This is a genomic window from Dolomitihabitans soli (genome assembly GCF_022213955.1).
GTDB lineage: Bacteria > Actinomycetota > Actinomycetes > Streptosporangiales > Streptosporangiaceae > Streptosporangium_A > Streptosporangium_A soli.
This window is the reverse complement of the sequence record NZ_JAKNTW010000012.1, coordinates 1-45,462: the sequence shown is the minus strand read 5'-3', so window position 1 is coordinate 45,462 and position 45,462 is coordinate 1. Positions and strand designations below refer to the sequence as shown.

Annotated in this window: 26 protein-coding genes and 1 pseudogene; 18 read left to right on the top strand and 9 right to left on the bottom strand. The window is 69.3% G+C overall.

The genetic code is table 11. The features are described 5' to 3' along the window. From MBA17_RS25245 to MBA17_RS25180, 14 genes and pseudogenes are all read left to right on the top strand, one after another. The coding region (locus MBA17_RS25245; RefSeq protein WP_238499054.1) for a hypothetical protein at positions 1–232 on the top strand (232 nt) is incomplete at its 5' end. Between the two features lie 629 nt (positions 233–861). Further along, on the top strand, positions 862–1,695 hold the full coding sequence (locus MBA17_RS25240) for a thioesterase II family protein (protein ID WP_238499053.1): 834 nt from the start codon (positions 862–864) through the stop codon (positions 1,693–1,695). After that, positions 1,692–4,073, top strand: coding sequence for a non-ribosomal peptide synthetase (locus MBA17_RS25235; protein ID WP_238499052.1), 2,382 nt, complete (start codon positions 1,692–1,694; stop codon positions 4,071–4,073). The genes MBA17_RS25240 and MBA17_RS25235 overlap by 4 nt, the downstream gene beginning before the upstream one ends. Positions 4,074–4,188: 115 nt before the next feature. After that, a complete protein-coding gene (locus tag MBA17_RS25230) occupies positions 4,189–7,488 on the top strand; it encodes a non-ribosomal peptide synthetase (protein ID WP_238499051.1) in 3,300 nt (1,099 codons plus the stop codon). Next, complete coding sequence (locus MBA17_RS25225) at positions 7,488–10,808, top strand: non-ribosomal peptide synthetase (RefSeq protein WP_238499050.1); 3,321 nt, start codon at positions 7,488–7,490, stop codon at positions 10,806–10,808. Before MBA17_RS25230 ends, MBA17_RS25225 begins: the two co-directional genes overlap by 1 nt. Position 10,809: 1 nt before the next feature. Further along, positions 10,810–13,881 carry a type I polyketide synthase gene (locus MBA17_RS25220; protein ID WP_238499049.1) on the top strand — a complete coding sequence of 1,024 codons (3,072 nt, stop codon included), beginning with the start codon at positions 10,810–10,812 and terminating at the stop codon, positions 13,879–13,881. Then, entirely contained in the window at positions 13,878–20,726 is a 6,849-nt protein-coding gene (locus MBA17_RS25215; RefSeq protein ID WP_238499048.1) for a condensation domain-containing protein, read from the top strand. Before MBA17_RS25220 ends, MBA17_RS25215 begins: the two co-directional genes overlap by 4 nt. Positions 20,727–20,728: 2 nt before the next feature. Then, the gene (locus MBA17_RS25210) at positions 20,729–22,069 is read left to right on the top strand and encodes an MFS transporter (protein WP_238499047.1); all 1,341 of its coding nucleotides are present in this window, start codon (positions 20,729–20,731) and stop codon (positions 22,067–22,069) included. 10 nt (positions 22,070–22,079) lie between these two features. Further along, positions 22,080–22,268, top strand: a pseudogene (locus MBA17_RS25205) (MbtH family protein); the annotation flags it as partial. Then, positions 22,255–22,491 (top strand): acyl carrier protein, encoded by a 237-nt coding sequence (locus MBA17_RS25200; protein WP_238499045.1) that lies wholly within the window; start codon positions 22,255–22,257, stop codon positions 22,489–22,491. The pseudogene MBA17_RS25205 and the gene MBA17_RS25200, both read left to right, overlap by 14 nt. Further along, complete coding sequence (locus MBA17_RS25195) at positions 22,488–23,411, top strand: thiamine pyrophosphate-dependent dehydrogenase E1 component subunit alpha (RefSeq protein ID WP_238499044.1); 924 nt, start codon at positions 22,488–22,490, stop codon at positions 23,409–23,411. Before MBA17_RS25200 ends, MBA17_RS25195 begins: the two co-directional genes overlap by 4 nt. Then, the gene (locus MBA17_RS25190) at positions 23,402–24,406 is read left to right on the top strand and encodes an alpha-ketoacid dehydrogenase subunit beta (protein WP_238499043.1); all 1,005 of its coding nucleotides are present in this window, start codon (positions 23,402–23,404) and stop codon (positions 24,404–24,406) included. Before MBA17_RS25195 ends, MBA17_RS25190 begins: the two co-directional genes overlap by 10 nt. Further along, positions 24,399–25,517, top strand: a complete 1,119-nt coding sequence (locus tag MBA17_RS25185; RefSeq protein WP_238499042.1) for a 2-oxo acid dehydrogenase subunit E2 — start codon at positions 24,399–24,401, stop codon at positions 25,515–25,517. The genes MBA17_RS25190 and MBA17_RS25185 overlap by 8 nt, the downstream gene beginning before the upstream one ends. Before the next feature lie 35 nt (positions 25,518–25,552). Beyond that, positions 25,553–27,070 carry a hypothetical protein gene (locus MBA17_RS25180; RefSeq protein WP_238499041.1) on the top strand — a complete coding sequence of 506 codons (1,518 nt, stop codon included), beginning with the start codon at positions 25,553–25,555 and terminating at the stop codon, positions 27,068–27,070. An 81-nt stretch (positions 27,071–27,151) separates the two neighbouring features. Here the strand turns inward: MBA17_RS25180 and MBA17_RS25175 are convergent, their stop codons facing one another. Then, positions 27,152–27,592: an enoyl-CoA hydratase-related protein gene (locus tag MBA17_RS25175; RefSeq protein WP_238499055.1), complete on the bottom strand. Its 441-nt coding sequence runs from the start codon at positions 27,590–27,592 to the stop codon at positions 27,152–27,154. Between the two features lie 180 nt (positions 27,593–27,772). Between MBA17_RS25175 and MBA17_RS49665 the strand changes: the two genes are divergently transcribed. Further along, positions 27,773–27,994, top strand: a complete 222-nt coding sequence (locus tag MBA17_RS49665; protein ID WP_274385950.1) for a sigma-70 family RNA polymerase sigma factor family protein — start codon at positions 27,773–27,775, stop codon at positions 27,992–27,994. Positions 27,995–28,806: 812 nt separating this feature from the next. On the opposite strand, the gene MBA17_RS49660 is transcribed toward MBA17_RS49665, so the two are convergent. After that, positions 28,807–28,935 (bottom strand): hypothetical protein, encoded by a 129-nt coding sequence (locus MBA17_RS49660; protein WP_274385949.1) that lies wholly within the window; start codon positions 28,933–28,935, stop codon positions 28,807–28,809. Between the two features lie 110 nt (positions 28,936–29,045). Between MBA17_RS49660 and MBA17_RS25165 the strand changes: the two genes are divergently transcribed. After that, the gene (locus MBA17_RS25165) at positions 29,046–30,935 is read left to right on the top strand and encodes an NACHT domain-containing protein (RefSeq protein ID WP_238499040.1); all 1,890 of its coding nucleotides are present in this window, start codon (positions 29,046–29,048) and stop codon (positions 30,933–30,935) included. A 9-nt stretch (positions 30,936–30,944) separates the two neighbouring features. Here the strand turns inward: MBA17_RS25165 and MBA17_RS25160 are convergent, their stop codons facing one another. Further along, positions 30,945–31,148, bottom strand: a complete 204-nt coding sequence (locus tag MBA17_RS25160; RefSeq protein WP_238499039.1) for a glycoside hydrolase family protein — start codon at positions 31,146–31,148, stop codon at positions 30,945–30,947. 885 nt (positions 31,149–32,033) lie between these two features. Between MBA17_RS25160 and MBA17_RS25155 the strand changes: the two genes are divergently transcribed. Together MBA17_RS25155 and MBA17_RS25150 are read left to right on the top strand one after the other, a co-directional pair. Then, positions 32,034–32,570: a hypothetical protein gene (locus MBA17_RS25155; protein ID WP_238499038.1), complete on the top strand. Its 537-nt coding sequence runs from the start codon at positions 32,034–32,036 to the stop codon at positions 32,568–32,570. Further along, positions 32,570–33,259, top strand: coding sequence for a hypothetical protein (locus MBA17_RS25150; protein ID WP_238499037.1), 690 nt, complete (start codon positions 32,570–32,572; stop codon positions 33,257–33,259). The genes MBA17_RS25155 and MBA17_RS25150 overlap by 1 nt, the downstream gene beginning before the upstream one ends. 340 nt (positions 33,260–33,599) lie before the next feature. Here the strand turns inward: MBA17_RS25150 and MBA17_RS25145 are convergent, their stop codons facing one another. The 6 genes from MBA17_RS25145 to MBA17_RS25120 all read right to left on the bottom strand — a co-directional run bounded on the left by MBA17_RS25145 (position 33,600) and on the right by MBA17_RS25120 (position 45,366). Further along, entirely contained in the window at positions 33,600–34,214 is a 615-nt protein-coding gene (locus MBA17_RS25145) for a hypothetical protein (protein WP_238499036.1), read from the bottom strand. Continuing rightward, positions 34,207–34,776, bottom strand: a complete 570-nt coding sequence (locus tag MBA17_RS25140) for a hypothetical protein (protein ID WP_238499035.1) — start codon at positions 34,774–34,776, stop codon at positions 34,207–34,209. The genes MBA17_RS25145 and MBA17_RS25140 overlap by 8 nt, the downstream gene beginning before the upstream one ends. A gap of 80 nt (positions 34,777–34,856) precedes the next feature. After that, on the bottom strand, positions 34,857–39,365 hold the full coding sequence (locus tag MBA17_RS25135) for an Ig-like domain-containing protein (RefSeq protein ID WP_238499034.1): 4,509 nt from the start codon (positions 39,363–39,365) through the stop codon (positions 34,857–34,859). Between the two features lie 608 nt (positions 39,366–39,973). Next, complete coding sequence (locus MBA17_RS25130; protein WP_238499033.1) at positions 39,974–41,587, bottom strand: tyrosine-type recombinase/integrase; 1,614 nt, start codon at positions 41,585–41,587, stop codon at positions 39,974–39,976. Between the two features lie 7 nt (positions 41,588–41,594). Continuing rightward, positions 41,595–42,002: a hypothetical protein gene (locus MBA17_RS25125; protein WP_238499032.1), complete on the bottom strand. Its 408-nt coding sequence runs from the start codon at positions 42,000–42,002 to the stop codon at positions 41,595–41,597. A 604-nt stretch (positions 42,003–42,606) separates the two neighbouring features. Further along, positions 42,607–45,366 carry a WD40 repeat domain-containing protein gene (locus MBA17_RS25120; RefSeq protein WP_455432844.1) on the bottom strand — a complete coding sequence of 920 codons (2,760 nt, stop codon included), beginning with the start codon at positions 45,364–45,366 and terminating at the stop codon, positions 42,607–42,609. Between the last annotated feature and the right edge of the window lie 96 nt (positions 45,367–45,462).

Here is a 45,462-nt window from a genome sequence, read left to right as displayed (position 1 = left end):
CGCGGATACCCGGTTAGCCAGCACCGGGCGGCGGCTGGACTGGCAGAGTTCCAGCACCTGGTGCGACGAATCCGGGCCCGCGACCCTTGCCGTCACCGCGGACGTCGCCGGCGGGGCCACCAAGGTCAATGTCTGGATGACCACCGGAAACCCCTACGAGGGCCTCGAATACTTCTCCTGCTATCCCGACTTCAGCACTTGCTTCGGTCCCTATGTGGGACTGCCGGAATAACCGCGACGATCAGGCGGATATGGCTGACCGGGGGTGATGGACGGTTGCGGCACCGTCCGGCCTGAGCCCGTGACCGCGCAGGGGCGCCGAATCCGCCACGTAGGTCCGGACAACTCGGCGACGGGGCTTGAGCAGCAACCGAACGGCCAGTCACGTTAAGGATCCCGTTGCCCCAGGTTGCGTGGTTTCTGAGCCGGTCGGGGGCGGACATGTCGAGGAAGGCGTGGGCGGCCTAAAGTTCTGCTCTGGCGGCTCACACGACGGCGAGCTGATCGACCCATTCACCTAAGCCCGCAGTGAGGTTCCCCCCCGTACGACGGCCACCGATGCCCGGTGGTGCCGGGCTGCCCGGACGCCTGAAATGAGATGCCGCCGGTTTGCGGGTTACCAGCACGAACAGCCGTCCGGCCCATCGCTATATCCGGCCTATAGAGAATCCATAACCCATCCATCTAGATTCACCTTTCGTACGGGGTGACCGGGGGCTATTCGGCAGACGGCGAGACCGCTGAGGGTCGGCTGGGAAATTTCCAGTCGGCGATTCGTGATGCGTTCTACCGGATCGCCGCACAACATCGTGCGCTCGTATTTCGCGTGAGCACGAGCGTGGGCGGAGACAGGAAGTCGGCATGAGAACACCACAGAACCGGACCGTGGTCGCGGCGCGCGGCTCGTCGGTTCGTCCATCGGAACCAGGGCCGCACGGGGGTTGGCTGTCCTGCCCACGCGCCAGTCCGGAGGCCACCTCGCGGCTGGTGGTCATCCCGCACGCGGGTGGCGCGCCGGCGGTTCTGCGGCCGTTCGCCGAACTGCTCCGGCCGGAGATCGAGACCTGGTTCGCGCACCTCCCGGGCAGGGAGAGCAGATTCGCCGAACCGGCGTGGACCTCCCTTCCGGACATTGTCGCCGAGGTCTGCGCGGCCATCACCGCCGCGATCGCGCCGCCGTACGCGTTGTTCGGCCACAGCATGGGCGGGCTGATCGCCTTCGAGGTGACCCGCGAGCTGACCGCGTGGGGGTTCCCGCCGCCGGTCCAGGTGATCGTGTCAGCGTGTCCCGCGCCGTCCGCGGCGGGCTGGCCTGACCTGCGGGAAGCCCTCACCGACGACGCGCGGCTGCGGAGCTGGCTGATCGAGCTGGGTGGGGTGCCGCCGGGCCTCCTCGCCAGCGAGGAGATGCTGGGCCTGCTGCTGCCCACGATCCGCGCCGATCTCCAGGCGTGCGAGTCGTACGCCTACCGGCCCGGCCCGCCCCTGCCGGTCCCGCTGGCCGTGTACGGCGGGCGCGGCGACCGCCACGTGCCGGAGCCCGCGCTGCGGCGCTGGGCGGAACACGTCGTCGGCGAACCGGCCATGGAGCTCTTCGACGGCGGACATTTCTACCTCTTCGACAACGAGCGGGCGATCGCGTCGCGGCTGCGGTCGACGTTGTCCGCGCACCTGCTGGAAGGCGGCGACAGATGACCCCGGCTAAAGGCGCACCACGCCTGCTCCTGCCCTTCGAACGGCAGGGGGAGGAGGCGGCCTGGTCCACCGAGTCCTTCGGTCTGCGCGTGCCGGACGGGTACGGCGAGGCTCACGTGGCCGCTTGGCTCCTGGCACTCCTACGAGTCTTGATATATCGGTACACGAGGCAGATGGTGTTCGCGGTCGCGGTCGACGACACCGTGCTCGGCGCGCGCCTCGACGCCGACGCCATACTTGCCGACCTGCTGAAACACCCCGCGGAGCCCGATCCCGGTCCGCTGTGCACCGTGCGGATCGACACCGAGGCCGGTTCCGCGCAGAGCACCGACGCCACCATCCGCCTGTCGTTCACGCTGGACGGCAGGGCCCTGCGCTGCCAGGCCGCCTACCGGTCGGACCGGTTGACCGCGAGCGAGGTCCGGCGCCTGTGCGGGCACCTGGACCGGCTGGCGGAGGCCGCGATCCGGCACCCCGCCACGCGGATAGCGGACCTCGGGCTGCTGTCCGCGCAGGAAGAGACGCTGATCCTGCACGACTGGAACGCCACGGCTGGGGCGGGACCAGGCGGGCTCGTCCACGAACTGTTCGCGTCCTCGCTGCGCCGTACGCCGGACGCGCCCGCGGTCGTCTTCGACGGCGACGTGTGGTCCTACCGGAGACTCGACGCGGAGGCCGGCCGGTGGGCCGCCGCGCTGCTCGCCGCAGGGGTGCGTCCCGGTGACGTCGTCGGCGTCTGCCTGGACCGGTCGGTCTCGATGATCGGCGGCGTGCTGGGCACACTCCGGGCGGGCGCGACCTACCTTCCGCTGGACCCCTACTACCCGGTGGAACGCCTGCGCTACATGCTGGCCGACAGCGGCGCCGGCGTGGTGGCGACGGAACCCGCGCGACTCGATCTGCTGGCCGAACTGGGTCCCGGGATCGACGTGGTGCTGCTTGACGACGCGGGCGACCAGCCGTCCCCGCCGGAGCCGCCGTCCCCGCCGGAGCCGCCGGCGCCGGCCGATCTGCCGGCGTTCGTCATCTACACCTCCGGCTCCACGGGCCGGCCGAAGGGCGTCGCGGTCTCGCACCGGGCGGTGATTAACTTCCTGACGGGGATGGCCGCCCAGATCGGTGTCACCGCCCGCGATGTGGTACTGGCCCAGGCGCCGCTCTCCTTCGACATCTCGGTGTTCGACCTGTTCCTGCCGCTGGCCGTGGGCGCGCGGATCCACCTCGTCGACCGGGCGACGGCCACCGACGGCACGGCCCTCGCCGCCGCGATCGAGCGGGGCGGGGTGACCGTCGTGCAGGGAACCGCGACCACGCACCGGATGCTGCTCGACTCCGGCTGGCGCGGGAATCCCTCGATCACGGTCGTTTCGGGTGGTGAGCCGTTGCCGCCGGACGTGTGCGAGCGGCTGCTGGGCCACGGCGTGCGGCTGTTCAACGCCTACGGCCCGACCGAGACCACGGTGTACACCCACGCCCTGCCGATGACACCGGAGCGACCCGTCCAGCTCGGGGGACCGTTGCCGAACGTCCGCACGTACGTCCTGGACGAGGGGCAGCAGCCGGTGCCCGTCGGCGTGCCTGGTGAGATCTGCCTGGCCGGGGAGTGCCTGGCCAACGGATACCTGAACCGCCCCGGCCTCACCGCGGAACGGTTCCTGCCTGATCCTTTCGGCCCTCCCGGCGGGCGGTTGTACCGGAGCGGGGACCTGGCCCGCTGGACGCGGGACGGCAGGCTGGAGCCGCTCGGCCGGATCGACCAGCAGGTCAAGCTGCGTGGTTACCGGATCGAGCTGGGCGAGATCGAGAGCGTGCTGCGCGCCGACGAGCGGATCGCGAACGCCGTGGTGGTGCTCGGCGAGCGTCAGGCGGAGCGAGCGCTGGTCGCCTACCTGATTCCGCGCGGAGCCGAAGTCCCGGACCGCGACGAGCTGCGTCGCCTGCTCGCGGAGACCCTGCCCGCTCACATGATCCCGGCCCACTTCCTCGTCGTGGACAGGCTTCCGCTGACGCCCAGCGGAAAAATCGACAGGACGGCGGCCGGGGCGCTGCGCGGCGCGCGGCCGTTGCGGGCGCGTCGGCTCGTCGAGCCCCGCTCCCCGGTGGAACGAGTGGTGGCCGGCGTCTGGATGGACCTGCTCGGCGCGGACGAGCTCAGCGTCGCGGACTCGGTCATCGACGCGGGCGGCACCTCCCTGACGATCATGAGGGCCGCGGACCTGCTCCAGGAGATCTTCCAGGCCCCGATCCCGCTACGGGTGATCTTCGACGAGCCGACCGTCGCGGCACAGGCGAGACACCTGGAGTCCACGAGTCACGACGCCGCGCACATCGCGGACCGGTTGCTGGCACTGGCGGACTTCCAGCCGAATGGGGGCTGAACCGATGGCGACGCCAAACAAATCGAATCCGCTTCGCGGAATAGCGGGGAACAGCGCATTGCTGAGCCGCCTGCACAATGGGGGGGAAAGCTCGGCGGGCGGTGCGGAGAATGGCGTGCGAATCGCCTCGCCGGGGCAGGAGCAAATCTGGTTCTTCGACGAGATGACGCCTGGCACCGCCGTATCCAACATTCCCCTGCTGATTGAGGTGACCGGCCCATTCGACCCGGCGGCGGCGCGCGGCGCGATCGCCGCCGTCGTCGAGCGGCACGAACCGCTGCGTACGGCCTTCACCTTCGAGAACGGGCGGCTCCTCGCCGGGCCGGCGCCCTGCCCGTCCGGCGAGATCGGCGAGCACGACCTGCGTGCGGTGCCGGCGGCGAAGCGGCAGGCGGCGGCGCGCGCGCTCGCCATGGCGGAGGCCGGCCGGCCCTTCGACCTCACCCGTGGCCCGCTGTGGCGCTGCTCGATGATCCGGCTCGGTCCGCGCGAACATCTGCTCGTCCTGGTCATGCACCACATCGCGACCGATGGATACTCGCTGCTGGTGCTCCGCCGCGAGTTGGTTCAGGCGTATCGGGCGGTGGCCGACGGGCGTCCGGTGGAGTTCGAGCCGCTGCCACGCCCGTATCACGAGGTCACGCGGCTGCAGCGGGCCGAACGTGCCGGCGAACGCCCGCGCGGAAGCCTTGAGTACTGGAAGCGGACTCTGAGCCCGCCGCCGGATCCGATCGAGTGGCCGTTCGCCGCCGCCCGGCCCACCGACCCGCACTACGGCTGCGATGTGGTCGATCTGACCATCTCCGACGAGCTGGCGGCAGCCGTGCGGGACCTGGCCGTGGCCGAGGGGTGCTCTCCGTTCATGGTGTTGACGGCCGCCTTCAGCGGCCTGGTGTTCCGGCACACGGGGCGGACCGACTTCGTGGTGGGGACGCCCACCTCCGGACGTCCCGTCCAGGATGCCGACGATCTCGTCGGTTACTTCGTGAACATGCTGGCGCTGCGGATCCGCTGTGGCGAGAACCCGACCATGCGCACGCTGCTCGCCCACGTCAGGGAGACGTCCATCGAGGCGTACACGCACCGGGAGACGCCCTTCCTGGACGTTCTGCACGCCGTACAGCCCGATCGCAGGCCGGGAATCCAGCCGATCTTCCAGATGGTCTTCACCACCCCGCCCGCCCTAGGCTCCCTCGACGCCGGCGGTACCGTCTTCCGCTTCGAGGAGGGCCACGGCGGGCAGGCCCTGCACGACATCGAGATCCACCTGCCGGAGTTCTCCGGCGGTCGCACCGGGTTCGTCAAGTTCCGCAACGAGCTGTTCGAGCGCGCCCACATCGAAGGACTGGCCGAGCAGTACGTCGAGCTGCTCGGCCGGGCGGTGGCCGGGCTGGACCTGCCGATCGGCGAACTGCCGCTGATGCCGGCGGCGCGCCGGCACCGGATGCTGGCCGGCTGGAACGCCACGGAAGCCGAGTACCCCGCCGGGTCGTGCCTGCACGAGCTGGTGGAGCGCCAGGTGGAGGCCACCCCGGACGCCGTCGCCGTCGTCGCGGAGGGCGGCGGGCTGACCTACCGCGAGCTGGACGAGCGGGCGAACCAGGTGGCGCACCGGCTGCGCGAACTCGGCGCCGGGCCGGGCACCCGGGTCGGGTTGTGCATGGAACGCTCGGCGGAGCTGGTGACCGGGCTGCTCGGCGTGCTCAAGGCGGGCGCGGCCTACGTGCCGCTGGACCCGGCCTATCCGCCGGGGCGGCTCGCCTTCATGGTGGCCGACGCCGAGGTCCGCACGGTGCTCACGCATGATCCGGTACGGCTCCGCGTGCCACCGGGCGTCACCGCCCTGGACATCACCACGACGAAGCCCCGAACCGACCGGGTCGCGCCGGCGGCCGGCCCTGACGACAGCGCCTACGTGATCTACACCTCGGGCTCGACGGGCCGGCCGAAGGGCGTGCTGAACAACCACCGTGGTGTCGTCAACCGCCTGGTGTGGATGCTGCGGGAGTACGGCGTGGACGGCTCCGACGTGGTGATGCAGAAGACACCCTACGGTTTCGACGTCTCCGTGTGGGAGTTCCTCCTCCCGTTGATCGCCGGCGCGCGCCTGGTCATGGCGCGGCCCGGTGGCCATCGGGATCCGGCCTATCTGCACTCGCTGATCCAGCACGAGCGGGTGACCATGCTGCACTTCGTGCCCTCCATGCTGCAGGTGTTCCTGGACGAGGTGGACACGGGTACGTGCACCTCACTGCGCCGGGTGATCTGCAGCGGCGAGGCGCTGCCCGCGGAGCTGGCGCGGCGTTTCCTCGCGACGAGCCCGCCGTGCGCACTGCACAACCTGTACGGCCCGACCGAGGCCGCCATCGACGTCAGCCACTGGACCTGCGAGCCGGGCGAACGTGGCCCGGTCGTCCCGATCGGCCGGCCGGTCGCCAACACGCGGCTGTACATTCTCGACGGGTACGGCGAGCCGGTGCCGCCCGGCATGCCCGGCGAGCTGTACATCGGCGGGGTGCAGGTCGCGGCGGGATACGTGAACCGGCCGGAGCTGACCGCGGAGCGGTTCGTGCCGAATCCGTTCCACGAGGGACGGCTTTACCGGACGGGCGACCTGGCCCGGCATCGGCCGGACGGCGTCATCGAGTTCCTTGGCCGCACGGACCGCCAGATCAAGATCCGCGGCTTCCGGATCGAGCCTGCCGAGATCGAGGCATGCCTGTTCGAATCCGGTCTGGTCAAGCAGGCAGCCGTCCAGATGCGCCCGGACGTCACGGGAGACCCCGAGCTCGTCGGGTACGTCGTCCTCGCCGATCCCACGGGATCGCTCGGCCCGGTGCTCGACCACCTCCGCGCCGAGTTGCCACCACACCTGGTGCCCGCCGCGCTGGTCCCGCTCGCCGAGTTGCCGCTGACCGTGAACGGGAAGCTGGACGTGAGCGCCCTGCCCGCCCCCGACCGCCGGCCGGTGGCGGGGGACGCGCGGCGACCGGAGTCCGCGATGGAGCTGCGCGTCTCCGAGGTCTGGCACGAGGTGCTGGGAGTCGCGCCGGCCGGCGTGCGGGACGACTTCTTCAAACTCGGCGGCCATTCGCTGAAGGTGGCCCAAGCCACCTCGCGGCTGTCCGCCCGGCTCGGCGTCGCGATCCCGCTGCGCCTTCTGTTCGAGCAGCCGGACCTCGCCGGGTTCGCCGCGGCGATCGACGGCCTCGCCGTCACCGGAGAACACCCGGTTACGGCGCCCGCCATCGTGGCCGGCGCCAGGCCGCGCGGCGACCTCGGCGACCTGCTCGACGAACTGGACGCGGGCGTGCCGGACGCCGACGTGCCGAACGCGGACGAGGGGCGCGCGGACGTGCTGGACGTGGCGGTCGCCTTGGCCGCATCTGACCGGAAACACGGGGGAGACGTGTGATGCGAGAGAATCTTCTGGACCGGTTGAGCGGTCTCGATCCGCGGCGGCGGGCCACCCTGCTGGCCACCCTGGCCGAGCGCGGCGAGGAGTTCGACATCCACCCGCTGTCCTCCGCGCAACGGCGGCTGTGGCTGATGGCGCAGTTGCACCCGGAGGCCGACCCCTACAACGTGCCCTACGCCGCCTGGCTGTCCGGCCCGCTCGACACGCACGCGCTGGCCGCCGCCGTCGATGACCTGGTCGCCCGCCACTCGTCGCTGCGGACCGTCTTCCTTGACGCCCACGGGGAACCTCTGCAGGTGGTGTTGCCCGAGCTGACCGGCGTGCTGACGGTGGAGGACGTTTCCGCGACCGCGGGGACGAGCGCGGACGGGCCGCGCGCCGCCGCGCTCGACCGGGCGGCGGCGGAGGCGGCCGCGGGGTTCGACCTCGCGGCGGAGCCGCTGATCCGGGTACGCCTGGTCGTGGTCGGGCCGGGCGAGGCGCTGCTGCTGCTGACCCTGCACCACATCGTCTGCGACGGCTGGAGCATGGGCATCCTGTTCGACGACCTGGAGGCGATGTACCTCGCCCGGTGCGAGGGCCTGGTCGCGGAGCCGGAGCCGGTGCCGTGGCGCTACTCCGACTTCGCGCGCTGGCAAGCCGAGTGGTGCGCGAGCTCCGCGCCCGAGATCCCGCTGTCCTACTGGACGGAGCGGCTCGCCGGGGCGCCGCCGATCCTGGAGTTGCCCGTCGACCGGCCACGGCCGGTGGAACCCTCGGCCGTCGGTGGCATGGAGTGGTTCGAGTGGCCCGCCGGGCTGCGGGCGGAGGTGGAGGCCCTCAGCCGCTCCGCCGGGGTGACGCCGTTCGCGGTGCTGCTCGCCGCCTACACCGCGCTGCTCAGCCGCTACTGCCGGCAGGACGACATCGTGATCGGCACCCCGGCGGCGAACCGCACCCGTCCCGAGATCGAGGGTGTCGTCGGGTTCTTCGTCAACATGTTGCCGATCCGGGGCCGGGCGACCCCCTCGACGAGCTTCCGCGCGCTGGTCGCGGAGATCTGGGAGAGCCTCCTGGCCGGCCAGACCCACCAGGAACTGCCGTTCGACATGCTGGTCGGCGCGTCGCGGCTGCCGCGCGACGCCGCCTGCCATCCCATCTTCCAGGTTGCCTGCATGATGCAGGACGACGAGGTCGGCCGGCTGCGCCTGCCCGGTCTGCGGGTGACTCCGCTGCGCGGCCACAGCGGTACCGCCAAGCTGGACCTCACCATCTCCTTCCGGCTGGACGGCCCGGATGGGCCGGGTCTCGGCGGCTGCCTGGAGTACAACACCGCCCTGTTCGACGCGGGCACGGTACGCGACCTGCTCGACGGCCTGCACACGCTGCTCGGCGGCGCGATGGCCGAGCCCGACCTGCCGATCGGGTCGCTGCCGATCCTGTCGCCGGAGCAGTGGCAGCGGATCGTCGGCGACTGGAGCCACGACGCCCCGGTGCCGGTCGGCGACAGGCTGGCCCACGAACTCGTCGAGGAGCGGGCCGACCTGTTTCCCGAGGCGCCGGCGGTGCTCTTCGAAGCCGACCGGCTGAGCTACCGCGAGCTGGACGAGCGGGCGAACCGGCTGGCCAACCACTTGCGGGCCGGGGGTGCCGGACCGGAGTCGATCGTGGGCATCTTTCTCGCCCGGTCGGCGGATCTGGTGGTGTGCCTGCTGGCGGTGTGGAAGGCGGGCGCCGCCTACCTGCCGCTCGACCCCGCCTACCCCGCCGACCGCCTCGACTACATGATCGGGGACTCGCGGCCCGCCCTGGTGCTCACCACCACCGACCTCGCGGGCCGTCTGCCGGCCGAGGCCCCCGTGCTCTGCCTGGACGCCGCGCGTGAGGGTCTCGAACGCGCCCCGGCGACCCGGCCCGCGCGGACGGCCGGGCCGGACAACCTCGCGTACGTCATCTACACCTCGGGCTCCACCGGCCGGCCGAAGGGCGCCATGCTGGTGCACAACGGCCTGCGCAACCTGGCACGAGCCCAGCGGCGGGCGTTCGGGCTGGGCGAACACGATCGGGTGCTGCAGTTCTCCTCCTTCAGCTTCGACGCGGCCGTGTTCGAGATCGTGCTCGCGCTCACCGCGGGCGCGCTGTGCGTCCTCGCGCCGCGCGAGGCGCTACTGCCGGGTGATGACCTGGCGGGCACCATGCGCGCGAACCGGATCACCGTCGCCGCCCTGCCGCCGACGGTGGCCGCGACCCTGACGCCGCAGGAGGTTCCCTCCCTGCGGACGCTCCTCGTGGTGGGGGAGATCTGCCCGCCCGAGATCGCGGCGACCTGGGCCGGGCACGGCCTGGTCAACGGTTACGGGCCGACCGAGATCACGGTGGCGGCCACCCTGGCCACGCGCCTGCGCGAAGAGGGACCGGTGCCCATCGGCGAGCCGATCGCGAACGTCGAGGTGTACGTCGTCGACGACCGGCTGCGCCCGGTGCCGCGCGGCGTGCCCGGGGAACTGTGCATCGGCGGTCCGGGGCTCGGCCGCGGATATCTCGGCAGGCCGGACATCACCGCCGAGCGGTATGTGCCCGATCCGTTCAGCGGGCGCGCGGGCGCCCGGTTGTACCGGAGCGGGGACATCGTCCGTTTCCGGGCGGACGGCATGCTGGAGTTCCTCGGCCGTGCCGACGGCCAGGTCAAGATCCGCGGGCTGCGCATCGAACTCGGCGAGATCCAGTCGGTGCTCGCCCGCCAGCCGGGGATCGGGACCTGCGTGGTGACCACGGCCGAGGAGACCCTGGGTGACGTCCGGCTGGTCGCCTACTACGTCCCCGACGCCGCGCGTCCCGCGGATCCGGGAGAACTACGCCGGTTGCTGCGCGGCGTCCTGCCCGAGTTCATGGTGCCCGCGGCCTTCGTGCCGATCGACGCCGTCCCGCTGACCGCGAACGGCAAGATCGACCACGCCGCCCTGCGCCGTTCCCCACCCGACTGGGTACGGCCCGCGCCCACCGGCCCCGCGCCGGGCACCGGACTCGAGCGGGTGATCGCCGGCGTGTGGCGGGAGGTGCTCCAGGCCGACCACGTCGGTCTGGACGACAACTTCTTCGACGTCGGCGGCAACTCTTTGCTCATCACCAAGGTCCGCAGCCGGCTGGCGCGGGTGATCGATCAGCCGATCGCCACCCTGACGCTGTTCCGCTTCCCGAGCGTGCGGGCCCTGGCCGACCATCTGGGAGACACCGGGCCGGTGCCTCCCGCGCCCGACGACGCCAAGCGGCGGGGTCGTGGGCGGCAGGCCCTCCTGGAGCGTTCCCGCCGCACCGCCACGACCCGGAAGGAAGCCTGACGTGAACGAGTTCACCGGCCTGGAGATCGCCATCGTGGGAATGGCGGGACGTTTCCCTGGCGCCGACACCATCGACGACTACTGGGATCTCGTGGCGAGCGGGCGCGAGGCGATCAGCACGTTCTCCGACGAGGAGGTCGAGCGGGCGGGCGTCCCCGCCGAAATACGCGGGCGGCCGGACTACGTGCCGGCGGCCGGTGTGCTGTCCGGCGCCGAGTACTTCGACCCCGGCTTCTTCGGGCTGTCCCCCCGGGACGCCGCCGTCCTCGACCCGCAGCAGCGCGTCTTCCTGGAGTGCGCCTGGCACGCCCTGGAGGACGCGGGCTACGCCGAGCGGCCGGAGCGTCACCTGGTGGGCGTCTACGCGGGCACCAGCTTCAGCACCTACCTGCTGCGGAACCTGCTGCCCAACGCCCAGTTGATGCGCGACCTGAGCGAGCACGAGCTGATGTTGTGCAACGAGAAGGACACCCTCGCCACGCACGCCGCGTACCACCTGAACCTCACCGGCCCGGCGATCACCGTGCAGACGGCGTGCTCGACCTCGCTCGTCGCCGTCCATCTCGCGTGCCAGGGGCTGCTCGCCGGTGACTGCGACCTCGCCCTCGCCGGCGGTGCCTCGGTCCAGTTCCCGCAGACCGAGGGGTATCTGTTCCAGGAGGGCGGCATCATGTCGCCCGACGGGCACTGCCGCCCCTTCGACGCGCGGGCCCAGGGCACCCTGGTGGGCGGCGGCGCCGGGCTCGTGGTGCTCAAGAGACTCGCCGACGCCGTGCGCGACCGCGACACCGTGCACGCGGTGATCAAGGGTACGGCGATCAACAACGACGGGTCGTCCAAGGTCGGGTTCACCGCGCCGAGCGTCTCCGGCCAGGCGGCGGTGATCCGTGCGGCGCTCGGCGCGGCGGAGGTCGATCCGGCGACGATCGGCTACGTCGAGGCCCACGGCACGGGCACCAGGCTCGGCGACCCGATCGAGGTCGCCGCGCTGACCGAGGCATACCGGGACTCGACGCGGCGGCAGGGCTACTGCGCGATCGGCTCGGTCAAGGCGCTCATCGGGCATACCGACACGGCCGCCGGAGTCGCCGGCCTGCTCAAGGCCGTGCTCGCCGTACGGGAGGGGACGCTGCCGCCGAGCCCGTACTTCACGGAGCCGAACCTGGCGCTCGGCCTGGAGAGCAGCCCGTTCTACGTCAACCGGGAGCCGGAGAGCTGGCCGGCTGACCTGCTTCCGCGCCGCGCCGCGATCAGCTCCTTCGGGATGGGCAGCACCAACGCGCACGCGATCGTGCAGGAGCCGCCGGCCGCGCCGCCGGCGGAGCCTGATCAGCGGACCGGTGAGCTCCTCCTGCTCTCGGCCCGCACCCCGGAGGCGTTGTCGGAGAGCCGGGAGAGGCTGCGGGAGTATCTGGCCGGACATCCGGCGGTGTCGCTCGCGGACGTGGGCCACACGCTGCGCGTCGGCAGGCGCGCGTTCACCCATCGGATGGCCGTGACGTGCTCGGACCGCGCGCAGGCGCTGGCCCGTCTCACGGCGGAGCCGGTCGAGGGACGCTGGACGGGAGCCGCCGGGACGGAGCGACGCGAGGTCGTCTTCCTGTTTCCCGGCCAGGGCTCCCAGCACCCCGGCATGGCGATGGGACTCCACGAGCGGGAACCCGAGTTCCGCCGCCATCTCGACGAGTGCGCAGCCCTGCTCCGCCCGCACCTCGACGCCGACCTGCTGGACGTCATCCGAGCGCCGCAGGACCGGTCGGCGCTTGGCCAGACCAGGTACACGCAGCCCGCGCTGTTCGCCGTGGAGTACGCGCTCGCCCGATGGTGGCAGGAGCGGGGCGTGCGGCCGGTGACGATGCTCGGGCACAGCGTGGGGGAGTACGTCGCGGCGTGCCTGGCCGGGGTCATCGATCTACCGGACGCCCTGGCGCTGGTCGCGGTGCGCGGCCGGCTCGTGCAGGGACTGCCTGCCGGCTCGATGCTCGCGGTCCACCAGCCGATCGCGCAGATCACCGAGCGCCTGTACGGCGGGCTCGGCCTGGCCGCGGGCAACGCGCCGGGACTGAGCGTGATCTCGGGGCCGGACGAGGACGTCGACCGGCTGGAGCGGGAGCTCACCGGGGAGGGCGTCCAGTGCCGCCGCCTGCACACCTCGCACGCCTTCCACTCCTCGATGATGGAGCCGATCCTGGACGACTTCGCCAAGGAGGTCGCCAGGGTCCGGCTTCGCCCGGCGGCGATTCCCTTCGTCAGCGGTGTGACCGGCGAGCCGGTGACCGCCGAAGAGGTCACCGATCCGAACTACTGGGTGAGCCAGCTCCGGCAGCCGGTGCGGTTCAGCGAAGGGCTCGGCTCGATCACGAGTGAGCACGGCAGGGTGCTGCTGGAGGTCGGCCCGGGGACCACGCTGACCACACTCGCCCGCCAGCACGACCTCGCCGCGTCGGGGCACATCGCGCTGAGCTCGCTCGGGCATCCCCGTACCCGGCAGCCGGACGGCGAGGCGGTCGCCGCGGCCTTCGGGCGGATGTGGGTGGCCGGCGCCGACGTGGACAGGGCGGCGTACGCCGCCCCGGCCCGGCGTGTCCCTCTCCCCGGATACCCGTTCGAGCGGCGGCGCTGCTGGTACGACCCGCCCTCGGCGCCGTCGATCCAGAGCGGCACGGTCGGGGACGGCACGGACCAGGTGACGCCTGTTGAGCCGGCGGCGGCGGCCGCCCCGCACGGCGGGGAGACGGAGGAGCTGATCCGCGAGGTGTGGCGGCAACTGCTCGGCGTCCCCGAGGTCGCGCCGCATGACAACTTCTTCGAACTGGGCGGGCACTCGCTGTCGGCCATCCAGGTCATCGCGCGGCTGCGCGAGGGACTGGGGGTGGACCTGCCGGCCGGCGCGCTGTTCGAGGCGCCGACCGTCGGGACGCTCGCCGGCTACGTCGAGGAGTTGCGGGCCGCCGCGAACGGCGGGGAGGTGTCCGACGGCGACCTGCTGGCCGAGACCGGCGGGCTGTCCGCCGAGGAGTTGAAGGCGGAGCTCGCATGGATCCGCGCGGACAAGGAGCGGGAGCGCTCATGACCACCGAAATCACCGCTGAACTGGCCGGCCTCACTCCCGAGGAGCGCCGTCTCCTGCTCGACCGGCTGCGCGAACGAAGGACCGGCGCCACCGGCGTCCCCACCGGGCCGCGGCCCCGCGCGGACGCGGACGCCCCGGCGCCGCTGTCGTCCGCACAGGAACGACTGTGGTTCCTTGACCGGCTCGACCCGGGCGGCCCCGCCTACAACATCGCCTTCTCCGTCCGGCTCGGCGGGTCCCTCGACCGGCCCGCCCTGGCGGAGGCACTGCTCGGGGTGATCCGCAGGCATGAGGTGCTGCGCACGGCCTTCGCAGATGTGGACGGGGAGCCCCGGCAGGTGGTCGGGGAGCCGGTCCCCGTGCCGCTGCCGTACACCGACCTGCGGGGTGTTCCCGCGGCTGAGCGTGCCGCCGTGCTGCGCGGCCTGGTCGGCGAGCACGCCGGGACCCGGCTCGACCTGGCGTCCGGAGCGCCGATCGCCGTGCGGCTGTTCGCCGTCGGGCACCACGAGCACGTGCTGTGCGTGGCCGCGCACCACATCGTGTTCGACGGATGGTCCACCGCCGTGCTGGCGGAGGAGCTGATGGCGCTCTACGCCGCGGCCACCACCGGCACGCCGCCGGAGCTGCCGGAGCCCGTGGTGCAGTTCGCCGACTGGGCCGGGTGGGAACGCACCCGGCTCGCCGGACGGCGGTTTCAGCAGCAGCTCGCCTACTGGAAGCGCCGGCTCTCGGGCGCTCCCGCGCTTTCCACCCTGCCCGCCGACCGGCCGCGTCCGGACAGGCAGACGCAGAACGGCGCCTATCTGCCGTTCGAGCTGCCCGCCGGTCTCGCCGGGGAACTGGTCACGCTCGCGGGCCAGGCGGGCGGGACGCTGAACGTCGCGGTGCTCGCCGGCGTGGCGGCGCTCGTCCACCGGGCGACCGGCCAGGAAGACGTGCTGCTCGCTGTGTCGGTCGCCGGCCGTACGCACACCGACCTGGAAGCGCTGATCGGGTGCTTCGCCGACACCGTGGTGCTTCGGGTGGATCTGTCAGGGGATCCCACCCTGCTGGAAGTGGTCGGCCGGACCCGGAAGGCACTCGGTGACGCGCTCGGCCGGCAGGACGTGCCGTACGCCAGGGTGGTCGAGGAGGTGGCGCCGCCGCGCAGCCCGAGCCACAACCCGCTGGCCCAGATCATGCTGAGCATCGCCGACCTGCCCGATCGGCCGCGTACGGCGGGCGGCCTCACCTTCGCCGTCGAGCAGCTCGACAGTGATCTGAACGACCAGCTGACCGACTTCGACCTCTATTTCGCGCTGTCCCGCGCCGACGGAGGGCTGCGCGGCGTCGTCGGCTACAACACCGACCTCTATCTGCGCGGTACCGCCGACGACGCGATCGGCGGGCTGCGCGAGATCCTCACCGAGATGGCCACCTGGCCGGACCGCACGCTGCGCGAGGCCGCGAGCCTGCGCCGGGCGACGATCTCGGTGGCGGCCACCTTCACCGCGGACCCGGTGCTGGAGCCGCTGGACTTCTGGTTCCGGTTCCTGCGGATGCCCACGCGGATCGAGCCGGCGCCCTACGGGCAGGTCATCCAGCATCTGCTGGCCGGTGGCGACGCCGACGCCACCATTGTGCTGTTCCGCTGGGAGGACTGGCTCCGGCACCACGACCTCGACGCCTCCGGCGCGATCCTCGTGCTGGAACGGGCGCTGGAGGACCTGGCCGGGGCCTTGGAAGTGGCTCGGAACCGGTCCACCGCGCCGATCACGGTCGGGATCACGCCCCCGTCGGAGGAGTACGCGGGGCAGCCGTGGACCGGCCTGTTCGCCCGCCTGGAGGACCGCTTCGTCAGCCGGTGCCGAGGGCTGGCGGACGTCGTGCCGGCGTCGTCGTGGACCAGGTGGTATCCCACGGCCACGGTCGGCGACCGGCATGCCGACGAGCTGGGACACGTGCCCTACGTGCCCGAGTTCTTCGCGGCGATCGGCACCCGCCTGGCTCGCGAGGTGTATCGCGGGCGCGCCCGGCCGGTCCGGACGGTGCTGCTCGACCCCGCGCGGGTCCGGGCCGGCGCCGGCCCGGGGTCACCGGCCGCCGAGGCGCTGGACCGCCTGCTCACCACGCAGGAACGGCTCGGCCGGCAGGTGGTCCGGTGCGAGCCGGGCACGCCCGCCGACCCGGCGCGGCGGCTGGCAGAACTGGCCGGACGGGGCGGCCTGGACCCCGCGACCTGCGTGATCCTCGACCCGGACCCGGCCGTCCTCGACAGGGCGCGGGCGGCGTTCCCCGCCGTGCTCACGCTTCGCACCCCCGCCCGGCCACGGTCCCTGCCGCGCTACCTCGATCACCTGTGGGCGCTCGACGGGCCGGTGCGGGACGGGGGAGAGGTCGCGTTCGACGGTGAGCGGCTCGGCTACCTGGCCGGCCACCTCACCGACGCGAGCGTCATCGCCGAGCGGGCCCGCCCGGCCGCCGGCCCCGCCGCCGATCCCGGAGCGGAGTCCGTGCCGCCGCGCACCGCCACCGAGGAGCGGCTGGCAGATCTGTGGCGGGCTGCCCTGCGAACCGACGAGGTCGGGGTGACCACCGGCTTCTTCGCCCTGGGCGGCCACTCACTGCTGGCCACGCAACTCCTCTCCCAGGTGCACAGGGAATTCGGCAAGCACGTCTCGCTGCCGGCGTTCCTGGCCCAGCCCACGATCGAGCGGCTGGCCGTACTCGTGGACGCCGCGACGGACGAGGAGCGGATCACCCCGGCAGCCGGTGAGCCGGTCGTCTCCGCCACCCAGGAACGCCTGTGGGCGCTGGCCAGGCTCGGCGACGAGTCGGCCCGGCACAACATCACCTTCGCGGCGCGGCTGCGCGGCGAGCTGGACCGGGACGCGTTGCGCCGCGCCGTCGAGGAGATCCCGGCGCGGCACGAGGCGCTCCGCACCACGTTCGCTGAGGAGAACGGGCGGCCCGTCCCCGTCGTCCACGCGCGGCAGGACTCCTGGCTGCCCGATCTCGACCTCACCCGCACCCCGCCGGCGGACGGCGACGTCATCGAGCGGCACGTGCGTGAGCACGCGGCGCTCCACCTCGACCTGGATACCGGGCCGCTGGTCCGGGCCCGCCTGATCCGGTCGTCCGCGCAGGAGCACCATCTACTGATCAGCATCCACCACATCGTCTCCGACGCCTGGTCGTGGGGCATCTACCTGCGGGAGTTGGGCACGCTCTACGAGGCGTTCAGCGCCGGCCTGCCCTCCCCGCTGCCGCCGCCTCCGCTGCGGTTCGCCGACTACGCGGCCTGGCAGCGGGACCGGCTGGACGGAGCCGCGTCGCAGCCGCACGTCGCCTACTGGCGGAACCGGCTGGCCGGCGCGCCCGCCCTGTACAACCTGCCCACCGACCGGCCCCGACCGGCGGTGCGCTCGGACAGGTCGGCCTGCCGTACCCGGACCTTCGGGGCCGGGCTCGGCACCGGGTTGCGGGCGCTGAGCAGCGCCGAGGGGGTGAGCCTGTTCAGTACGCTGCTGGCGGGTTTCGGCGCGCTGCTACAGCGGCACAGCCAGGACGACGACCTGGTGGTGGGCGTCCCGGTGGCGGGCAGGGACCGGGCGGAACTCGCGGAACTCATCGGCTACTTCGCGGACATCCTGCCCTTCCGGCTGGATCTCGCCGAGCGGCCGACCTTCCGTGAGCTGATCCGCCGCACGCACGCCCGCGTGATGGAGGCCCACCAGCACCAGCACCTGCCGTTCTCGCGCATCGTGGAGGCGGCCGGCCCGGACCGCGATCCGGCCTTCCACCCGCTCTTCCAGTCGATGTTCAACTTCCTCGACCAGCCCGAGCACCGGCCGGTACTCGGCGAACTGACCGTGACCCCGCTGGACGTGCCGCCGACCGGGACCGACTTCGACCTGTTCCTCACGCTGTCCTGGCAGGGCGACCGGTTGCACGCCTCGCTGGACCACAGCGTCGCGCTGTTCGACCCGGAGACCGCCGACCGGCTGCTGTCGTGCCTGGAGACACTGCTCGCCGCCGGGCTGGCGGAACCGGACCAGCCGGTGGACACACTGGACCCCGGCCCGTCGTTCGTCGTGTCACCGCACCGTCCGGCACCGCTCCACCCCGCCGGCAGCGGACGCGGCCTGCCGGTCGCGGTGGCGGCCTCCTTCACCGCCGAGCCGCTGCGCGCGGCGGCCGAACACTGGCTGCGCGTCGCGGAACTGCCGGCCTCGGTGGAGTTCGCGCCCTACGCCCAGCTCTTCCAGCAACTGGTCGACCCGGCCGGGCTGCTCGGCGCCGCCGACGACGGCGTGAACGTCGTGCTGCTGCGCTGGGAGGACTGGCTCCGCTACCAGAACGCCGGCGTCGCCGCGCCGCTGCCCGCGGCCGTGACCCGTCTGGAGCAGGATCTGCACGACCTGTTCGCGGCCGTCAGGGGGTTCCGCGAACGATCGCGGGCGTCACTGGTGATTGGCGTCTGCCCGCCTTCGCCCCGGTATGCCGGGCCGGAGTGGTCGCGGCTCTTCGGCGGCCTCCTGGAGCGGCTGGAACGGTTCGCCGGCGCGCGCGGGGGAGTGACCGTCGCGTCGATGGACCAATGGATCCGGCCCTACCAGGTCACCGAGGTGTGCGACGAGCGCGCCGACGAGCTGGGGCACATGCCGTACACCGCGGAGTACTACGCCGTGCTGGGTACGGCTGTCGCCAGGCAGGTGTGCCGGTTGGCTGGACGGCGGACCCGGACGATCGTGCTGGACCCGGAACGGACGCTGCTCGGGCCCGCCGGCGAAGTGGCCGCGACCGGCTGGCAGCGGGAACTGCTGCGCTTCCTGCGCGGGCAGCTGCGGTCCGGACGGCGGCTGGCCCTGTGCTCATCCGGAGCCCGGGACCTGACGGCCGGACTGCCGGCGTCTGGTGGCCTGCCCGTGCACGCCGACGAGGTCGTGGCCCGCAGGGAGGGTGCCCCGCTCGCCGTCCTGCTCGCCGGTCTGGCCGAGGAGGGCCTGGTCAACCCGGACGAATGCCTGGTACTGGACCCGGATCCGGCGGAGTGCGTCGCCGTGCGGGAGGCCTTCCCCGGCCTCCCCGCCGTCCTGGTGCCCACCGATCCGCGGGCCGTACGGGCTGCCCTCGCCCACGTGTGGCCGCTCGACCTTCCCGCCGCCGCGCCGACGGCGGACGCGCCGGTGTCCTGCGGGCCGGCGCCCTGCGCGCCCACCGACGCGCGGTCCATCCTGGAGGCGATCGGCACGGGGCGGGCGCACGACGCCCATACGCCGTATCGGGCGCCGCGCACCGAGCGCGAGCGGATTCTCGGCGGCGTCTGGGCGGACCTCCTGAACCGTGACCGGGTGGGGATCGACGACGACTTCTTCGAGCTCGGCGGCGACTCCCTGCAGGCCATCCAGGCGGTCTCGCTGGCGGCGAAGGCGGGCATCGCGATGACCCCCCGACAACTCCTGGAGCACCCGACGGTCGCCGCCCTGGCGGCGCTGGACGCGTCCGGACCGGCCGCCGGGCAGCGCGGCCCCGACGCCGGGCCGACTCCGCTCACCCCGGCACAGCGCTGGTTCTTCTCGGTGATCGCGCCGGGCGTGCCGAACCCGTCGTACTTCAACCATCCCTACTACCTGGAACTGCGCGAACCCGTCGACCCCGGGCACCTGCGGTCGGCGCTGGACCACCTGGTCGCCCACCACGACGCGCTGCGGCTGCGCTTCACCCCGGACGGGGCCGGTGGCTGGACGCAGGCGCATGTGCCGGCCGGCCCCGTGCCGTTCACCAGCCACGACCTCTCCGGTGTCACGGGCGTGGAACGGGACCGCAGGCTCGCGGAACTGGGCGGCGCCGCTCAGGCGGCGCTCGACCTCACCGACGGCCCGATCATCCGCGCGGTCCACTTCCGGCTCGGCGGCGGCGCGGCGGACCGGCTCCTGATCGTCCCGCACCACATCGTGGTGGACGGCATGTCCAGGGGCATCCTGCTGGACGACCTCCAGGCGCTCTGCCGCGCGTTCGCCGCCGGCGGCGAACCCTCGTTGCCGGCCAGGACCACCTCCCTGCAGCACTGGTCACGGCGGCTCGCCGAGCACGCCGGCACGCCGGAGGTGCGCGCCGAGCTTCCGTTCTGGCTGGCTCAGGGCGGCGACGACGGCGACGAGCGGGCCCTGCCGCCGGACTTCCCCGGCGGCGTCCCCACCGGCGAGAGCTACGAGACCCTGATGGCCCAGCTCGACGAGCCGGGGACCGACGGGCTGCGTGAGCTCGCCCGGGACCTGGGGATGCGGCTCGGCGAGCTGCTGGTGGGAGTCGTCGGCGGGTGGCTCACCGAGCGGACCGGCCGCGAGGACTGCACGATCGCCGTCGCCGGCCACGGCAGGGAGGACCTGTTCGAGGAGGTGGACCTGTCCCGCACGGTCGGCTGGTTCCAGGTGTACTACCCGGTCCTGCTGCGCTCCCCGGGAGCGGGGCTGCCCGCCGTACGCCGGCAGCTCGCCCAGGTGCCGCACAACGGGATCGGCTTCAGCCTGCTGCGGTTCTGCTCCCCCGACGCCGAGACCGGTCCCGCGCTCGCGGCGATGCCGACGCCGCAGGTCAGCGTCAACTTCATGGGTGACTTCAGCTTCGTGGGCACGCCCACCGGAACCGACCTGTTCGACGTGCCCGAGGGCGAATGCGGACCCGCCCACGATCCGAACGCGAAGTGGATCTATCCGCTGGACTTCGTGTGCTCGGTCGTCGACAGAAAACTGACCGTCGAACTCGCCTACAGCCGCAACTTCTACCGGCCCGAGACCGCGCGCGGCGCCCTGCGCGAGGTCATCGCCGCACTGAGCGCCGCATCCGACAGGAGTGCCTGAACATGCCGGTCAAGAGACCGTCCGGATTCCCCGCGTTCGTCGTCATCTGGTTCGGCCAGGTTATGTCCACGCTGGGCACCCGGATGACGAACTTCGCGCTCAGCATCTGGGCCTGGCAGATGACCGGTCACGCGACCGATCTCGCCCTGATGACGTTCTGCGCCTTCCTCTCCACCGCCCTGTTCAGCCCGATCGCGGGATCGCTGATCGACCGGTGGAACCGCAGGCTGATCGTCGTGCTCAGCGACCTCGGCTCGGTGCTCACCACCATGATCGTGCTGGGCCTGCTCTTCACCGGATCGGCGCAGGTGTGGCACCTCTACCTCGTCAACCTGCTCACCGGGATCTTCCTGGCGTTCCAGGCGCCGGCCTACGGCGCGACCATCTCGCTGATGATGGAGAAGGGACACTTCCCCAAGGCCAACGCGATGATGTCGCTCTCGCAGTCGGTGCCGGCCATCTTCGCGCCCTCGGTGGCGGGCACCCTGCTGCTCGTCACCGACCTCAAAGTGGTCCTCTTCCTCGACCTGTTGACCTACCTCGTCGCCATCGGCACGGTGTTCCTGGTCGCCATGCCCCAGCGGCCACAGGGCGAGGGCGAGACCGGAACCGGCATGTGGCGCGACTCACTGTACGGCTTCCGCTACATCCTGCGCAGGCCCGGTCTGCTCGGCCTGCAGAGCGTGGTCTTGTCGATCATGCTTCTCGGCCTGATGGGCTGGACGCTGCTGATTCCGATGATCATGGCGCGGACCGGCGACGACTCGACGACGGTGGGCATCGTGCAGTCCGTGGGTGCGGTCGGAGGGGTCGCCGGCGCGATTCTGATCAGCGTGCTGCGCCCCACGGAAAGGAAGATGACCAGGATCCTCCTGGGGATCGTCGTCTTCAGCCTGTTCGGCCGGATCCTGCTCGGGCTGGGCGACTCGGTGCTGGTCTGGGCCATCGGGTGGCTGTGCGCCTGGTCCGCCTTGCCGATCATCACCGGCTACGGGCAGGCCATCTGGCAGCAGAAGGTCGACCCGGCCGTCCAGGGACGCGTGTTCGCGGCCCGCAGCCTGATGGAGAACCTGGCGACACCGATCGCGCTGGGGCTCGCGGGGCCACTGGCCGACTTCGTCCTCGAACCCGCGATGAACGACGGCGGGGCGCTGGCCGGGGTGTTCGGCGGGCTGGTGGGCACCGGGCCGGGCGCCGGCATGGCACTGATCTTCGTGGTCACCGGCGTGCTGGGGCTCGGGGTCGCGGTGGCCGGCTTCGCCGTACGGACCATCAGGGACGTCGAGGCGACGGTTCCCGACCACGACACGGTGATGCCGGAAACCGCGCTCACCCACAACTGAGAGGAGAGACCCCGTGTACAGAGTCGTCGTCAACGACGAGGAGCAGTACTCGATCTGGCCGGTCGACCGGGAGAATGCCGCCGGCTGGCACGACGCCGGGATGACCGGGAGCAAGGACGACTGCCTGGCCCACATCCGGGAGGTCTGGCAGGACATGCGGCCGCGCGGCCTGAGGGAGGGGAACAGTGGAATTCGCTGAGATTGTGGCTGAGGTGCTGGAGACGGACGCCGGTGAGGTCGTCGACGACGCCACCCCGGCGACGCTGGGCGGCTGGACGAGCCTGCGGCACGTCCAGCTCGTGGTGACGCTGGAGGAGGCTTACGGACTGTCGTTCTCCCGCGAGGAGATCAGGTCGTTCAAGTCCGTCGGGCACATCCGGGAGATCCTCGCCCGCAAGGGCGTCGGGACGGTGACCTCATGACGGTCACCACCGAGCGGCGCCTGTCCCGGCTCGCGGCGGCGGATCTCGACACCATGCTGCTGATCCGGCACTTCGAGCTGGGTCTGCTGGATCTGTTCGAGCAGGGCAAGCTCAACGGCACCACGCACACCTGCCTCGGCCAGGAGTACATCCCGGTCGCCCTGGGACCGTTGCTCGTCGACGGGGACCACGTCTTCAGCAACCACCGGGGGCACGGCCACTACCTGTCGCGCTTCGGCGACGCGCACGGCCTGCTCGCCGAGATCATGGGGAGGCAGGGCGCCGTCTGCAACGGCGTCGGTGGCAGCCAGCACATCCTCCGGGGCACCTATCTGTCCACCGGTGTCCAGGGGCAGAGCCTCCCCGTCGCCGCCGGGGTCGCGCTGCACCTGCGACGCGGCGGCGACCCGCTGCTCGCCGCCGCCTACATCGGGGACGGCACCTGGGGCGAGGGCGCGGTGTACGAAGCCCTGAACCTCGCCCGGCTGTGGAGCCTGCCACTGCTCGTCGTGGTCGAGCACAACAGGATCGCCCAGTCGACACGCACCGAGGACCAGATGGCGGGCACCATCGCGGGCCGCGCCCAGGCGTTCGGCATCCGCCACCAGCGGATCGCCGGGGCCGATGTGAACGCCATCCGCGAGCTCCTCACCCCACTGGTCGAGGAGGTGCGCCACCGGCGCGAACCTGCCGTCGTCGAGTTCGATACCTACCGGGTCGGCCCGCACAGCAAGGGCGACGACAGCCGGGACCGGCCGCTCATCGAGGAGGCGGCCCGGCACGACTGGTACCGGTTATACGCCGAGGACCACCCCGAGCAGTTCGCGCCCGCCGACCGCCGCCAGCGGGATCGGGTCGCCCAGATCATCCACGAGGTCGCCGCGCGGCCCGCGTCAGCCTGGGAGTCACCGTGCGCGTAGCGGAGAACTTGAACAGCGCCCTGCTCGACCTGCTCGCCGCGGACGAGGACGTCTTCGTGCTCGGCGAGGACATCACAGATCCCTACGGCGGCGCGTTCAAGGTGACCAGAGGGCTGTCGACGCGCTTCCCCGGCAGGGTCCTGGCGACGCCGCTGAGTGAGGGCGCCATCGTCGGCGCGGCGGGCGGGCTGGCCCTGGCCGGCGACAAGGCGATCGTCGAGATCATGTTCGGCGACTTCGCCGCGCTCGCCTTCGACCAGATCGTCAACTTCGCGAGCAAGTCCGTCACGATGTACGGCCGGCGGGTGCCGTTGCGTCTCATCGTCCGCTGCCCGGTCGGGGGCAACCGAGGGTACGGGCCGACGCACAGCCAGTCGCTGCAGAAACACTTCCTGGGAGTCCCGAACCTGGCGCTCCACGAACTCTCCCCCTTCCATGACAACGCGCGGGTCCTGGCCGAGATGCTGGCCGCGGGCACACCGGCGATCCTGTTCGAGGACAAGGTCCTGTACACCCAGCGGATGTTCCAGGACGGTAGGATCGACGACCTCTTCCGCTACGACTTCGTCGGCGCCGAGACACCGGTCGCCCGCGTCTACCTGGAGAGGCCCGACGAGTACGACAACGTGATCATCGCGCCGGGTGGCATGACCCACCGGGCCCTGACCGCGATGCGCGCGGCATTCCTGGAGGACGAGTCGAGCAGCCTGCTCCTGGTGCCGTCCCGGCTGTACCCCTTCACCCTCGACCCGCTGCTGCCGATCCTGGCCGGGGCCCGGCAGATCATCGTGGTCGAGGAGAGCACCGCCGGCGGGACGTGGGGCGCCGAACTCGCACAGGAGATCTACCCCAGACTGTGGGGACGGCTGCGCCACCCGATCCGGCTGGTGCACTCGGCCGACTCGGTGATTCCGACCGCCGCCCATCTGGAGCGCCGGGTCCTGGTACAGGACGACACGATTCGCGCGGCCCTGAGAGAGGCGGATCATGCCTGACATCGCTGTTCCCAAGTACAACAACAACGACGACGGTTACATCCTGGTGGAATGGCTGTTCGACGACGGCGCGCGGATCCCGCCGGGCGAGGTCGTGGCACTGGTCGAGACCTCCAAGGCCACCCACGACCTGGAGTGCGACGAGGGCGGAATCCTGCACCGCGTCGCCTCGGTCGACGACCAGTGCGGTCCCGGCGACGTGATCGGCCACCTGTTTCCCAGCGAGGCGGATCTCCAGCGGTTCCGCGCCGGTCAGACGGCCGATCCGGAGGCGGCGGAGAACGCTCCGCTGATCGTCACCGAGGCCGCCAGAACCTTGATGGCGCAACACGGCATCACCGAGGATCGGCTGCGTGCGCTGGACAAGGCGGTGATCAAGGGCGCGGACGTCCGCAGCCTGCTCGACGCCGCCGGGGGTCCCACGAGGCAGCCGCTCAGCAGGCTGCAGAAGGCCGTGGCGGACGTCGTGACCGCGTCACACCGTGACATTCCTGCTGCCTTCACGGTCGTCAAGGTCGAGGTGGGGGAGGCGATCGAGCTGGCCCGCCGGGTCGCCGAGCGCTGTGGCGACCCGGTCGGGTTGCCCGAGCTCGTCGTCAAGGGTGTCGCCGGGCTGCGCGCCGAGTTTCCCGCGTTCTTCGCCACGCTGTCCGGTACGGACCTGATCCTCACCGACACGGGAGGCGTCGGCGTCACCGTGGACACCGGCAAGGGGCTGTACATCCCGGTCATCCCCGGAGCCGCGGAGCTGACGCTCGACGCCATCGCCGACATGATGCTGGACTTCCGGATCAAGGCGCTCCGCGGCGACTTCCACGACCAGGACCTGACCGGCGCCTCGATCGTGGTGTCACTGAACAACGACGACGGCGTGCTGCTCGCCCAGTCGATCATCTTCCCGGGGCACACCTGCATCCTGTCGCTCGGCGCCACCATGGACGAGCCGGCCGTGGCGGAGGACGGTTCGGTGTACCGGCGCCGATGCGCGCACCTGGGTCTCACTTTCGACCATCGCGCGATCAACGGGCGCCAGGCGGTGGTCTTCCTTCAACGACTCAAAGGCGTGCTGGAGTCGCCGGGCCACCTCTCCGAGGCGGGCGGTGCCCAGTGACGACGCCGCTGGAACTCCGCAGGCGATGGAAGACGATGAGCTCGACGCCCGCCGCGCTGCGGATCGCGCTCCTCGCCACCTATACCGCCGACCCGCTGGTGCCCTACCTGGGCGTGGGCGCGCACGAGGCAGGGCTGCCCGCCGCGATGACCGTCGGGCCGCTCAACCAGATAGCGCGGCAGTGCCTGGACGACCGGAGCGAGACCGCGCGGGCCCGGCCGGACGTGCTGATCGTCCTCCCTCGTTTCGAGGACGCGCCGGATGACCTGGCCGACCTGGCCGACCTGGCCGGAGTCGCGCTGGACGCGGTCCGGCGGTGGGGCACGTCGCTGGTGTTCGTGCTGCCCGCCCTACCCGGGTGGGTGACGCTCGGGGTCGGCGACCACGGCACCGCCGCGGGCCGGATGGCCGCCGCCGTCGCGGCCAGGGAGACGGTGCGGGCTCAACTGTCCGGCATCCCCAACGTCCACCTCGCCGACGCCGAGTCGGCGGTCCGCGAGGTCGGGGTACGGCGGGCCCACCATCCCGCGCTGTTCAGGCACGCCAGGATTCCCTACACCGAGGAGGTCTTCGCCGCGCTGGGCAGGCAGCTCTCGGCGGTGTTGCGGGTCCGCCACGGAGGGGTGACCCGCGCGGTGGTGCTCGACGCCGACAGCCTGGCACCGGCGGGGGATCGCGGTGCGAGCGCCGATGTTCTCGGGCCGGCGATGCGGGCGTTGCGGCGGTGCGGCGTGCGGATCGCCGTGCGCGGGTCGGGCGGGATGGCCGGCTGCTGGGCCGCGGTGGGCGCGGCCTTCGGCGGGTCGTGGCCGCCGATGGTCGACGGTTGGGCTGTCGACGACCGGCCGCTCAGTGCGCAACTCGACGATCTAGCCGAGGAATTGGGGATATATAACGACCACATGGTCCTGGTGACCGCGGGCTCCGCCCATGCCGATCCAGGCCCCTGCCCGGTCGTCGCGCTCGGCGAGAATCCGGACCACTGGGAGTCGCTGCTCGCCGTGAGCGGCGTCTTCGACCGGGCGCCGGTGACTTTCGGTGGCGCTCCGGGCGTGCCGTCCACGGCGAGCGCGCCCGGCCGGGCCGCGCCGTCACTCCAGGAGTACGTCGCGAACCTCGGCGTCGAACTCAGCTGGCGGCAGGCGGACGCGGGGTCGCTCGGCGAGGTCACGGACATGCTCCTGCGCACCAAGGACTTCACCCTCGGCGTCGTCAGGGAGGAGCACGACCTGGCCGGCCGCCTGCGCTCGGGCACCGGCGAGATCCACCTGGCGAAGGTCCGCGACCGCCTGGGCGACTACGGCACCGGGGCCGCCGTCGGGCTCGACTTCCGCGACGGCACATGCACCGTGGACGTGTTCCTGGTCTCCTGCCCGGTGCTCGGCAAGGGCGTCGAACAGGAGGTGCTGGACCGGATCGTACGGCTGGCACGTGATCGCGACTGCGCGACCGTCACCTTCCTGAACAGGGAGACCGGGCGGAACGCGCCGGCACTCGACTTCCTCGCCAAGACGGCGGAGGACCTCGACGGCGTCCGGCTGCACCCGTCCTGAGCCCGCCGTGACACGCGGATCAGGGCTCTTCAGGCACGGCCGCACCATCCTGAGCCGGTCATTCCCGGGACGGCGGGTGGATCAGGTGCCGGTGAAGGTGGGCGGGCGACGTTCGGCGAACGCTCGTGCGCCCTCGCGGGCGTCGGCGGAGGACCACACGTGCTCGACCAGCCTGGCCTTGCGTTCCCACTTCTCGTCATCCGGCCAGGTGGCGGCCCGTACGAGGACGTCCTTGCTGGCGGCCACGCCCAGCGGGCTGTTGTTGGCGATGGTCGCCGCCAGGTCCGTCGCGGCGGCGAGCGCGCCGCCCGGCGCCGTCACGATGTTGATCAGTCCGAGGTCGTGCAGCCGCCGCACCGGCATCTCGCCGCCGGTCAGCGCCAGCTCCATCGCGATGTTCCGGGGGAGCCGCTCGGGCAGCCGCAGCAACGCCCCGCCGTCGGCGACGAGCCCCCGCCGCACCTCGGGGATGCCGATCCTGGCGTCGCCCGCCGCCACGATGAGGTCGCAGGCGAGTGCGATCTCCAGACCGCCGGCCAGGGCGAAGCCCTCGACGGCGGCGATGAGGGGTTTACGCGGGGGCCGCCGGACGAGACTTCGAACTCATGAAGGTCGCCCGGCGTGATGGTTTCCATGACGAGGAGAGCTGTTGCAGACGCGTCGAGGACCGTGGCAAGTGCACCGAGTACAGGCGACCTCAGCATGCGCGAACGGTTGCCGGTCGCGCATACCGAGGTCGCCCACCTGCAGTACCCCGACGCGCTGCTCAACAAGCTCGATTCCGCCCTCGTCGCCGAACGGCCTGAGGAGGTGGCGCTGGCCTTCATAGCGGCGCTGCAACTGCTGCCGCCCACCCAGCGGGCCGTACTCATCACGCGAGGTGCTGTGCTGGAGCGCCGTCGCCGCAGGCCTGCTCGACGCTAGCGTCGCGGCCGTCAACAGCTCCCTGCAGCGCGCCCGGGTCGTCGCTGCGGACGGGTGCCGGAACGCCGCAACGCCCCCTGATCGACTACGAGCGGCTGCTGCTGCGCCGGTTCGTGGAGTTGGGGGAACGCCAGACCTCGACGCGCCGCGCTGCTGCACGAGGACGTGGCCCTGCCAGCAGGGTCTCGCGAGGACTGAGCTGAGGCACGCTGTCCCCATCGATCTCGATGTCGCAGGCGCGTCGCACGCCCGGCGCCACTGCCCAGAACAGCGTCGCACCGAGCCTCGACAGCGCGGCGGTTTTACGCTGTGTTGTATCCATCGGCGCTGTGACCCGGCAATCGTCGCGCCACGCATTCTGTCGAGCATGCGGTCCAGCGACGCGGTGTCGCGCTTGGCCTCTGCTACCACCACTGGCCGTCCAGTCTGGTCAAAGGTCGCCAGATCGAACGCGTCGTACTCGAACGCCACCAGCTGTGCCGGCCAGCGGTGCTCGATTACCAACTCGGAGAAGGCCGTGATCTGCACCAGGTATTCGCGATTGAGTATCGGGGCCGGACCTCTTGAGAACAGGTTGTAAGGTCCTTTGCCGGGTGCCGCACCGGCGAGCTGGAACACTCCATCGGGTTGTATTGCGACCAGCCCCGCGCCGACAGCTTGGATCAGCCCGTTGGCCTCGTCCACGTCGAGCGTGTGCCGCTCGAATATTGAGTTACGTGACCTGACCTGCGGTTACGCGGCGTGTTGGTATTCGTTGATCGTGCCTGTGGCGACGGGTTTTCGGCGGATGGATCGCAGGTCGTTGAGGTCGGTCACGCGATGCGGTCACCCAAATCCATGACCAGGTTGCGGGCCTGGTCCACCGTCCATGCCACGGTCGGGTGCGCGGTTACTCCGGCCAGATGCAGTCTCCGTGTGCCGTGCTCGATGAAGTCCAGCACCGCTTCCCGTGCCTCTACTAGTAGTGTCGGCTGGCGTGGCGCGCTTAGACTCGGATTTTCGCGGGTGGTACTGGTGGGCATTGGTCGCCACGTCCATCCTCGTGCCATTCGTGGCCATCGCCGTGGTCGTGTTATTCGCCTCTCAGGGCCGCGAGTACGCCGACCAATGGGCCAGCATTTTTAGCTTCGTCGTCACCGCCCTCGTCGCCTCAGCGGCGATGATCGGCTGGTTACGACAGCGGGCCAAGCGCAGGGGCGATCTCGGTACGTTGGACGTGGCCGAGCCCGGGGCAGACACTGTAACGGAGCGTGCCGAGCGGCTGGCCGTCAAGGTGGAGCAGGTATGGAAGTCGGAGGAACTGCGGCGGCGTCTCTTGGATCCGGAGCCTCTGCCCGTCTCCTGGCGTACGGTTGGCCCGCCGGTCAGCGACCACTGGCGGGTCATCGGTGGTAATGAACTGCCCATCGACCTCGACGGCAGCCTGGACGACCTCTATGACACGGTTCACACCAAACTCCCCCGGACGCGCTTGGTCGTGCTCGGTGAACCCGGAGCCGGCAAAACTTCGCTGGTGATGCGCTTCGTCCTAGCCTGTCTGTCCGCCCGCGAGCAAGCCGGCCCTGTCCCCGTCATCCTGCGGCTCTCGACGTGGACTCCCTCCAACCAGCCCATCATTGGCTGGATCTACGCCCGTCTGGTGGAGGACTACGACTACAACCCCGCCGAGCCGTTTCCTCTAAATCGGCTCCTGCTCATCTTGGACGGCCTTGACGAGATGCCCGCCCCCGAACGGGAGCAGGCTCTCACCCAGATCAACGCCGCCTTCAGCGCCAGGTATCCCCTTGTCCTGACCAGCCGTACCGCGGAATACCTAGCCACCATTGACTCCCAGCAGGCGGACGTCCTCACGGCAGCGGCCGTTATCGAGATCAAGCCGCTCGACGCCGCCGCCATCCGTGTATACCTGACCCTCACCACGAAACCCGCCCGGCTGCCTGAATGGTCCAACGTGTTCGCCGAACTGGCCGCTAACCCGGACAGCGGACTCGCCCGCGGCTTATCGACTCCGCTGGCCCTCTCCCTAGCCCGCGCGGCCTACGCCGAACGGGCGGCGAACCCCGACCACTTACTCACCTTTACGACCAGACGCGATCTTGAGGCCCATCTCCTCAATGAACTTGTGCCAGCGCTCTACTCCGGCTCAGCCAGCCACCGCGGGCGCGGCCTATCCGGCTACCCAAGTCGCTCCGGCCGCTCCAGCGCGTATGAGCAGCCCAGCCTCGCCTGGCGCCCGGACGCCGCGCATCACTGGCTATCCTTCCTGGCCCGACACTTTGGTCGGCGGGGCATCTCTTCGCCGGGGCTGATCGACGTCGTCCCACCCTGGATCTACGGCGTGATCCTCGGTCTCCTGTCAGGGCTGTGCGCTGGCATGGTCTTCGACGTAGCAGCAGGCCCCGCCAGGGGCGCCCTCCTCGGAACGGCCATGGCCATGGCCACCTTCGTCTACGTTTTCGTCCAAGACCGTCGAGAGCCGCCCCCCCCGAGGCAAATAATGTCGTGGACCGCGACATCGGCCCTCTTCGCCTTCATCTTCAGTCTTCTCACGATGGGCGCTGACCTGAGAGCTGATCAGGGGGTGATCATTGCGCTAGGGGCCGCGCTATGGCTCCATGTGACGCTCTCCCGCGGCCTGATCGCCTTGCAGGTAGGGCTGCTTGACATCGCCGTCGTGCACACGGCCGTCACTCGGCCGTCCGTCTCCCCGGATACGCTCACCCTGGCCGCCTTCGTGACCATCCTCGCTGTATCCGTCCTGTCCGCCTCCCGCCTTCGTTTGCTCCTGACCCGCGCCATGCTCGCCGCGTCCGGCCGCCTGCCTTGGCGGGTGACCACGTTCCTCGAGGACGGCTACCAGCGCGGCGTGCTCAGACAAGTTGGCGACCTGTACTACTTCCGTCACGATCTCCTGAGACAACAGCTGACCCACAAGGAATAGCCCCTCGCTCTACGTCGCCACTATCCGCGCGGGCGGCGGCCTGAAAGCCCTGAACAACGTGATCCCGCGCGCCGAGACCGAGCGGATGAATCGGTCCGGTGCGGCGCTGTCGTCGGCGATAGCGCTGGTGATGGTCAGCAGGCCGGCCCAGCTGTGGCACAGCGAGGCGTCGGTGATCCGGCCGAGACAGGCCGAGTCGGTAAGCACGCGCACGACGGTGTCCTCTGCTGAGAGCCGACCGGCTGGGGTTACTCAGGGTGATTGCGGCCAGCTGATGGGGCGCGGCCGAGGCCGGGCTCTCCGTAGCACCAGGACCCGCGTTCCGCGTAATTCGGGGTTCCTAGAGGCCGGTACGGTGTCCCGCTCGGAACACGATTTCGTTGCTGTGAGCTGGGATCTTGCTGGATGATCAGGGCGGCTGCTGCGACCATCGCGAGGTGTTGTTATCGCTTGCCTACCTGTTGGTAAGGGGCTTGTTCGCCCTGCTGGCGGTTCTGATTCGCTCTGATCTGTCGAAGGACGTTGAGCCGCTGGTGCTCCGCCACGAGAACCAGGTGCTCCGCGGGCGACTCGGAGGTCGGCCGCGGTGGGATCACGCCGACCGGCTCTGCTTGCCGCGTTGTCGCGGCTGGTCCGTCGCCGCCGGTGGGCGGAAGTGTTCCCGGGTCACCCCGGCGACGATCCTGCCGGCATCGCCACCTCGTAGCGCGTATGTGGACCTTCACCGATCGGCGGCGCCCGGGACAGCCCTGCACCCGCTGGCCGGTCAAGGCACTGATCGTTCGGATGGCGCGGGAGAACCCGACCTTGGGGCATAGAAGAATCCAGGGAGAGCTGGCCCGGCTGGGTTACCCGATCGCGGCCCCCACGGTGTGGGAGATCCTTCACCGGCGATGACCTGCACGTTCGTGCAGATGCTCGAATGTTTTGGCCGACGCGAGCCTTAGGCGCCTGATCGTTGACTCCGGCCTTCATCTACGGCATAGTTATTCGGCTCGGCGTTGGCTGCCGTTGCATTCGAAAGCCGCCCAAGTGCCCTCGACAGCAGCGCTATATGCGGACAAGATGGCCCATTCCCACTGAACGGAGATCCTGTCAGTGACTCCCGATGAGCTGGAACAGCAACTCCGTGACCTCCTGGCGGAGGAAGGTTTCGCCTGGATACTTCGGCAGGTAGACGAGACCATCGCGGTCGGCAAGCCAGAAGACGTAAGCGTCCAGAAGCGCACACGGGCTTCGCGTAGCCGGCAATCTGGGGAGCCTCAATACTGGACCCTCCAGTTCCCCGATGAAGAACGCATGTCGGAGACGGGTTTTCTGACTAAACCCGTAGTCACCGAGAGTTCCAAGGCTCACGTTCAAACTAACGCGTATAACGCTGTGGAGCGAGCGAATCTCATCCTTGAGGCCGTTCGGAGCGTTTTTGTCGATATGTCGAAGGTGCACAAGGCGCAGGCTGTCCTACTCGCTCAAAGGTCCGATCCCCTGGTTGCAAGTGTGGAGTTTCGACCGGACGAGAATGCACGCGGTGAGCAGGCAATTGTGATTGCTCGGGAGGGTCAACCGGACCCGATCCTTCCGGACGGCGAACAAATCGATCAGCTTGTACGCGCCTTACAAGAGGGACTGGGATAATGACTTCCAAGAAAGATCTTCTCCGTGAGCTACGCACTCACCTCCGAGGCGCACGGAGCACCTCATACAGATCCGCCTCGACGGTTGGCGATCTGTATGAGGGTTATGTCTTCGCGCTCGTCGTCGATGTAGCAATTCAGAGCAGGGCTTCGCTGCGCTACGAAGACGTTGACGGGAATAAAACGTCCAACCTGATCTTCAGAACCAGTCCAGGGCAACTGTATTCAAAAGCCCACGCCTATACGCACGCAGTGGTCGAGTTCGGGTCTATCGCCCCTGCGCTTGAAGTCCACGTGGGTGTGCAAGTTCAGGGTCGTTCAGGAGTGCTTCATGAATGCGACGTGCTTGTCCTTGCACGCGATCAGGCAGAACTGAGCAGGTCCGCACGCGTTGCCCCCAAAGCTCGCTACTGCATTCTCACCATCGAATGCAAGTTTTATTCTAAAAACCTGCCGCTTGATCTAGCACGAAGTTTCCAAGGGCTGGGGGCGGATTTGGGTGAAAAGGCAAGGCCAACCTTTGTGTCTAACTCTAGTTCGGGAACCGTCAAGAAATATCTCAGTCACAAGGGGCGCGATTGGGAGCACGGCGTGATCCCTGGTACCGCTGAGGTAAATGGCCTGCGAATGAAGATACGCGAGGCTTTCAAGATCTACATGAGCGACAAAGACCCCAATTTTACTATATAGCCCTGAATTGTGACAGGAGCATGAGTCGGCGACGAGTTCGGCAAGCTCGGCTTTGAGTCGCCTGGCAACTTAGGTTGAAAGGCTTAGCTAAAGAAACAGAAGACACTGATGACCAGACTGGTGAAGGACGTCTTCGGCTAGCCCACGTGCGGCAGTGCGAAGGGTTTCAATGGTAGCGATCTCTTGCATCCCAGGTGAGAGCCAGTACACGAGTATTGGCACGACACAAGCTCAGACCACGGACTCAATATTCGAGCGGTACACCATCACCGGAGACAAGCGCGGCACGCTCGTGTAGGCGTCGATCGGATCGACCCGTCTACCGGCGCGGCGCTGGTTCTCAGCCTGGCGGTATTTGCGGCAATGGGATGGTGTAGAGGCTTCTTTTCTCGCCTAGCCATTCGCGGTTGATGAAGCGGCCGCTCATGCGTCCGGTGAGGAGAAGATAGGTCTCCAGGCAGATCCGGTTGTGGTTCTCTGGTTCGGTGATTCCGGATCCGGAGTGCACGGCCTCCGGCATCGCCGGCCGGCCGACTTCCCGGAGGTAGGGCTCGATCATGGCGCCGGGGTCGGCGAGGACCTCGCCGTACCAGCGCTGGGTCGCCCAGGCGGTTGTGACGCCGTCGCCGTAGAGGAGATCGTGGACGTAGGCGTCCATGGTGCGGATCTGGAGGAAACGCAGGCCCGCTTCTGTCAGGCCGGTGGTGACCGGGGGTGGGCCGCTGATGGTGAGGGCGTGGGTCCAGCCGTCGGCGTGGGGGCCGGTCCAGAGGCGTTCGGTGAAGGCCATCGGCTGGTAGTGGGCCATGGCGGTGGCGAGGTCGCAGTCCTGGCGGGAGGCGAGATCCGCGCCGAGCAGTGCGGCCACGGCCTCGGTGTCGCCCGACTCGACCCAGGTGCCGGTAAACCCGCGCCCCAGGCCCGCGCCGAGGAGGAACTCCCACTGGTCAGCCATGAGGCCACACCCCGTCCGGGATGCGGCAGAGCAGCCCCGGCGTGGTGAACCAGGTGTCGTCGATGAACCTGCCGGTCGTGTATGCCAGCGCGGCGAGGTAGAAGTTCATCTCCTGGGCATCGCCGGCAGGGGATCCGATGAGACCTGCTCCCTCCTGTCTGGGACGGTCCCAGTGATCCTCGGGGATGTCCTCCCACTCGCCCCCGTTGACATAGACCGGTTCGTTGACTTCGCCCGCGTAGTAGAGCAGATGGTAGGCGCGGCCGCCCGACTGTGTGAGCGACTCGAGGGCTCGCCACGGGAACAATCCGGACACAGTGAACATCTTGACCCAGCCCGGGCTCTGCTCGGCCACCCACGCCCGCACAACGTTCTCTTCTGAGTAGGAGCGATACCATCGCCGCGCCTGGTTCAGGTCACAGGCGAGTGTCTCCTCCTTCGCCCGCAGCGCGGTGACCACCGTGCGGTAGTCGGGCGCCTCGACCCATGAGCACTCGAACCTTTCCGCCAGACCTCGCTCCTCGAAATACGACCATTGATCTAATTTGTTACGACTTGACATGATATTCCAATTTCGGGAGATCGGATGGCCGAGGTGGCCGCCGGACAAAGCCGGCGGCCACCAACTGCACTATATTTTTTTTACGGAATGATCTCATACCAGAAGCTGTCGCCGGGTATCACCCGCTCCCCTGTGTAGAACACTCCTAGCATGGTTCCGTGGGCCCTGTTGTGGGGCCCCGATATGGCCTTGATTGAGAAGTGTCCGTTCGCGTTCGCGGCACCCTGTGTTGACGATGCCCACGGGAACTCGTCACAGTTGACAGTCAACCGCGTGGGGCTGGGTGCGTCGTCGTAGACTTTCTTCCAGTAGTACTTGCACCAGCTGCCTTGATACCACTGGCCCTCCGCTTGGAACAAGCCGCTGGGTGGATTGTCCACCTTAGTTAGGCTGAACACCTTCCGGTTCGTCTTTTGCTGCGCCTCCGTCGCCTTGATGAAGGGCTTGGCCGCTTCGGTCAGATGGGGGGCTAGCCAGTCTCCCCGCATCACCTTCGGCTTCTCGTTGCCGAGCGGCCCCTTGAGCGGAGGGCTCACCGGGTTTTTGTAGTTCTCGCCGTCGCGCAGCGGCGGGAACGTCCCCTTGCTCGTCGCCTGGCTCCGCGCCTCCTTGATGTGGTTGATGACCTCACCGAAATTAAGATTGTCCCGGGATTCCTTCATGGTGAAGATGCGCTTGGCCAGCGTATGGATGCACCCGCCTTGATGGCCGGTGGGTGCGTTCGGGGCGGCCGTGGCTCTCGCGGTCTCTTCCGACGTCGATGCGTCCAGGTTCATCCAGTCGCAGCGCACGTGCGGGATGTAGGGCAGTTCCTGTGGGTCGTTGTCGGATGGATCGCCGCCGCCGATCCACTTGCCCTTGACCTGGCCCGAGCTGTTGTCGTAGGCGATCTGGTTCCAGAGCCTGAGGGGCTTGAGGGCCCATTCCTGGTGGACGTCTCGCAAGATGGGGCGGAACGTGCACACGTCGACCTTGTCGTTGTCGGTGTCCCCCATGATGTAACGGAAGTAGTCGTCGCCGTCTGACTTCCATTTGGTGATGGTGTCGTCGCGGTCCACGTCGGTCCCGGCTGTGGGCGTGCAGGTGGAGCCCGCCGACCCGCTCGGCTTGACCTCCAGTTCCAGGACCCGCTGGTTTTCCTCGTTGGTGGCCGAGTTTCCGTCGTAGGCGGTTATCTCGCTGATACGGGTCCACACCGAGACTTCCTGCGGTCGGTAACCACCGCCTCCGACCACCCCGGTGCCGTCGGCCGTGCCGAGATACGAGTTGATCACCCAGGTGGCGCGGAACTCGAGCGCGTCGGCCTTCCCACCGTTCTTGAGCGCCTTTCGCACAAAGGCGCCCCTGGAACTCACCCAGATCCAGTCCATCACGTAGTACCAACTGCTCCAGCACATGCTGTACGGCCGGACCAGCAGGCTGGCGCTCGCCGGTTTTCCGTCACCGGGCTGCTGGCCGGTGGCGTTGTGGGCCGTGATGCACTCCTCGAGTGAGGCGTGGTTGTAGTTGAACGTGCCGCTCGATGCCTGTGCCGCGGCCCGGGTCGATGGCGCGCGTTCCTTGGCTATCGTCCTGGCCTGGTCGCGGTCGTGCAGCGAGAGCACAGCGCCGCGGCGCGCGCGCTGAGGAGCCGGCTGCTTAGTGGTCTGCGCCGCCGCTGCTCCGGTCACCGGGGTCAGCGTAAGCTCGTCCATGAAGATCGTGGTGCCGACGCCGACGTTGACGATCGCGTACGCGGTCCCGGCGGGAGCGGTGACGATCCCGGACACCTGCTGCCACTGCCCGACCGTCGGCGTGCCGGTGAGGTTGTCGGTGGACAGCAACTCCCAGTCGGCGTCATACCATTCCACCCCGTAGTCGAACCCGACCTCGAACGGGTCGGGCTCCGAGAGGTAGAACCAGCCGGACAGCCGGTAGTTCCCACCGCCGCCGGAAAGCGGGAATTCCTCGATCGCGGAGCCCCACGTGTCCTCCTCGGGCACGAACTTGGCGGACGCCACGCCCTGATGGGCCCGAGCGGTCGAGCGCGACAACACATCCACTTCGTAGAAGGACGTCCACGGGGCGATGGTCGTCTCGAAGAACGGATTGGGATTGACCGGCTGCGCGGGAGGCGGCGCGGCTGTGGTGAACGTCCAGGTCGACGGGGTCATGACGTTGCCTGCCGCGTCACTGGCACCGCTGACCTCCACGGTGTGGAGGACACCGGCGACGAACGATTGCGCCGGAGTGAAGGTGAGCGTGGTCGCCGGGCCGTCCAGGGTGGCCGTGCCCGGGATCGTGGCTCCCGCGGTGCCCTTGAGCGTGAGCGCGGCTGAGTTCACCGGCTCGTTGAAGGTCACGGTGACCGCGGTGCCGACGGCCACATCGGTAGCCCCTGACGACGGCGTGGCACTGACCACAGCAGGTGGTGTCGTGTCAACGGGCTCGGTCTCTGTCGAAGTGGTGAAAGTCCAGGTCACCGGCGTCATCACATTTTCAGCGCCATCCTTGGCGCCGGTCACTTCGACGTGATGGACCGTGTTCACGGCCAGCGGCTCAGCCGGGGTGAACGTGGCGACCGTCCCGGCCACCGTGACACCTCCGGCGATGGCGGTGCCGTCCGCGTCCTCAACGACGATCTGAGCATCGCTCACCGGCTCACTGAACGTCGCGGAGACCGTCGTGCCGACCGGCGCATCAGTCACGTCGGCATTCGGATTCTTGGCGATGACCACGGGCGGCGTCGTGTCCGCGCTGGCGGTGGTGAAGAACCAGGTGTAATCGTCGGCCACGTTGTCCCAGATGTCCTGCGCATCCGACGCCGTCGCCGAGTACGTCGTCCCCACCGTCAGCGACTGCGCGGGAGTGAACGTCACCACCGTGCTGGTGTCGTCCGTCGTGACCGCGCCCTCAACCTGTGTACCGTCGGGTGCCCTCAGCACGATCTGGGCGCCGGAGACCACCTCGGAATAGGTGGCCGTGACCGTGGTCTCGACGGGCACACCCGTGGTATCGGGTTCCGGGGTGACCCCGCTTAGGCTGGGTGGCTGGGTATCCTCACCTCCTGGGCTCCCCTCTTCGGGAACATCGAGTTGGTCTGTACCTACCTTGTACGCCTCGACTGCGTCGTTCTCGCCACGAGCGCCCTGGATGACCGAACTGAAGCCGTCGGTGACCGGTCCGGTCTCGTTCACGTCGGACTGATAGTCCTGAAGGGCGACCGCCTCCTCATAGGTCGGCAGCGTGTCGAACTTGTTGAGCGTTGAGAACGCGGTTGAGGCACGTGGCGCCGGCGTGTATTCGACGAATAGGACCGGGCCGCGTCCGTCGCTGCCGGTGTACTGGTCGGAGCGGTATTGGCGCCAGTTGGCCCCCGCGGCGCCCTCGGTGGCGGCGCGGATCATCAACCCGTAGTCCTGCGTCCCGTTCGCCCACTTCTGCACGATGTGCTGGATCGAGTGGTATAGCTCGCCGCTGCCGGAGCAGCCTGCGAGCGTGGCGCTGTAGCCGCCGGGGGCGACCACCGCGTTGGTGCCAGTGCTGGAGGGCTGGTTGGCCCATGTCAAGGTGGAGTAGTCATATGCCGAGGTGAGCTGGCGCGCGACGATGCCCACGCCCACGCTGGTGCCGCATCCGCTGGCGTGGTAGTTCCAGAATCGCAGGTCGGCGTCGTGAATGGTGGCGTAGTCCAGGTCGGTGCCGTTGATCACATACCGCAGGTAGGTGCGCCACAGCTCCCCGTCGGCCGACTTCCCTGCCCGCAGCCACGTGAACAGGGTCGCCGAGTTGGGGTACTGCACGCTGGAGACGAAGGTGTCGGAGGAGTCTCCTGCGCCGATCCATTCGCCGCTCATCGGCACGATCACCGGGTAGGTCACCGACGGATCCGCCAGGAAGGCCGCGTCGGGGGTCAGCACCAGCGCAGACTTGCCGGAGGCGTCGGTGGTCACTGCGGTGTCCACTTTGCCGATCTTGCCCTGGTCGGGTGCCTCGGCGGCCTTGGCATCGATCGCCTGCGTCGCCAGCGGGGCGCTCTCCGCGGCACCTTGTGCCGACTTGAGCTGCGGTTTGCCATCGGCGGCCTTGCCGTACGTTCGGTCCTTGGGCAGGGTGACGGGCAGGTTGACCTTGACCGGGCCCTGGGGGCGGGTGCGTAGCACCACGTCCTGGCTGAATCCGTTCGGCCGGGCGATGAGCACCAGGTCGGCGCCCTTGGCCACGGCATCCGGATAGGTGATCGTGTTGCCGTCCACGGTCGGCTTGGGAAGCTTGCGGTCCCAGCCGATGGCGACGGTGCCGTCCTTGTCCTTGGCGGTGACCAGGGTGGTGGCGCCTTCGCCGCCGAAGGTCAGCGGGGTCTTGACCAGCTTGGCCGCCAGAGTGCCGTCGGCGTTAGCCACAATCGTGGTGTCGACCGGCTGCCAGGACTCTTTGCCGTTCTTGTCGGGTACTTCCAACTGCACTGGTTCGGTGCTCAGTTCGGCGTGCAGCGTCTTGCCGTCGGCGTTCGCCCACACCTTCATGGTCTCGGTGCCGCGCGAAGGCAAGGGCACACGCTTACCGGTCTCGGCGGCTTTTGCCTTAGCGGTGTCTATCGCCTTGTCCACCTGGGTAGGTGTGGCTTTACCCGACGAGGAATTGGTGGGAGGTGGCTGAATCGCCGCAGTGGGGGATGGCGTGCGCCCTTGGGCACTTGCGGGCGCAGCCATCAACGAGAGGGGGAGCACCAGTGTGCCCACTAGCGCAGCGCAGCGACGCGTCCGGGCGGATAAGCCGGATGTTGATCGGCGTGTGCTCATTCACGACCTTTCGAACGTATGTAGCAAAACAGGTTGATCATCACATAGGGCTGAACTAAAAGCAAAGATCGTTTTCAGTATCGGGAACGGAGCCCTCCGCAACCGAGGGCCATGGCAACGATTGCCGTGCCTGCCCGAAAGCTGCATCCACGCCCGATCGAACCCGGGAGTGTGCTTACGGTTAGCCGGGGTCACGCTGGGTGGGCTGCGGGATGCCGCCGTGCTCGCTACGTGCTCGTACGCCCCGCCACGCGCCGTCAGCATTCGGTACCTCCGAACACGCAAAGCGCGTGAAAGAGGCACGAATTGCCATCGAACGGCACGGCGCGGCACTAAAAGATCTTGCTTCTAATCCGACGGTCGCAGGTTCGAATCCTGCAGGGCGCGCGTGTGTGTAGGTGGTTGACCTGGGCGTTCTACGGCTGTTCGAAATCCGATGGACTGGCAGAGCGGATCGGGGAGACCGAAGGGAGACCATCAGTTTCGGACGGGTCTCCCACAGCGACCGCCCGCGGTACCAGAACAGCGGTCGCTTCTGCTGCCGCGTGAGCCAGCCCCGGCAGCACAGTTGTGTACAAATCGGACGTGATCGCGAGATTCGCGTGCCGCAGCATCGCGGACGTGGTCTTCATGTCGTTCCCGGCCGCCAGAGACATTGTGGCCGCGCCGTGTCGGAGGTCGTGAAGACGGATCGGCGGAAGGCCAGCTGCGAACGCCAGGCGCTCGAACTGTTCGCTCACCCAGTCCGGCTTCAGCTCTGACCCGTCTTCCCTCGTGAAGATCCGACCAGTGTCCAGCCACGCCTCACCCGCCGTCCGTTTCTCGGTGAGTTGCCGCTTGCGGTGGATGCGGAGTACGGCCACAGTCTGCTTGTCGAGCGCGACCACGCCATCGGAGGACTCTGTTTTCGGATCGCCCTCTTCAACCTGGCGGCCGACGATCGTGAGCTGTTTCGTCACGGTCAGCACATGATCGTCCAGGTCGAGGTCTACCCATCGCACGCCGCACGCTTCGCCCCGTCTCAGACCTCGGAACGCGACCAGGTGATAGAGCGCGTACAGGCGGTCCTTTGCTGCATAGTCGAGGAACGTCCCGAGCTGGGCGGGCGTCCACAGCATCACCGGCGACGGCCGTAGATCGGTGTTCGACCACACCTTTACGGCCGATGTGGACGGCAGTTCAGGGTTGGCGCGCACGGCCGCCAGGCGCTCTTGGAATGTCTTGTTGAACGCCTCCACGCGCGCCTTGGTCCACACCATGCCCTTCGCCTTCTTGCCGGCAGCCAGACTCACCAGCGCCGCAGCGTTGAATGACACCAAGTGCTCCCGCATGGCGTCAGTGAGTACGGTTCGGATCGTGGCCTTGATGCGCTGCTTCGTTGTCGGCCCAGTCAGTCTCTTGCTGCGTGCTGCCTTGCGCACTTCCGGGTCGTTCGACTCGCGGTCGGCGAGAATCTGGGCGTTCCGCTCGTCAATGCGGGTGAAAACCTGCTCGACGGTGGGCGCGAAGATGCGGTCCAGGTGCACGTCGTCCAGCACCGGTCCGATGTGCACGTCGTGGTGGCTCATGTAGCCCAGCAGCGTGGACTTGCGGATGTCGCCGAGCCGCCGGCGCCGAGCCTCCCACTGCTGCCAGTATTCGCCGAACGTCATCGATTGAAGCGGCTGTCCGGCTTTGAACTTGCGATGGACCTCTTCGTACTCGGGCAGCCGCGCTTGCTTCCGGTGTGCGGCCCGGATCATCTCCAGGATCTCCATCCGCGCCTCGTGCCCTTGCGGGCCGGCTTCGGGGATGTCGAGCAGCCGCCCGGCCTTCTCGTAGACGGCGATCAGGTCGGTCTCGGTTGCGAAGCCACCCAGACGTAGATACACGCGCCTTTTGTCAGGCCCGGCGGGCACCTCTTCCTTCCCGTACCAGCTGCCATGGTTAGGGTTCCACGAGCCGTCCTTGCGGCGAAGTCTGGGGCACTTTACGCCGAGCTCGCGGCCATCTTGGCGGCATTTGCATCGCTTGCTGCCGTTGCCAGTCATGTGTGACTCACCTCAGTCGTATGTCACGGTAGACACCACCGATCTTCTTGGCGTCTGCGTAGTCCTCGGGGGTCGCTCCTAGTTGAGCGGCCAGTTCTTGCTGTTCTTGCTTGCTTTCGCTGCCTTTCCAACGCAGTCCGATCTGCGCTGCCAGGCTTTCGAGGTAGTCCAGTCGGTCCTGGGGCTCGCGATCGATGATCTGCTGGAGCTGCCCGTCGATCTCGGCTACGACGTCCTCTGTGGGGTGTGCCTCGCCTTGCTCGTAAGCGTCGATGACCGGGATGGCCACATCGAGAATTCCTGCGCGGACCAGGACCTCCGCCAGATCCCGGACCAGATCCGGCACCGCCCTTACTTGGCTGCCGGGGATTCTTACGGCAAACAGGTCGCGCAGACGTAGGAGGTCGGCCACCACGCTGTGGCGCCAGCGGAGATCTTGGACGGGCGGAGTCAAGTCCCGTCCGCTGCCCATCGTCTGCAGATTCCGCTCAAGTACTGGCGTCGCGGGAGAGCCGGCGGATGGCCTGAGCAAGGTTGGCTGCGCCGGTCAGGCGCAGGGCGCCGATGGCGAATACGCAGCTACGCGATCGGTGCGTTACGCCTGCTCAACTTCACCAACATCGCCGACGGCACCCACTGGGCCCGCGACGACTTCCACAACCCGTTGATCGCCCTCGGTCTCACGATGTGAGAACTCCTTCAGCCCTGGGGCTCACAATGTGAAAACGCTTCGGCCTTGAGTCTTTGACTGCGACGAAGCGGACACGGACGTTGCGAATGTGGCGGCAGCGTGTATTGACAATTGATAATCGCTACGATGCGTTGATGTTTAGTCACGGCACCGAGGCGGCCATCATCGCCGTCCGCGACCTCGTCACCAGCTCGGCGCTGGACGACGCCGCCCTGGCGGCGTTCCTGGACGAGAACCGGCAACTGCCGTGAGCGGCATCTGTGACAGGGAATGAGAAAATTCTGTGTTAGCCGAGCCGCGTGCAGTTGCCTGGGTCTGGAGCGTTCTTTCAGGAAGCGGGACAGCTGGGCCGGTATGGCTCATCGGGGATGTACCGCTGCCATTCCTTACGCGTGAACGAACGAACCGCGATGTCGCAGACCGCTCGAAGAAGATCAGGTGGCAAGGCGACGTCCCAGATCCGCATCGTCTGGTCTGCGCCGACGGTGACCAGGCGCTTGCCGTCAGGGCTGAACGCCACCGAGTTCACCGCGCCGGTGTGGCCGGTGAGGGTGCGGATCGGGCCGCCAGTGTTCGCATCCCAGATCCGCATCGTCTGGTCTGCGCCGACGGTGGCCAGGCGCTTGCCGTCAGGGTCGAACGCCACCGAGTTCACCGCGCCGGTGTGGCCGGTGAGGGTGCGGATCGGGCCGCCAGTGTTCGCATCCCAGATCCGCACCGTCTGGTCTGCGCCAGCGCTGGCCAGGCGCTTACCGTCAGGGCTGAACGCCACCGAGTTCACGACGCCCTGGTGGCCGGGGAGGCTCCGGGCCGGAAAGCCAGTGTCCGCTTCCCAGCTCACCGTCCCGCGGGTGACCACATCCCAGATCCGCACCGTCCCATCACCGTTGTTGGCGACGGCCAGGTGTATGCCGTTCGGGCTGAACGCCCCCGAGAACACCCGGATGGAGGCCACTTCGACGCCGTTTAGGCGGCCGGTGGCCACATCCCAGAGCCGCACCCTTATGGTGGTGATGGTGACCAGGCGCTTGCCGTCAGGGCTCAACGCCACCGCGTACACACGCTCCACATCGCCGGTGTGGCGGGTGAGGGTACGGACCAGGTTGCCGGTGGCCACATCCCAGATCTGGACCGTATTTAAGACGCCGACGGTGGCCAGGCGTTTGCCATCCTGGCTGAACACCATCAAGGACACCCAGTCGTTGTTGCTGGTGAGGGTGCTGATCTGGCCGCCGGTGTCGGCGTTCCAGATCCGCACCGTCCTGTCGTCACCGGCGGTGACGGTGGCTAGGCGCTTGCCGTCAGGGCTGAACGCCACCGACCGCACCGGGCGAGTGCCACCAGTGAGAGTACGGATCGGGCGGGCGATAGCCGCGTCCCAGATCCGCACCGTCTTGTCGTCACCGGCGCTGGCCAGGTGCTTGCCGTCCGGGCTGAAGGCCACCTCGTTCACCTGGCTGGTGTGGCCGGTGAGGGGGGAGCCGATTTGGCGGCTGGTGTCCGCATCCCAGGTCCGCACTGTGTGGTCGTAGCCAGCGGTGGCCAGGCGCTTGCCGTCCGGGTCGAACGCCACCGCGTACACGGCGCCCTGGTGGCCGGTGAGGGTGCGGATCAGGCCGCCGGTGTCGGCGCTCCAGATCCGCACCGTCTTGTCACCGGTGGTGACGGTGGCTAGGCGCTTACCGTCAGGGCTGAACGCCACCGCGCTCACCCAGTCGGTTTGGCCGGTGAGGGTGAGGGTGCGGATCAGGCCGCCGGTGTCGGCGTTCCAGATCCGCACCGTCTTGTCGTCACCGGCGGTGGCTAGGCGCTTGCCGTCCGGGCTGAACGCCACCGAGTTCACCCAGTCGGTTTGGCCGGTGAGGGTGAGGGTGCGGATCAGGCCGCCGGTGTCGGCGTTCCAGATCCGCACCGTCTTGTCACCGGTGGTGACGGTGGTTAGGCGCTTGCCGTCCGGGCTGAACGCCACCGAGTTCACCCGGTCGGTGTAGCCGGTGAGGGTGCGGATCAGGCCGCCGGTGTCGGCGTTCCAGATCCGCACCGTCTCGTCGTCACCGGCGGTGGCCAGATGCTTGCCGTCAGGGCTGAACGCCACCGAGTTCACCGCGCCGGTGTGGCCTTTCAGGACGCCTCGTGCAGGCTGGTTGACCACCGCGTACATGCTCGTGCGGGCGTCGCTGGTCGGAGCGATCGCCCATGCCGCCGCTGCCAGGCGCGCCGATGTCACCGGGTCGCCGGGCAAGGATTGGCTGTCGGCGGCTAACTGGCTGGACACCGCCGGTCGTCGCCGTTCGGCATCGGTGGCCTGCCGGTCGGCGTCCTGGGCGAAGCGCACGGCGGCTATCGCGGTGATGATGGAGATGACCAGGAGCCCGGCCAGGACGGAGAACAGCGCCTGCCGGCGACGCCGGGTGCGGGTGACAGCCCGGGTGCTGGCGTTAAGGAAGGCGGTGGCGGCCTCGGGCAGCGTGAGGTGGCGGCCGAGGTCGGCGTGCCAGCTCGCCGCAGCGTGCTGGGCCGTTTCCAGCCGGGTGCCGCGGTACAGGAACGACGCATCCTGGCCGGTCTGCTCCCATTCGGTGGCGTCCTGGCAGATCTCGCCGTGCAGCCGGCGATCGGCTTGGTCTTCGGCCAGCCAGGAGCGCAGGCGCGGCCAGGCGGTGAGCAGGACGTCGTGGGCGAGTTCGACGGTGCCGGTCGCCGCCGGGTCCGCGAGCTCCGCTGAAGAATCGCCCGCCGCCGAGGAGGAGGCGCCGCCACCCGCAGCGGTGGAGCCGGACGCGCCCGGTGCACCCCCAGAGGCGGGGGCGGGGGGGACAGAACCGGTCACCATCAGCCGGGCGCGGGTGAAGGCCGTCACGACGTGCCGGGCCACCTCGGGCTCAGCCGGCTCGCAGCGGGCGGCCAGCTCGCCGACGCTCGCGCGCTGCCGCACGGGCTGCCCGTCGGCGCCGATGAGGGTCAGCGCCAGTAACACCCCTTGCGCGGTCTGCTGCTGCCGTGGGGTCAGGTTGAGGTAGGCGTCCTCGGCGGCGTCCTGGACGGCGGAGGCGACACCGCCGGAGCGGTCGTAGCCGTGCAGGGTCAGCTGCCCGTCGTGGGGGGGGGGGGGGGGGGGCCCCCCCCCCCCCCCCCCCCGCCGCCCCCCCCCCCCCCCCCCCCCCCCCCCCCCCCCCCCCGCCGC

Coding starts and splice junctions, on each gene's coding strand:
- MBA17_RS25210 (WP_238499047.1), top strand. CDS start 20,729: ATGCCGGTCAAGAGACCGTCCGGATTCCCCGCGTTCGTCGTCATCTGG.
- MBA17_RS25225 (WP_238499050.1), top strand. CDS start 7,488: ATGCGAGAGAATCTTCTGGACCGGTTGAGCGGTCTCGATCCGCGGCGG.
- MBA17_RS25150 (WP_238499037.1), top strand. CDS start 32,570: ATGACTTCCAAGAAAGATCTTCTCCGTGAGCTACGCACTCACCTCCGA.
- MBA17_RS25130 (WP_238499033.1), bottom strand. CDS start 41,587: ATGACTGGCAACGGCAGCAAGCGATGCAAATGCCGCCAAGATGGCCGC.
- MBA17_RS25240 (WP_238499053.1), top strand. CDS start 862: ATGAGAACACCACAGAACCGGACCGTGGTCGCGGCGCGCGGCTCGTCG.
- MBA17_RS25185 (WP_238499042.1), top strand. CDS start 24,399: ATGCCTGACATCGCTGTTCCCAAGTACAACAACAACGACGACGGTTAC.
- MBA17_RS25195 (WP_238499044.1), top strand. CDS start 22,488: ATGACGGTCACCACCGAGCGGCGCCTGTCCCGGCTCGCGGCGGCGGAT.
- MBA17_RS25145 (WP_238499036.1), bottom strand. CDS start 34,214: ATGGCTGACCAGTGGGAGTTCCTCCTCGGCGCGGGCCTGGGGCGCGGG.
- MBA17_RS25235 (WP_238499052.1), top strand. CDS start 1,692: ATGACCCCGGCTAAAGGCGCACCACGCCTGCTCCTGCCCTTCGAACGG.
- MBA17_RS25180 (WP_238499041.1), top strand. CDS start 25,553: ATGAGCTCGACGCCCGCCGCGCTGCGGATCGCGCTCCTCGCCACCTAT.
- MBA17_RS49665 (WP_274385950.1), top strand. CDS start 27,773: ATGCGCGAACGGTTGCCGGTCGCGCATACCGAGGTCGCCCACCTGCAG.
- MBA17_RS25140 (WP_238499035.1), bottom strand. CDS start 34,776: ATGTCAAGTCGTAACAAATTAGATCAATGGTCGTATTTCGAGGAGCGA.
- MBA17_RS25215 (WP_238499048.1), top strand. CDS start 13,878: ATGACCACCGAAATCACCGCTGAACTGGCCGGCCTCACTCCCGAGGAG.